This is a genomic window from Klebsiella sp. 28, assembly GCF_018223905.1.
GTDB classification, from domain to species: Bacteria; Pseudomonadota; Gammaproteobacteria; order Enterobacterales; family Enterobacteriaceae; genus Klebsiella; species Klebsiella pneumoniae.
In genome coordinates this window covers 1-48,150 of record NZ_JAGRQY010000039.1, presented here as the reverse complement: position 1 = coordinate 48,150, position 48,150 = coordinate 1, and the positions used below count along the sequence as shown (strand labels likewise).

At 59.7% G+C, this 48,150-nt stretch carries 49 protein-coding genes and 1 pseudogene; 31 read left to right on the top strand and 19 right to left on the bottom strand.

Annotation, left to right across the window (positions count from 1 at the left end; all coding sequences use genetic code 11):
* Positions 1-137, bottom strand: a 137-nt coding sequence (locus tag KHQ28_RS07890; protein WP_211777581.1) for an AAA family ATPase, incomplete at its 3' end; no start/stop codon positions are given.
* 23 nt (positions 138-160) lie between these two features.
* On the bottom strand, positions 161-859 hold the full coding sequence (minC, locus tag KHQ28_RS07885; protein WP_002910899.1) for a septum site-determining protein MinC: 699 nt from the start codon (positions 857-859) through the stop codon (positions 161-163).
* Between the two features lie 126 nt (positions 860-985).
* Between minC and KHQ28_RS07880 the strand changes: the two genes are divergently transcribed.
* The 3 genes from KHQ28_RS07880 to KHQ28_RS07870 all read left to right on the top strand — a co-directional run bounded on the left by KHQ28_RS07880 (position 986) and on the right by KHQ28_RS07870 (position 2,484).
* Entirely contained in the window at positions 986-1,267 is a 282-nt protein-coding gene (locus tag KHQ28_RS07880; RefSeq protein ID WP_002910898.1) for a YcgL domain-containing protein, read from the top strand.
* A gap of 16 nt (positions 1,268-1,283) precedes the next feature.
* On the top strand, positions 1,284-1,943 hold the full coding sequence (locus KHQ28_RS07875) for a fumarylacetoacetate hydrolase family protein (RefSeq protein ID WP_032418805.1): 660 nt from the start codon (positions 1,284-1,286) through the stop codon (positions 1,941-1,943).
* 94 nt (positions 1,944-2,037) lie between these two features.
* Positions 2,038-2,484, top strand: a complete 447-nt coding sequence (locus KHQ28_RS07870; protein WP_002910896.1) for a YcgN family cysteine cluster protein — start codon at positions 2,038-2,040, stop codon at positions 2,482-2,484.
* Positions 2,485-2,490: 6 nt separating this feature from the next.
* On the opposite strand, the gene KHQ28_RS07865 is transcribed toward KHQ28_RS07870, so the two are convergent.
* The 3 genes from KHQ28_RS07865 to nhaB form a co-directional block, all read right to left on the bottom strand.
* Complete coding sequence (locus tag KHQ28_RS07865) at positions 2,491-2,835, bottom strand: DUF1971 domain-containing protein (RefSeq protein WP_032418806.1); 345 nt, start codon at positions 2,833-2,835, stop codon at positions 2,491-2,493.
* Between the two features lie 151 nt (positions 2,836-2,986).
* On the bottom strand, positions 2,987-3,517 hold the full coding sequence (gene dsbB / locus KHQ28_RS07860; protein ID WP_002910894.1) for a disulfide bond formation protein DsbB: 531 nt from the start codon (positions 3,515-3,517) through the stop codon (positions 2,987-2,989).
* 128 nt (positions 3,518-3,645) lie between these two features.
* On the bottom strand, positions 3,646-5,196 hold the full coding sequence (gene nhaB, locus KHQ28_RS07855) for a sodium/proton antiporter NhaB (protein ID WP_004184648.1): 1,551 nt from the start codon (positions 5,194-5,196) through the stop codon (positions 3,646-3,648).
* 36 nt (positions 5,197-5,232) lie between these two features.
* Between nhaB and KHQ28_RS29470 the strand changes: the two genes are divergently transcribed.
* Positions 5,233-5,364, top strand: a complete 132-nt coding sequence (locus KHQ28_RS29470) for a hypothetical protein (protein ID WP_004163532.1) — start codon at positions 5,233-5,235, stop codon at positions 5,362-5,364.
* 80 nt (positions 5,365-5,444) lie between these two features.
* Entirely contained in the window at positions 5,445-6,164 is a 720-nt protein-coding gene (fadR, locus tag KHQ28_RS07850) for a fatty acid metabolism transcriptional regulator FadR (RefSeq protein WP_002910890.1), read from the top strand.
* Between the two features lie 74 nt (positions 6,165-6,238).
* On the opposite strand, the gene KHQ28_RS07845 is transcribed toward fadR, so the two are convergent.
* Entirely contained in the window at positions 6,239-7,771 is a 1,533-nt protein-coding gene (locus tag KHQ28_RS07845) for a SpoVR family protein (protein WP_002910889.1), read from the bottom strand.
* A gap of 76 nt (positions 7,772-7,847) precedes the next feature.
* Between KHQ28_RS07845 and KHQ28_RS07840 the strand changes: the two genes are divergently transcribed.
* From KHQ28_RS07840 to dadX, 3 genes are all read left to right on the top strand, one after another.
* A complete protein-coding gene (locus tag KHQ28_RS07840; protein ID WP_020324949.1) occupies positions 7,848-7,994 on the top strand; it encodes a hypothetical protein in 147 nt (48 codons plus the stop codon).
* A gap of 98 nt (positions 7,995-8,092) precedes the next feature.
* Positions 8,093-9,391, top strand: coding sequence for a D-amino acid dehydrogenase (locus KHQ28_RS07835; protein WP_004175465.1), 1,299 nt, complete (start codon positions 8,093-8,095; stop codon positions 9,389-9,391).
* 9 nt (positions 9,392-9,400) lie between these two features.
* Positions 9,401-10,471 (top strand): catabolic alanine racemase DadX, encoded by a 1,071-nt coding sequence (gene dadX, locus KHQ28_RS07830; RefSeq protein ID WP_211777580.1) that lies wholly within the window; start codon positions 9,401-9,403, stop codon positions 10,469-10,471.
* Between the two features lie 16 nt (positions 10,472-10,487).
* On the opposite strand, the gene KHQ28_RS07825 is transcribed toward dadX, so the two are convergent.
* Complete coding sequence (locus KHQ28_RS07825; protein WP_002910885.1) at positions 10,488-12,221, bottom strand: potassium/proton antiporter; 1,734 nt, start codon at positions 12,219-12,221, stop codon at positions 10,488-10,490.
* A gap of 92 nt (positions 12,222-12,313) precedes the next feature.
* The gene (gene ldcA / locus KHQ28_RS07820; protein WP_211777579.1) at positions 12,314-13,165 is read right to left on the bottom strand and encodes a muramoyltetrapeptide carboxypeptidase; all 852 of its coding nucleotides are present in this window, start codon (positions 13,163-13,165) and stop codon (positions 12,314-12,316) included.
* Positions 13,166-13,340: 175 nt separating this feature from the next.
* Here ldcA and emtA point away from each other — a divergent pair, with 175 nt between their 5' ends.
* Entirely contained in the window at positions 13,341-13,952 is a 612-nt protein-coding gene (gene emtA, locus KHQ28_RS07815) for a membrane-bound lytic murein transglycosylase EmtA (RefSeq protein WP_002910846.1), read from the top strand.
* Positions 13,953-13,993: 41 nt separating this feature from the next.
* Here emtA and KHQ28_RS07810 read toward each other — a convergent pair whose 3' ends face one another.
* On the bottom strand, positions 13,994-16,114 hold the full coding sequence (locus tag KHQ28_RS07810; protein WP_004175467.1) for a TonB-dependent siderophore receptor: 2,121 nt from the start codon (positions 16,112-16,114) through the stop codon (positions 13,994-13,996).
* 254 nt (positions 16,115-16,368) lie between these two features.
* Positions 16,369-18,114, bottom strand: a complete 1,746-nt coding sequence (locus KHQ28_RS07805) for an alpha,alpha-trehalase (RefSeq protein ID WP_032418808.1) — start codon at positions 18,112-18,114, stop codon at positions 16,369-16,371.
* A gap of 184 nt (positions 18,115-18,298) precedes the next feature.
* Between KHQ28_RS07805 and KHQ28_RS07800 the strand changes: the two are divergent.
* From KHQ28_RS07800 to KHQ28_RS07770, 7 genes and pseudogenes are all read left to right on the top strand, one after another.
* Positions 18,299-18,427 (top strand): annotated as a pseudogene (locus KHQ28_RS07800) (biopolymer transporter TonB); the annotation flags it as partial.
* Between the two features lie 71 nt (positions 18,428-18,498).
* A complete protein-coding gene (locus tag KHQ28_RS07795) occupies positions 18,499-19,938 on the top strand; it encodes a circularly permuted type 2 ATP-grasp protein (RefSeq protein ID WP_004180417.1) in 1,440 nt (479 codons plus the stop codon).
* The gene (locus tag KHQ28_RS07790) at positions 19,932-20,861 is read left to right on the top strand and encodes an alpha-E domain-containing protein (protein WP_032418809.1); all 930 of its coding nucleotides are present in this window, start codon (positions 19,932-19,934) and stop codon (positions 20,859-20,861) included. The genes KHQ28_RS07795 and KHQ28_RS07790 overlap by 7 nt, the downstream gene beginning before the upstream one ends.
* A complete protein-coding gene (locus KHQ28_RS07785; protein ID WP_002910832.1) occupies positions 20,858-21,673 on the top strand; it encodes a transglutaminase family protein in 816 nt (271 codons plus the stop codon). The genes KHQ28_RS07790 and KHQ28_RS07785 overlap by 4 nt, the downstream gene beginning before the upstream one ends.
* A gap of 16 nt (positions 21,674-21,689) precedes the next feature.
* Positions 21,690-22,436, top strand: coding sequence for a proteasome-type protease (locus KHQ28_RS07780; protein WP_032418810.1), 747 nt, complete (start codon positions 21,690-21,692; stop codon positions 22,434-22,436).
* Positions 22,437-22,874: 438 nt separating this feature from the next.
* Positions 22,875-23,861, top strand: coding sequence for a fatty acid desaturase (locus KHQ28_RS07775; protein WP_004211065.1), 987 nt, complete (start codon positions 22,875-22,877; stop codon positions 23,859-23,861).
* Positions 23,854-24,654, top strand: a complete 801-nt coding sequence (locus tag KHQ28_RS07770) for a phosphate/phosphite/phosphonate ABC transporter substrate-binding protein (protein WP_032418811.1) — start codon at positions 23,854-23,856, stop codon at positions 24,652-24,654. Before KHQ28_RS07775 ends, KHQ28_RS07770 begins: the two co-directional genes overlap by 8 nt.
* A 37-nt stretch (positions 24,655-24,691) precedes the next feature.
* Here the strand turns inward: KHQ28_RS07770 and KHQ28_RS07765 are convergent, their stop codons facing one another.
* Complete coding sequence (locus KHQ28_RS07765) at positions 24,692-24,814, bottom strand: nitrilotriacetate monooxygenase (protein WP_004145488.1); 123 nt, start codon at positions 24,812-24,814, stop codon at positions 24,692-24,694.
* Between the two features lie 297 nt (positions 24,815-25,111).
* Positions 25,112-25,255, bottom strand: coding sequence for a hypothetical protein (locus tag KHQ28_RS07760; protein ID WP_004219597.1), 144 nt, complete (start codon positions 25,253-25,255; stop codon positions 25,112-25,114).
* A 176-nt stretch (positions 25,256-25,431) separates the two neighbouring features.
* On the opposite strand from KHQ28_RS07760, the gene tdcA reads away from it, so the two are divergent.
* The 5 genes from tdcA (at position 25,432) to pflB (ending at position 32,372) form a co-directional block, all read left to right on the top strand.
* A complete protein-coding gene (tdcA, locus tag KHQ28_RS07755) occupies positions 25,432-26,373 on the top strand; it encodes a transcriptional regulator TdcA (protein ID WP_002910764.1) in 942 nt (313 codons plus the stop codon).
* Positions 26,374-26,466: 93 nt separating this feature from the next.
* Positions 26,467-27,456, top strand: a complete 990-nt coding sequence (gene tdcB, locus KHQ28_RS07750) for a bifunctional threonine ammonia-lyase/L-serine ammonia-lyase TdcB (RefSeq protein WP_002910762.1) — start codon at positions 26,467-26,469, stop codon at positions 27,454-27,456.
* Between the two features lie 25 nt (positions 27,457-27,481).
* The gene (tdcC, locus tag KHQ28_RS07745; RefSeq protein WP_004145486.1) at positions 27,482-28,813 is read left to right on the top strand and encodes a threonine/serine transporter TdcC; all 1,332 of its coding nucleotides are present in this window, start codon (positions 27,482-27,484) and stop codon (positions 28,811-28,813) included.
* A 27-nt stretch (positions 28,814-28,840) separates the two neighbouring features.
* The gene (gene tdcD / locus KHQ28_RS07740; RefSeq protein WP_020804920.1) at positions 28,841-30,049 is read left to right on the top strand and encodes a propionate kinase; all 1,209 of its coding nucleotides are present in this window, start codon (positions 28,841-28,843) and stop codon (positions 30,047-30,049) included.
* 28 nt (positions 30,050-30,077) lie between these two features.
* Positions 30,078-32,372: a formate C-acetyltransferase gene (pflB, locus tag KHQ28_RS07735; protein WP_020804899.1), complete on the top strand. Its 2,295-nt coding sequence runs from the start codon at positions 30,078-30,080 to the stop codon at positions 32,370-32,372.
* Between the two features lie 51 nt (positions 32,373-32,423).
* Here pflB and KHQ28_RS07730 read toward each other — a convergent pair whose 3' ends face one another.
* Positions 32,424-32,570 (bottom strand): hypothetical protein, encoded by a 147-nt coding sequence (locus KHQ28_RS07730; RefSeq protein WP_004225356.1) that lies wholly within the window; start codon positions 32,568-32,570, stop codon positions 32,424-32,426.
* Positions 32,571-32,858: 288 nt separating this feature from the next.
* On the opposite strand from KHQ28_RS07730, the gene KHQ28_RS07725 reads away from it, so the two are divergent.
* The 5 genes from KHQ28_RS07725 (at position 32,859) to KHQ28_RS07705 (ending at position 37,825) form a co-directional block, all read left to right on the top strand.
* Positions 32,859-33,917 (top strand): branched-chain amino acid ABC transporter substrate-binding protein, encoded by a 1,059-nt coding sequence (locus KHQ28_RS07725; protein WP_029496916.1) that lies wholly within the window; start codon positions 32,859-32,861, stop codon positions 33,915-33,917.
* A 109-nt stretch (positions 33,918-34,026) separates the two neighbouring features.
* Entirely contained in the window at positions 34,027-34,941 is a 915-nt protein-coding gene (locus KHQ28_RS07720) for a branched-chain amino acid ABC transporter permease (protein WP_004175489.1), read from the top strand.
* A 9-nt stretch (positions 34,942-34,950) separates the two neighbouring features.
* A complete protein-coding gene (gene livM / locus KHQ28_RS07715) occupies positions 34,951-36,237 on the top strand; it encodes a high-affinity branched-chain amino acid ABC transporter permease LivM (RefSeq protein WP_032418812.1) in 1,287 nt (428 codons plus the stop codon).
* Positions 36,234-37,109 carry an ABC transporter ATP-binding protein gene (locus KHQ28_RS07710; protein WP_004148803.1) on the top strand — a complete coding sequence of 292 codons (876 nt, stop codon included), beginning with the start codon at positions 36,234-36,236 and terminating at the stop codon, positions 37,107-37,109. Before livM ends, KHQ28_RS07710 begins: the two co-directional genes overlap by 4 nt.
* The gene (locus KHQ28_RS07705) at positions 37,106-37,825 is read left to right on the top strand and encodes an ABC transporter ATP-binding protein (RefSeq protein WP_002910721.1); all 720 of its coding nucleotides are present in this window, start codon (positions 37,106-37,108) and stop codon (positions 37,823-37,825) included. Before KHQ28_RS07710 ends, KHQ28_RS07705 begins: the two co-directional genes overlap by 4 nt.
* Before the next feature lie 5 nt (positions 37,826-37,830).
* Here the strand turns inward: KHQ28_RS07705 and KHQ28_RS07700 are convergent, their stop codons facing one another.
* Positions 37,831-38,724 (bottom strand): LysR substrate-binding domain-containing protein, encoded by an 894-nt coding sequence (locus KHQ28_RS07700; protein ID WP_002910720.1) that lies wholly within the window; start codon positions 38,722-38,724, stop codon positions 37,831-37,833.
* Between the two features lie 283 nt (positions 38,725-39,007).
* Here KHQ28_RS07700 and pckA point away from each other — a divergent pair, with 283 nt between their 5' ends.
* A complete protein-coding gene (gene pckA / locus KHQ28_RS07695; protein ID WP_004180410.1) occupies positions 39,008-40,651 on the top strand; it encodes a phosphoenolpyruvate carboxykinase (ATP) in 1,644 nt (547 codons plus the stop codon).
* Between the two features lie 49 nt (positions 40,652-40,700).
* Here the strand turns inward: pckA and KHQ28_RS07690 are convergent, their stop codons facing one another.
* The gene (locus KHQ28_RS07690; RefSeq protein WP_002910717.1) at positions 40,701-41,177 is read right to left on the bottom strand and encodes a GNAT family N-acetyltransferase; all 477 of its coding nucleotides are present in this window, start codon (positions 41,175-41,177) and stop codon (positions 40,701-40,703) included.
* Between the two features lie 98 nt (positions 41,178-41,275).
* Here KHQ28_RS07690 and KHQ28_RS07685 point away from each other — a divergent pair, with 98 nt between their 5' ends.
* The 3 genes from KHQ28_RS07685 to KHQ28_RS07675 all read left to right on the top strand — a co-directional run bounded on the left by KHQ28_RS07685 (position 41,276) and on the right by KHQ28_RS07675 (position 44,622).
* Positions 41,276-42,202 (top strand): LysR family transcriptional regulator, encoded by a 927-nt coding sequence (locus KHQ28_RS07685; RefSeq protein ID WP_002910715.1) that lies wholly within the window; start codon positions 41,276-41,278, stop codon positions 42,200-42,202.
* Between the two features lie 303 nt (positions 42,203-42,505).
* Positions 42,506-43,801: an MFS transporter gene (locus KHQ28_RS07680; protein WP_004175494.1), complete on the top strand. Its 1,296-nt coding sequence runs from the start codon at positions 42,506-42,508 to the stop codon at positions 43,799-43,801.
* Between the two features lie 11 nt (positions 43,802-43,812).
* Positions 43,813-44,622: a substrate-binding domain-containing protein gene (locus KHQ28_RS07675; protein WP_004145468.1), complete on the top strand. Its 810-nt coding sequence runs from the start codon at positions 43,813-43,815 to the stop codon at positions 44,620-44,622.
* On the opposite strand, the gene KHQ28_RS07670 is transcribed toward KHQ28_RS07675, so the two are convergent.
* Both KHQ28_RS07670 and KHQ28_RS07665 read right to left on the bottom strand, forming a co-directional pair.
* Positions 44,597-45,496 carry a LysR family transcriptional regulator gene (locus KHQ28_RS07670; protein WP_004152315.1) on the bottom strand — a complete coding sequence of 300 codons (900 nt, stop codon included), beginning with the start codon at positions 45,494-45,496 and terminating at the stop codon, positions 44,597-44,599. The two genes, KHQ28_RS07675 and KHQ28_RS07670, sit on opposite strands and share 26 nt — an antisense overlap.
* A gap of 109 nt (positions 45,497-45,605) precedes the next feature.
* Positions 45,606-46,088, bottom strand: coding sequence for a cold-shock protein (locus KHQ28_RS07665; RefSeq protein WP_002910657.1), 483 nt, complete (start codon positions 46,086-46,088; stop codon positions 45,606-45,608).
* Positions 46,089-46,278: 190 nt separating this feature from the next.
* On the opposite strand from KHQ28_RS07665, the gene KHQ28_RS07660 reads away from it, so the two are divergent.
* Positions 46,279-46,977, top strand: coding sequence for an RluA family pseudouridine synthase (locus tag KHQ28_RS07660; protein WP_004197491.1), 699 nt, complete (start codon positions 46,279-46,281; stop codon positions 46,975-46,977).
* A gap of 25 nt (positions 46,978-47,002) precedes the next feature.
* On the opposite strand, the gene KHQ28_RS07655 is transcribed toward KHQ28_RS07660, so the two are convergent.
* Together KHQ28_RS07655 and KHQ28_RS07650 are read right to left on the bottom strand one after the other, a co-directional pair.
* Positions 47,003-47,542 (bottom strand): DUF2058 domain-containing protein, encoded by a 540-nt coding sequence (locus KHQ28_RS07655; RefSeq protein ID WP_002910652.1) that lies wholly within the window; start codon positions 47,540-47,542, stop codon positions 47,003-47,005.
* Positions 47,543-47,656: 114 nt separating this feature from the next.
* Positions 47,657-47,986 carry a gamma-glutamylcyclotransferase family protein gene (locus KHQ28_RS07650; protein ID WP_002910650.1) on the bottom strand — a complete coding sequence of 110 codons (330 nt, stop codon included), beginning with the start codon at positions 47,984-47,986 and terminating at the stop codon, positions 47,657-47,659.
* Positions 47,987-48,150: the final 164 nt, after the last annotated feature.

Genomic DNA, 48,150 nt, shown 5'->3' with positions numbered 1-48,150 from the left:
AGGTTACGCAGGCCGATGTCGAAGTCGATAACGACGGTTTTCTTTCCCTTCTGGGCCAAACCTGTAGCGATGGCCGCGCTGGAGGTGGTCTTGCCAACGCCCCCTTTACCCGAAGTCACAACAATAATGCGTGCCATAGAAATTCCTTGTTAAAAAGGGATTAATTTAACGGTTGAATTGCCAAAGCGCTTTCACCTAAACGCAGGCGCGCCGCTTTGCCATAAAATTCGGCCGGGATGTTATCGCTCAGCCAATATTCCCCGGCGATGGAGACCAGCTCCGCCGCAAGGTGGGTACAAAATATCTGGGCGTCTCTGTCGCCACCGGCGCCTGCCAGCGCGCGTCCTCGCATCATGCCATATACATGGATATTTCCGTCAGCGATAAGTTCCGCACCGGCACTCACATGATTTGTAACAATAAGATCACAGTGTGGCGCATAAATGCGCTGACCGGAACGTACCGGCTGATCAATCAAACGCGTTTTTGTGATCTGACTAGCAACTGGCGGCGGCGGGGTGGGTTCGGACGGTGCCGGACGAGAGGCTTTTTCTTTCCCTTCGGTTAATAACGGGATGCCGGCGCGGTCGATTTCGGTTTTCAGGCGCGGAATTTTGCATCCGCTAACGCCCATAATACGTAAACCGGTCGCGGCGATAGCCTCGTTGATGGCGCGCCATTCCACCTCCTCCTCGATGCTGGCGATATTCACCACCACCGGAGCATGACGTAAAAAAGCGGGAGCCTGGGCGATTTTGTCTTCTAACGCCTGACGAATAACCTCGGGATTTGCATCGTGCAAATGAACGACAGATAACGTGAAGCTACTGCCTTTAAGTTCGATTGGCGTATTTGACATCCTGGCCTTACTCAATTTGCTGTTTATCAACCGCCGAAGTGCGGTGATATTCCGAAGACTAAAAGGCATGTTATAGTCACTCATATATTGAGGCAAGTGACCACGGGTCTAATTCCGAGTAAAACTATGTTTTGTGTGATCTATCGAAGTACTAAACGTGAACAAACCTATTTATACGTCGAAAAAAAGGACGATTTCTCGCGCGTTCCTGACGAGCTAATGCGCAGCTTTGGCACGCCGCAAATGGCGATGCTGCTGCCGCTGGATGGGCGCAAAAAACTGGTTAACGCCGATCTGGAAAAAGTGAAACAGGCGTTAAGCGAACAGGGCTATTACCTGCAACTGCCTCCGCCGTCTGAAAATCTACTAAAGAAACACCTGGCGGAACAGGGGAAACAATCCGATTAACCCACGAGGGAAAATAATGTACCAACATCATAACTGGCAGGGTGCGCTTCTGGATTATCCAGTAAGCAAAGTAGTGTGCGTCGGCAGTAATTATGCGAAACACATCAAGGAAATGGGCAGTGCGACGCCGGAAGAGCCGGTGCTGTTTATTAAACCTGAGACTGCGCTGTGCGATCTTCGTCAGCCGTTGGTGCTCCCTGAGGGGCTGGGCTCGGTGCATCACGAAGTCGAGCTGGCGGTGCTTATCGGCAGCACGCTGCGTCAGGCGACGGAAGAGCATGTGCTGAAAGGGATTACCGGCTATGGCGTCGCGCTGGATCTCACGCTGCGCGACCTGCAGGCGAAAATGAAAAAAGCGGGACAACCCTGGGAGAAGGCCAAAGGCTTCGATAACGCCTGTCCGATCTCCGGCTTTATCCCGGCCGCTGAGTTCCACGGCGACCCGCAGAATACGTCGTTAAGCCTGAAGATTAATGGCGAAGTGCGCCAGCAGGGCACCACTGCCGACATGATCCATAAGATTGTGCCGCTGATCGCCTATATGTCGCGCTTCTTTACCCTCAAAGCCGGGGATGTGATCCTCACCGGCACCCCGGAAGGCGTGGGGCCGCTGCACAGCGGTGACGAGCTGGAGGTCGGCTTTAACGGCCTGGCGCTCACTACCCGCGTGCTGTAAGCGCTATTTGCCGCCTTTTGGGGCGGCAAAACTTGCATCGGCGTGCCAGACTGGTTATAAGGTGCACCCTTAACTGGCAACGACGGACACTCCGATGAGCGAACAACCTTTCTGGCAACAAAAAACACTGGATGACATGAGCGACGCGGAGTGGGAATCGCTGTGTGACGGCTGCGGCCAGTGCTGCCTGCACAAGCTGATGGATGAAGACACTGACGAGATCTACTTCACCAACGTCGCCTGTCGTCAGCTCAATATCAAAACCTGCCAGTGTCGTAACTACGCGCGTCGCTTTGAGTATGAGCCGGACTGCATCAAGCTTACCCGCGAAAATCTGCCGACCTTCGAATGGCTGCCGCCGACCTGTGCCTATCGCCTGCTGGCGGAAGGCAAGCCTCTGCCGGCCTGGCACCCGCTGCTGACTGGCTCAAAAGCGGCGATGCACGGCGAACGCATCTCCGTTCGCCATATTGCAGTGCCTGAGTCCACGGTGGTCGACTGGCAGGACCATATCCTTAATCTGCCTGACAGGGCGCGCTAAGCGCCGTCACGCTTTCTTCGCGTGGAACAGCCCGTTTTCACCGTCGGTTTCTTCTGCCACCCAGAAGTGAATATTGAAGCGGGCGTCGTCACTGAGTTCGACGCGGTGCCAGTACTGCGGCGGACTGGTAGCAAACTGCCCGGCATGAATCACAACTTTTTTCTCCGGCTCCGTCGCCTGTTCATTGGCAAAACCGTAATAGGTCACCGTTCCCTCCATGACGCACAGCTGGCCGAAGACGCCAGCCGCGGTGTTATGGTGGCTCAGCAGGGCGGCAGGGACATTCTCTTTGGTAAAGAATGAGGTGGAGCGTTTAACTTTCCAGTCTGCGGGGATCAGTAAAGATGACATGTGAGCTCCTGTGGGGTTTTAAAAGATGTATTTAATATGCGACTTTTGGTGGCTGTGGTCAATCATAGACATGAAACGATTCAGCTATGCGCAGGAGGCATAAAAAAAACGCCCCGCAGGGCGTTTCATTGTGGGCTGTACTTGCCGCGGCTTAACGACCAAACAGATCGCGTTTTTTCGCTTTGAAAGGCTGAGCAACGATCACCAGAATAGCGACCAGCAGATAGGCGGCGAAAATCCCCACCAGCCATTGCGGCATCTCCAGCGACAGGAACTGCCACTGACGTACTGAACAGTCTCCGGACGCAACGAAAACCTGCGGCAGCCATTTATCCAGCGGCAGCCAGGTTGGGAAGCGGGCGGCGAAATCGCAGGTCTGGAACGGTGAAGGGTGCAGCTGGATCATCGTATGCTCCCACGCCAGCTGTAGTCCGCGTATCGCGCTGTACAACCAGATTGCCATGGCGACATAGCGCAGCGGCGTTTTGGGGGCGATAGCGCCCACCAGTCCCGCGCCCATGATGCCGAACAGCGCGCAGCGTTCGTAAATACACATGACACACGGCTGCAGCAGCATCACGTGCTGGAACCACAGCGCGACAAGTTCGAGAATAAAAGCGGTCAACGCCATCAGGAGCCAGGCACCGCGTCCTCTTGAGCACTGGTTTAAATATTGCAACATAATCATTTCCCTGGAAGATGCTAAATCATGGCAGTGTAAACGAAAACCGAACCGACGCCAGAGGCGCGGCGGAAAATATTCCGTAACGGGTTATTGATGCGCCCGGGCGAACCCGGGCAAAAACTGACTCAGGGCAGGCTGGGCGTCACCAGCCAGCCGTGCGCCAGCAGCCAGTCGGTGACTGGCATCAGGGTGAACTCGACGCATAACAGGCCGACCAGCGTCAGTACGATGGTGTAGGGCAGCGCCATCCACACCATACGGCCATAGGAGAGCCTAATAAGCGGCGCCAGGGCGGAAGTCAGCAGGAAGAGAAACGCCGCCTGGCCGTTCGGAGTGGCCACCGAGGGCAGGTTGGTGCCGGTGTTGATCGCTACCGCCAGCATCTCAAACTGGGGCAGGCTGATGGCGCCATGTTCGAGCGCCGCTTTCGCTTCGTTGATGTAGACCGTGCCGACAAACACGTTATCCGAAATGGACGACAGCAGGCCGTTGAACAGATAAAACAGCGACAGCTGCGCGTGCGGCGAGGCCTGCAGGACAAACTCGATGACCGGCGTGAACAGCTGCTGATCGATGATAACCGCGACGATGGAGAAGAAGACCGTCAGCAGCGCGGTAAAGGGCAGCGCCTCGGTGAACGCCTTGCCAATGGCGTGCTCATCGGTAACGCCGGTAAAGGTGGTGGCGAGGATGATCACCGACAGGCCAATCAGGCCGACCTCAGCCAGGTGAAAAGCCAGGGCCACGATCAGCCAAACGCCAATGAGCGCCTGGGCAATCAGCCGCAGTCGCTCCTGACGACTGCGCTGGGCGCGGCTGCGATCGTCAAACTCCTGCAGCACCTTGCGCACCGTCGGCGGTAGCGGTTCGCCGTAGCCAAACAGGCGATACTTTTCGACCAGCAGACAGGTTAACAGACCGCAGACCATCACCGGCAGGGTCACGGGCGCCATGCGAAGAAAGAACTCGCCAAAATGCCAGCCCGCGGCTTTGGCGATAATCAGGTTTTGCGGCTCGCCGACCATGGTCATGACGCCGCCGAGCGCGGTCCCGACGCCGGCGTGCATCATCAGGCTGCGCAGAAAGCCGCGGAACTGCTCCAGCACCTCGCGGTAGTGCTGCTCGATATGGCTGTCATCGAGCAGGTCGCTATCGTCCGGGCGCGCCGAGGCGACGCGGTGATAGATGCCGTAGAACCCGACGGCGACGCTGATCACTACCGCCACCACCGTCAGCGCATCGAGAAAGGCCGAGAGGAAGGCTGCCGCCAGGCAGAAGGCCAGCGATAGCAGCATTTTGCTGCGGATCCCCAGCAGCAGGCGCGTAAACACGAACAGCAAAAGCTGTTTCATAAAGTAGATACCCGCCACCATGAACATCAGCAGGAGCAGCACCTCCAGATTGCCGGCGATCTCGTCCCGGACGTGCGCCGGGCTGGTCATGCCGATCAGCAGCGCCTCGATAGCCAGCAGACCACCCGGCAGCAGCGGATAGCACTTCAGCGCCATGGCGAGGGTAAAGATAAACTCAACCACCAGCAGCCAGCCGGCGACAAACGGCGCCACGGCGAACACCAGCGGATTTACGATTAAGAAAATGATTAATGCCAGCTTGTACCAGTCCGGCGACTGGCCAAGAAAATTGCGCCACAGCGCGCGGCCATAAGAAATTTCCACGACAGAATCCTTCCCCGTCAATGAGTGCATGGTTTTGTGCATAACGATTGGCAAGAGTACCAGTTGAGCAAAATGAGAAGCAACTTTCTTCGCGCCGCGCTGGCGGTTTGTGAAGATAAGGAAAAGCGCAAAGTAAAAGCGGAAAATGAAACGGCGATCCCTTTTTAATTCACTTGCCATGCTATCTGCGCTATAGCGGCTCTGGTATGATGAGTGCAATTGTAACGCTGTGTAATGGAAATCTTACTATGGTCATTAAGGCGCAGAGCCCTGCGGGTTTCGCGGAAGAGTACATCATTGAGAGTATCTGGAATAACCGCTTCCCTCCCGGATCGATTCTCCCCGCTGAACGCGAGCTTTCTGAGCTGATCGGTGTCACCCGCACAACCCTGCGCGAAGTATTGCAGCGTCTGGCCCGTGACGGCTGGCTGACCATTCAGCATGGTAAGCCCACTAAAGTGAATAACTTTTGGGAAACCTCCGGCCTGAATATCCTCGAAACGCTGGCGCGCCTCGATCACGACAGCGTACCGCAGCTGATTGATAATCTGCTCTCCGTGCGCACCAACATTTCCACGATTTTTATCCGCACCGCGTTTCGCCAGCATCCGGATAAAGCGCTGGCGGTCCTGGACAGCGCCCGGGAGGTGGAGGATCACGCCGACGCCTTCGCCGAGCTTGATTATAATATTTTCCGTGGTCTGGCGTTCGCCTCCGGCAACCCGATCTACGGTCTGATCCTCAACGGCATGAAGGGGTTGTATACCCGCATCGGCCGCCACTATTTCTCCAGCCCGGAAGCGCGCAGCCTGGCGCTCGGTTTCTATCATCAGCTGGCGAAAGTGTGTGAGGCTGGCCTGCATGACCAGGTTTACGAGCTGGTTCGTCGCTACGGCCATGACAGCGGCGAGATCTGGCACCGGATGCAGAAATCGCTGCCCGGTGATTTAGCCATGAATATGCGTTAAGCGGGCTTTTCGCGATCGATATACAGAACAAGGGGGCCAATGGCCCCCTTTGTTATTTTACTCGCCCCGCAATGCTATAGCGCGTTCGGCCGCGCCGGGCAGCGGTCCAACAGCTCAATGCTGCCGTCGGCGTTCTGCTGCTCCAGCAGCACATCGAACCCCCACAGACGATGCACATGCTTCAGCACTTCGCGCCGGCCTTTGTCCAGCGGGACGCGGTTGTGCGGCACATAGCGCAAGGTCAGCGATCGGTCGCCGCGCAGGTCAACGTTCCACACCTGGATGTTCGGCTCAAGATTGCTGAGGTTATACTGCGCGGAGAGCTTATTGCGGATCTCGCGATAACCCTCTTCGTTGTGAATCGCCGAGATCTCCAGATAATTGTTGTGATCGTCGTCGAGCACGGTAAAGAAGCGGAAATCGCGCATGATCTTCGGCGACAGGAACTGACTGATAAAGCTTTCATCCTTAAAGTCGCGCATGGCGAAATGCAGCGTTTCCAGCCAGTCAGAACCGGCGATATCGGGGAACCAGTACTTATCCTCTTCCGTGGGCGACTGACAGATGCGCTTGATGTCCTGGAACATGGCGAAGCCCAGCGCGTAGGGGTTAATCCCGCTGTACCACGGACTGTTGTACGGCGGCTGGAACACCACGTTGGTATGGCTGTGGAGAAACTCCAGCATAAAGCGCTCAGTCACTTTCCCTTCATCGTAGAGATGGTTGAGGATGGTGTAGTGCCAGAAGGTGGCCCACCCCTCGTTCATCACCTGGGTCTGTTTCTGCGGGTAGAAATACTGGCTGACTTTACGCACGATGCGCAGGATCTCGCGCTGCCACGGTTCGAGCAGCGGGGCGTTCTTCTCCATAAAGTACAGCAGGTTCTCCTGCGGTTCGGAGGGGTAGCGACGAGCGGATTCAATCGCTTTTTCTTCCTCGCGCTTCGGCAGGGTGCGCCACAGCATATTCACCTGGCTTTGCAGATACTCTTCCCGGCTTTTCTGCCGCGCTTTCTCCTCCTGCAGAGAGATTTTTTGCGGACGTTTATAGCGGTCGACGCCGTAGTTCATCAGCGCGTGGCAGGAGTCGAGCAGTTTCTCTACTTCGTCGACGCCATAGCGCTCTTCGCACTCGGTAATGTACTTACGGGCAAAGATCAGATAGTCGATGATCGAGCTGGCGTCGGTCCAGCTGCGAAACAGATAGTTATTTTTAAAAAACGAGTTATGCCCGTAGCAGGCATGGGCCATCACCAGCGCCTGCATGGTGATGGTGTTTTCCTCCATCAGGTAGGCGATACAGGGGTTGGAGTTGATGACTATCTCATACGCCAGACCCTGCTGACCGTGCTTATAGGCCTGCTCGGTCTCAATAAATTTTTTGCCAAACGACCAGTGCGGATAGTTGATGGGCATGCCGACGCTGGAGTAGGCGTCCATCATCTGCTCGGAAGTAATGACTTCGATCTGGTGCGGGTAGGTGTCAAGACGATAGAGCTTGGCGACCCGGTCCACTTCGGCCAGGTAGGTTTCCAGTAACTCGAACGTCCAGTCGGGTCCATCGCTTAAACGGGTGGTGTCCCTGTTCATGGAGTCAATCGTAGCCATTAGCGCGCCCTCGTTGTTGTTGGTTTTCTCTGAACGGAAAACCTCTAAACAAGCATAGAACACGGTGCAGCAAACTGTGCTGTACGCCAATCGCTTTTCTTCGCGATTTCCCCATCTCAAAGCCGTTTTTTTGCCTTGTTTGCAGAATTTAATGCTGGGTAAAAATAAAGCGCAGCATGAGATCGTAAATCTCACAGCGCAGGTCTGGTGCGGTTTGCTGTGAGTTAAGTCACCATAAATAAAGCGTATGTTGAATAATATTTTCAACTGAGTTATCAATTTGTAATTAGATGATTGTTCTTTAACTGTTACGGAGTCGCTATGCGTGTCGTCATACTGGGAAGTGGGGTGGTTGGGGTAGCCAGCGCGTGGTATTTGAGTCAGGCGGGTCATGACGTGACGGTCATCGACCGTCAGCCCGGTCCGGCAGAGGAGACCAGCGCGGCCAACGCCGGGCAGATTTCTCCCGGCTATGCGGCGCCCTGGGCGGCGCCGGGGGTGCCGCTGAAGGCGATCAAATGGATGTTTCAGCGCCATGCGCCGCTGGCGATCGGTCTTGACGGCACCTCGTTCCAGTTGAAGTGGATGTGGCAGATGCTGCGCAACTGCGACACCCGCCACTATATGGAGAACAAAGGCCGTATGGTGCGCCTGGCGGAGTACAGCCGCGACTGCCTGAAGGCGCTGCGCGACACCACCGGCATTCAGTATGAAGGGCGCCAGGGCGGGACGCTGCAGCTGTTCCGTACCGCCAAACAGTATGAAAATGCCACCCGCGACATCGCGGTGCTGGAGGACGCCGGCGTGCCGTATCAGCTGCTGGAAGCGAAGCGGTTGGCGGAGGTGGAGCCGGCGCTGGCGGAGGTCAGCCACAAACTGACCGGCGGCCTGCGTCTGCCAAATGATGAAACCGGCGACTGCCAGCTGTTTACCACCCGTTTGGCGGCGATGGCGGAGCAGGCCGGCGTGACCTTCCGCTTCAACACCGCAGTGGATGCGCTGCTGCACGAGGGCGATCGCATTGCCGGGGTGAAATGCGGCGATGAGATTATCAAGGGCGACGCCTATGTGATGGCCTTCGGCTCCTACTCGACGGCGATGCTTAAAGGGCTGGTGGATATACCGGTCTACCCGCTGAAAGGCTACTCATTGACTATTCCGATCGCTCAGGAGGACGGCGCGCCGGTTTCAACTATCCTTGATGAGACTTACAAAATCGCCATCACCCGCTTCGATCAGCGCATTCGGGTCGGCGGCATGGCGGAGATCGTCGGTTTTAACAAAGCGCTGCTGCAGCCGCGTCGCGAAACCCTGGAGATGGTGGTGCGCGATCTGTTCCCGCGCGGCGGCCACGTGGAGCAGGCGACGTTCTGGACGGGCCTGCGGCCGATGACGCCGGACGGCACGCCGGTGGTCGGCCGCACAGCGTATAAAAATCTGTGGCTCAACACCGGCCACGGCACGCTTGGCTGGACCATGGCCTGCGGCTCCGGGCAGCTTATCAGCGATCTGATCTCCGGCCGCACGCCGGCGATCCCTTACGACGATCTGGCGGTTGCCCGCTACAGCCCCGGTTTTACCCCGGCGCGCCCGCAGCACCTGCACGGCGCACACAACTAAGGAGCTTGCATGACCCGTCCGGTAGTGGCCAGCATCGACCTGCTGGCCTTGCGGCAGAATTTACAGATAGTGCGTCGCGCGGCCCCCGGGTCGCGCCTGTGGGCGGTGGTCAAGGCCAACGCCTACGGCCACGGCGTGGCGCGCGTATGGAGTGCGTTAAGCGCGGCGGATGGTTTCGCCTTGCTCAACCTGGAAGAGGCGATCCTGCTGCGCGAGCAGGGCTGGAAAGGCCCGATCCTGCTGCTGGAGGGCTTCTTCCATGCCGATGAGCTGGCGGTGCTGGATCAATATCGTTTAACCACCAGCGTCCACAGCAACTGGCAGATTAAGGCCCTGCAACAGGCGAAGCTGCGCGCGCCGCTGGATATCTATCTCAAGGTGAACAGCGGCATGAACCGGCTGGGCTTTATGCCTGAGCGGGTCCACACCGTCTGGCAGCAGCTGCGGGCGATAAGCAACGTCGGCGAGATGACGCTGATGTCGCACTTCGCGGAGGCGGAGAACCCGCAGGGAATTGTCGAGCCGATGCGCCGTATCGAACAGGCGGCGGAGGGGCTGGATTGCCCGCGCTCGCTGGCCAACTCGGCGGCGACCCTCTGGCATCCGGAAGCGCATTTTGACTGGGTTCGTCCAGGCATCGTGCTGTATGGCGCGTCGCCTTCCGGGCAGTGGCAGGACATCGCCAACACCGGGCTGAAGCCGGTCATGACGCTGCGCAGCGAAATCATCGGCGTGCAGAACCTGCGCCCCGGCGAGGCGATTGGCTATGGCGGCCTGTACCGCACCACCCAGGAGCAGCGGATCGGCATCGTCGCCTGCGGCTATGCCGATGGCTATCCGCGGGTGGCGCCGAGCGGCACGCCGGTGCTGGTGGATGGCGTACGCACCACTACCGTTGGACGCGTATCGATGGATATGCTGGCGGTCGATTTAACGCCTTGTCCGCTGGCCGGGATCGGCGCGCCGGTCGAGCTGTGGGGCAAAGAGATTAAAATCGACGACGTGGCGGCCAGCAGCGGCACCGTCGGCTATGAGCTGATGTGCGCCCTGGCGCCGCGGGTGCCAGTTGTGACCCTGTAACCTATTCCGGGGCGGATCACTCCGCCTCGTCTTCCGCGACCCGCACCCCAACCTTCAGCACGTGATCGTTCTCTTTTTCAGCTACCGTCCACACCATCCCGGCGAACTCCACCTGGTCGCCCACCACCGGCGCGGCGCCCAGCAGCTGCTGCACCACTTCCCCGAGCGACTGCTGATGCTCGCGGAACTCCTCACCGCCGTCGAGACCGTAGATTTGCGCCACATCGGCGAAGCGGGCCTCAGCATCAAGAATGAAGTCGCCGAAAAAGCGCTGATCGAGCGCCACCGGCGGCGACTGGCTGAACATTTTGCCGAGCGCCGGCAGGTCGTGCTCCCGACCAATAACGCACAGGATATCGCCTTCCCGCAGGCGGGTGCTGCCGGTGGGGTGCAGCAGGACATTGTTGCGAAACAGCGCGGCAATCCGCGTCTCCGGTGGCATGTGCAAGTCGCGCAGCGCCGCGCCGATGCACCACTTATCGGCCCCCAGCTGGTAGACAAACTGCTCCCACGGGTTTTCCGGGTGAATATCCAGCCCGACGCGGGAGATGGGCCAGCTGATGGGCGGCACCACCACTTTGGCTTTTTTCGCCGCCCACGACAGCGAAGTGCCCTGCAGCAGCAACGACACCAGCACCACGAAGAAGGCGACATTGAAGAACAGGCGGGCGTTGTCCAGGCCGGCCATCATCGGGAACACCGCGAGAATAATGGGTACCGCGCCGCGCAGGCCAACCCAGCTGATAAACACCCGTTCGCGCAGGTTAAAGCCGCGAAACGGCAGCAGGCCGGCAAAAACCGACAGGGGCCGGGCAATGAATATCATCCACATCGACAGCAGCAGCGCCGGGATGGCGATCGGCAGCAGGTCGGAGGGCGTCACCAGCAGGCCCAGCACCAGGAACATGGCGATCTGCGCCAGCCACGCCAGGCCGTCGAAGTTCTGCAGGATGCCGTGCCGGTTGCGGATCGGCCGGTTGCCCAGCAGAAAGCCGCAGAGATAGACGGCGAGGATACCGCTGCCGTCGAGGGAGGTGGTGACGGCAAAAATCATGATCCCGCCGCTCAGCGCCAGCAGCGGATAGAGGCCGGCGGGCAGCACGATGCGGTTAATCATCTGCAGCAGCAGGTAGCCGCCGCCGAGGCCGATGGCGATCCCGAGGCCGAACTGCTGAATGATATGCACGGCGAACATCCAGCTGAGGCCGGTTTGGTGCTGCTGGATCATTTCGATCAGGGTGATGGTCAGGAAGACCGCCATCGGGTCGTTACTGCCTGACTCTATCTCCAGCGTCGAGCCGACGCGCTCGTTGAGCCCCTTGCCGCCGAGCAGCGAGAAGACCGCCGCGGCGTCGGTGGAGCCGACAATGGCGCCGATCAGCAGGCCTTCGATCAGATCCAGCTTGAACAACCAGGCCGCCATCATCCCGGTCAGCGCCGAGGTGATCAGCACCCCAACCGTCGCCAGCGACAGCGCGGGCCACAGCGCGACGCGAAAGGAGCTGGCCTGGGTGCGCATCCCGCCGTCCAGCAGGATCACCGCCAGCGCCAGGTTACTCACCATATAGGCGAAGGGGTAATTGTCGAAGGGGATGCCGCCGATGCCGTCAATGCCTGCCAGCATCCCGATGGCCAGAAAGATGACCAGAATCGGGATGCCAAGGCGCGAAGAAAAGGAGCTCAATAAGATACTGCAGGTTACTAAAACAGAACCCAGAATAAACAGACTAATGACCGCAGCGGCGTCCAATGTTCACGTACTCCCTGACTGGCGTGAAAAAATGGCTAAAAGTGACACTATTTTAACAATTCGCAGGGGATCCGCCTATGCGTTCGGGAAATTTATTCTGCCAGCACCGGATGGCCGCCGATCGTCAGGGTGGTGGCCGCCGCCTGATTCACCAGGCGCGCGCGGGCGCCCAGCGGCAGGGTCACCGTGCGCTGCTCGTGGCCAAAATCCAGTCCGCTAATCAGCGGCAGGGGGAGCTGCTGGCGCAGATAATCAAAGACCTGCGGCAAATCGTATCCCGCGTCATAGTCGTTCGGCGCGCTGCCGGTGAAGCTGCCGAAGATCACCGCTTTCTGCGCCGCCAGCACGCCGCTGTGCAACAGCTGAAGCAGCATGCGCTCGACGCGGAACGGGTGCTCGTTGATATCCTCCACCACCAGGATGCCGTCGCGGACCGCCGGTAGCCACGGCGTGCCGATAAGCGAGGTCAGCATCGCCAGATTTCCCCCCCACAGGGTGCCTTCCACCCGGCAGTTCGGCCCTTCGCCCGGCCATTCGAGGGTGAATTCCGGCTGGCGTAGCGCCTGCCAGAAATGGTGCTCGGTAAACGGGTCGAGGGTCTCCGCGCCGAAGTTGCCGGCGAGCATTGGCCCGCTGAAGGTGATGACGTTGCCCATGGCCAGCAGGCCCGACTGGATAGCGGTGAAATCGCTGTGGCCGCAAATCAGCAGCGGGTCGCGCTGCTGGCGGGCAACCAGTCCCTGCCAGTCGATATGCGGCAGCAGGCGACTGGCGCCGTAGCCGCCGCGCACGGCGAGGACGATCCGGTTGCGGCCGGGCAACTGGGCCAGCTGGTTAATATCGGCCAGCCGTTCATGTTCAGTCCCAGCGAAACGCTGCTGCCGGCGGGGAATGACCTGCTGGTGGGNNTACCCGGATGGCGCGACCAGATAAAACTGAGACATGATAATTCCTTGCTATGAATGAAAGGGTTATGATGCCGCCTGGAATGGCGATTGTCATCTCCAGGTGGCTAACTTCAGTCCGCACCCGTCATCCTTCAGGTTGTCGGCAGGCGGGAGACGTACCGCGGCCGTCGTTCTGTAGCATGATGGCGTTTGGGTAGATAAGGATAGATGTGTGAAATTGAGATGGTTGCTTATTTTAGTCGTTTTTCTGGCCGGTTGTAGTTCGAAACATGATTACACCAATCCGCCGTGGAACCCTGAGGTCCCGGTGAAGCGGGCGATGCAGTGGATGCCGATCAGTGAAAAAGCCGGCGCCGCCTGGGGCGTGGATCCGCAGCTGATCACGGCGATCATCGCCATCGAGTCGGGCGGTAATCCTGCGGTGGTGAGTAAATCCGGCGCCGTCGGGCTGATGCAGCTCAAGCCGTCGACCTCCGGACGCGATGTCTATCGGCGGATGGGGTGGCGCGGCGAGCCGTCGGTCAGTGAGCTGAAAAACCCGGAACGTAATATCTCGATGGGGGCCGCCTATCTGAGCATTCTGGAGAACGGTCCGCTGGCGGGGATCAAAGACCCGCAGGTGATGCGCTATGCGGTGGTGGTCTCCTATGCCAACGGCGCTGGCGCGCTGCTGCGTACCTTCTCCTCGAACCGCCAGGACGCCATCGAGGAGATTAACGATCTCGACGCCGATGAGTTCTTCGAGCATGTGGTGAAAAAACACCCGGCACCGCAGGCGCCGCGCTATATCTGGAAACTACAGAAAGCGCTGGACGCCATGTAATCCCTCGTTTGGCCTCCGGTAGTCTCCCGGAGGCCACGTCCTCAGAAATCGTAGCCCACGGTGGCTATAACGCTGCGCTCTGCTCCCCAGTAACAATTGCCGGTGCCATAGCAGCCGGAAATATACTCGCGGTCGCCGATATTGTTGGCGTTAACCTGCACATATGCGCCTTTCAGCGTTGGCGACCAGACGCCGAGGTCGGCCCGCATCATGGCGTCCATCAGCGTGACCGACGGCAGCCGCGCGGTGTTGGCATCATCCGCCCACTGTTTACCGATGTAGCGGACGCCGGCGCCAACGGAGATCCCCGCCGGGAACTGATAGCGCGCCCAGAAGGAGGCCATCTGATCCGGGGTCAGCTGCGGCGTGTTATTGTCGGTCCCGTCTTTAGTGTCTTGGAAACGCAGACGATTCCAGGTATACGAGGCGATAGTACTCAGCTGCGGGGTGATCTGGTGGTGCGCTTCCAGCTCAACGCCCTGGGAATGGACCTTACCCGCCGGAATATAGGTGGCGGTGGCGATGTTCGGGTCGCGAGTGGCGACATCCTTTTGCGTCAGGTCGTAAATCGCGATGCTATAGAGATCGCTGCTGCCCGGCGGCTGGAACTTCAGGCCGGCTTCAACCTGTTCGGCGGTGGTCGGTTTCAACGGTTTGCCGTCCGCGCCCGGCAGCATCGCCGGAGTGATCGCCTGGCTGTAGCTCAGGTAGGGCGACAGACCGTTGTCCAGGGCGTACAACAGCGAGGCGCGGCCGCTGATATGGTCGTCTGAACGGCGGTTTGAGGTCCCCTGGGTATCGCTGACCTGCTGGGAAACGATGCGGTCGTAGCGGGCGGAAACATCCACATGCCAGCGGTTCCAGACCATCTCATCCTGCAGATACAGCCCGGTCTGGTAATAGCGGCGATTATTGTCGTCGCTGTAGGTAACGGTATGTCCGGTCTGCGCGGTATAGCCGCTAAACGGGTTAAGGGGCGCCGCGCCGCCGGCGCCGGTCCACAGGTCGTTACGGAAGCGATGATATTCGGCGCCGAGGATCAGGGTGTGCGCCAGGTCGCCTGTATTGAAATCGGCGCGCAGGCGGTTATCGGTTGACCAGCCGTCCAGCGAACCGCGCGAACCGCTGTAGCCGCGGGCCAGCATGTCGCTGTCATCTATCCAGCCGACCTGGTAGACCTGATCGAGGGAGACGTTGGTATGGGTGTAGCTCCCGGCGGAATAGACCGACCAGACGTCGGTGAACTGGTGGTCAAACTCATAGCTGTAGATCTGCTGGCGGCGTTGATAGCCATCTCCCGGATCGCCTTCGTTGGTGCTGGGGGAGAGCTTACGGCCATTGTGCGCGTAGCGGGTGCCGTCCAGCGGCAAAGAGCCGTGGTAGCCGCCGGAAGGATCTTTTTGCAGATAGGCGCGCAGCAGCAGCGAGGTGTCGCTGTCCGGCTGCCACAGCAGGGAAGGCGAAATCGCGTAGCGCTCTTCGCGGGTATGGTCATACTGCGTGTCGCTGCTGCGGGTCATCCCGATCAGCCGCCATGCCCACTGGTCATTGATGGCGTCGGTGTAATCGAAGGCCGCGCCTTTGGTATTTTGCGTGCCGCCGGTCAGGCGGATGTGGCCCTGCTGACTGAACTGCGGACGTTTGGAAGTCAGGTTGACCACGCCGCCCGGCACGCTCTGCCCGTAGAGCGCGGAGGAGGGGCCGCGGATCACATCCACGCGTTCGATAAACCACGGGTCGATTTGCAGTACGTTATGGCTGCCGCCGTCGCTCATCAGGCGCATGCCGTCGAGGAACAGGTTATCGACGTCGCCGCCGTGGTAGCCGCGCAGGGAGATGGCGTCGAACCGGGTGGCGCCGCCGCCGAAGCTGGAGTAGACCCCCGGGGTATATTCCAGCGCCTGGCTGATGGTATTCGCCCCCTGATCCGCCATCTGCTGGCGGGTGACCACCGACACCGACTGGGCGGTAGTGATTAACGGCTGGTCGGTTTTCGTCGCCCCGAGCGAGGTGCTGGCGCTGTAGCCCTCCGTCGGCGCGCTGGCGGACGCCGGCGGGGTGGCAGTGACCACCACCGTCTCTTCGGCTTGCGCGGTGAAGGGGAGTGTGACCGCAAGGGCATACAGCAGCCCCGGGCGTTTTCGAGAAATAGCCACGTTCATAAGATCATCCTGAACCAACGCGGTCTGGTACTCCTGTACGCCGCCGCGTGAAAAACGAATCTGTCATTATTCGTTAAAAAGTAATGCGAATTATTATTGTTTGTATTTGTGCGATCAAGCGAAAAGGTGACCTGTTCAACGCGAGGGGGTGGGGATGTGTTTCCCGCGAGCCGCAGAATGGGTCTACGCGGGACGGTAGTGACCAGGGAGACCGCTCCCCCCCCCTACCGATTTTGGTAGGGGGCGGCGAAGCGTCAGGAGCCGGTCTTTTGCGGTTCCGCAGGGGCGGGGTCGTTAGCCGCGGGCGCCGCAACAGGTTTGTCCTGCGGTGAAGGGGTTGTCGCCGGACGGGTAGCGGGCAGCGCATCGCAGGATTTCTCCTGCGGGCAGATCAGATCCAGCATCTTCAGGGTGACGCCGTTGGTCCAGCCAAAGCCGTCCTGCAGCGGATATTCCCCGCCGCCGCCGCCGGTGCCGGTCGAGCTCACGTCATACTTCTCCACCAGCTTTTGCTTACTGTCATAGGTATGCTGCACGTTGGTCAGGAAGCGCCAGGTGACCTCCATGGCGATCTTCTGCTGACCATAGTTTTGCAGCCCCTCGACCGCCACCCACTGCAGCGGCGCCCAGCCGTTGGGGGCGTCCCACTGCTGGCCGCTGTTGACGGTGGTGGTGGTCAGCCCGCCGGGTTTAAGCAGGCGCGACTCGGCGGCGGCGGCCACTTTCGTCGCCCGCTCGCGTGACGCGGCATTGACGTACAGCGGGAACAGCGCCGCCGCGGTCAGCTGATTGCGCACCTTGTGGGTTTTCAGATCGTAGTCGGCGTACCATCCCTCTTTATCATTCCACAGGTATTTCTCGATGGCCTGCTGGCGGGCGTTAGCCAGCGCATCGTACTGCGTAGCGCCAGCGCTGTCCCCGGATGCCTTGCTGGCGCGGGCGAGGGTTTTCTCCAGATGGAACATCAGGGCATTGAGATCGACCGGGACAATCGAGGTGGTGCGAATGGTGGCGAGCTGCTGCGGATTGTCCATCCAGCGGGAGCTGAAATCCCAGCCGGAGGCGGCGGCGGAGCGCAGGTCGCGATAGATCTCGGTTGCCGGACGATTCGGGTTGCTTTTGGCGGTTTTGACGTCGTCAAGCCAGGACTCGGGACGCGGGGTGTCGCTATCGTCCCAGTAGCGGTTGAGCAGCGCGCCGTCCGCCATCCGCACCGCCCGTTTGTCGGCGCTGCCGGGAGCCAGCGCGTCCGCTCCGGCCATCCAGTAGCGATACTCTTTCTCCAGCTGCGGCTGGTAGGTTTTCAGCACCTGGTCGCCATCATGCGTCGCCAGCAGGCTCACCATAAAGGAGAAGAAGGGGGGCTGCGAACGGCTGAGATAATAGGTGCGGTTGCCGTTGGGGATATGGCCCCAGGCGTCAATTTCCGCGGCGAAGTTGGCGACCATATCCTCGACTTTATCCCAGTGACCGCTTTCGGCAAGACCCAGCATCGTGAAATAGCTGTCCCAGTAATAGACTTCGCGGAAACGTCCTCCGGGCACCACGTAGGGCTTAGGCAGCGGCAGCAGCGAGTCCCATTTTTCCACCTCGACGGTGCTGCGGGTCAGGACCGGCCACAGGCCATCGATATGTTGACGCAGAGTTTGCCCTTTGGGCGGCACATAGGTGTCGTTCTCTTTCGGCAGCGTGAAGTTCAGTTCGACGAAGTGGCGCAGGTCGAAGCTGGCCTGGTTTTTTTGCATCCGGTAATCGGCAAGGATCATCAGCGGATCGCTGTTAGGGATAGCGTCGGCGAAGGTTTTCTGATCGGCAAACAGCTTCGCGCTCTGGACATCATTGAACAGCGGGCCCAGCAGAATATCCGGCGAGGGGGGCGGCGCGGTTTTGCCGTCTTCCGCCTGAGCGTTCAGGCTCATCAGGGCGATCAGAGCGCCGCCGATCGCCAGGCGCAGGGAACAGGGCAAAGCAGCGGGACGACGTGCATCAGTACTCGTCATGGGGAGTTCTCCTTATCATTATCGACTGCGGGCCACGACGTTTGGCCATCCAAAAACCTTAGACGAATATCTGCCGCTGCGCGTGTCAGGGGTAACATTTTGCGCGAAAACAGAGGATTTACCTGCCAGGTCTCCTGAGACCGCCGCGGGCTGGGCCGCCTGGCTGAGGGCGCTGGCGTCCACGATGGCGCAAAAAACGTCGCCCTGCCTCACGACGGTGCAGCCGCCGCCGGGCGCGGGCGGCTGTTTTGGCGATTTTTTGCACAACCAGACGGCGGGGCTGAACCGATTTGCACAACGCCGCGGCGGCAGAGGACCTGGCATAATTAATGCTTATCTCTTAGCGGGATTACCACAAAGTGAGTACAACCGGAGGGGATAGCCATGATTAAAATTACGCTACCTGACGGGCATTATTATGACGAGATGCTGACCGCGCAGGGTGAACAGCGGCCGCACTATAATGCCTGGTGGCAATGGTTTCGCAACACCGATCAATTCTCTATCCGGCAGAAAAAAGCGCAAGCGGAACTGCTTTTTCACCGTATCGGCATCACCTTTAACGTGTACGGCGAGGATGAGGGGACCGAGCGGCTGATCCCGTTTGATAGCGTGCCGCGGATCATACCTGCCGGGGAGTGGCAGCGCATTGACCGCGGCATACGCCAGCGGGTGAAAGCGCTGAACGCCTTCCTCTATGACATCTATCATGAGCAGAATATCCTGCGCGCGGGGCTGATCCCGGCCGAGCAGGTGCTGGCCAACGAGCAGTATCAGCCGTGCATGCAGGGCATCAACCTGCCAAACAACACCTATGCCCATATCACCGGCGTCGATATGGTGCGCAATAACGACGGTCAGTACTACGTGCTGGAGGATAATCTGCGCACGCCGTCCGGCGTCTCCTACATGCTCGAAAACCGTAAGATGATGATGCGCCTCTATCCGGAGATGTTCGAGCAGCATCACATTGCGCCGGTGGAGCGCTACCCGAGCTACCTCCTGCAGACCCTGCGCGAAAGCTCGCTGGTGGATGATCCCTGCGTCGTGGTGATGACCCCGGGTCGCTTCAACAGCGCCTACTTCGAGCACAGCTTCCTGGCGCAGCAGATGGGGGTCGAGCTGGTGGAGAGCGCCGATCTGTTTATTAAAAACGGCGCGGTGTATATGCGCACCACCGAGGGGCCGCGGCGGGTGGATGTGATTTATCGCCGCATCGACGACGCCTGGCTCGACCCGCTGGCCTTCCGCGCCGATTCGATGCTCGGCGTCCCGGGGCTGCTGTCCGTCTATCGCGCCGGCGGCGTAGTGCTGGCCAACGCCATCGGCACCGGGGTGGCTGACGACAAATCGATCTATCCGTACGTCCCGGAGATGATCCGCTTTTACCTCGGCGAACAGCCGATCCTCAGCAATATCCCCACCTGGCAGTGTCGGAAAGCGGAGGACCTGCGCTACGTGCTGAGCAATCTCGAGCTGATGGTGGTCAAGGAGGTCCATGGCGCCGGGGGCTACGGCATGCTGGTCGGCCCGCGTTCGACTAAAGAGGAGCGGGAGGCCTTCCGCCAGCGCCTGCTGGCCAATCCGGCCAACTATATCGCCCAGGACACCCTCGCGCTGTCGACCTGCCCCACCTTCGTTGATGAAGGGCTGTCGCCGCGACATATCGATTTACGCCCCTACGTGCTGTCCGGGCAGGAGATGCGGCTGGTGCCCGGCGGCCTGACCCGCGTGGCCCTCACCGAAGGGTCGCTGGTGGTCAACTCGTCGCAGGGCGGCGGAACCAAGGATACCTGGGTGATGGAGGATGACGCATCATGCTAAGTCGTACGGCGAGTGAACTGTTCTGGATGGCCCGCTATCTCGAGCGGGCGGAGAGCTACGCCCGGGTGCTGGACGTGACCTGGAAATTATCAATGATCCCCCGCCACAGCCAGCAGTCGCGGGATCTGGCTCTGCCGCTGAATTTGTCGATGACCCACGAGTTGTTTCAGGCGCGCCATGCCCGCTTTACCATGAGCAATCTGCTCAACTTTTTTGCCCTTGATGGCAACAACCCCTGCAGTATTTACAGCTGCGTGGAGATGGCGTGGAACAACGCGCACGCGGTGCGCGGCAGTCTGTCGGCCGAAGTGTGGGAGAGCATCAATGCCACCCGCATTGAACTGCGGACCCTCCGCCAGCAGGGGCTGGGCGAGCTGGGGAGCGACGGCTTTTTTGAGTGGGTGAAAGAGCGGGTGCATCTGTTTCGCGGGGCAGTGATCGGCACGCTGCTGCGCAACGACGCCCTGAGTTTTATCGGTATCGGCACCCTGATTGAGCGCGCCTTCGCCACCACCCAGCTGCTGCTGATTAAGGATCAACAGCTGACCAACGACCCGGATCCGGTGCGGGAATACTACCGGCTGGATACCCTGCTCAATGCGGTCAGCGCCCGCGAAGCCTACAACAGCCTCTACCGCCAGCCGGTCAGTCGCGAAACGGTGATGGAGCTGCTGATCCTGCGGAACGATATTCCGCGTTCGCTGCGCGCCAGCATTGCCGACCTGGTGGGCGAGCTGGAGAAGATCGCTAACGACCGCTCCTATCAACCGCTGCGCCTCGCCCATCAGCTTAACGTTGATCTGCGCTTCAGCACCCGTGACGACCTGGCGCAGGCGGACCTGCAGACCACCATTAACGGGCTGCTGGCGAGAATTAACGCGCTGTCCGACAGCATCAGACAAACCTACCTGGAGGCCTTATGAAACTGGTCATCGATCATCTCACCCGCTATGGCTACGATGAAGAAGTGAAGTTTTCCACCCAGTATCTGCGCCTGACGCCGCGCAGTACCGCCCGGCAGACGATCACCGCCTGGACGCTGACCCTGCCGGACGGCGCGGCGGTGACCACTACCGACGGCTGGGGCAATGTGCTACATGTGCTGACGCTGGATAACCCGCACAAGGAGATCACCATCCGCGCCAGCGGGATTGTCGATATCGCCGACGAAGGGGAGGAGACGCGTGATGAAGAGGCCGAGCTGCTGTCGCCGCTGGTTTTTCTGCGCTGTACGCCGCTAACCCGCGCCGATACGGCGATCCGTGAGTTTGCCCAGCGCCTCTATCGTCCCGATGCGGCGGAAGAGAGTCTGAATCAACTGATGGCGGATCTGCTGTTAAGAATGCCATACTCCCCCGGCGCGACCCAGGTGCAGGACTCCGCCGCCGACGCCTTCGCCCGCGCGAAGGGGGTGTGCCAGGATCATACCCATGTTTTTCTCGCCTGCTGCCGCGCGCTGGAGATCCCGGCGCGCTACGTCAGCGGCTATGTCTACAGCGATAACGCCCAGCATGTGGCGATGCATGCCTGGGCGGAAGTCTGGCTCGACGGCCGCTGGCTGTCGTTTGATATCACCAATAATACCCGTCGCCTGAATCAGCATTTACGGCTGGCGACCGGGCTGGATTATCTCGATGCCTGCCCGGTACGGGGCACCCGGCTGGGCGGCGGCGGGGAGATTATGTTAACTAACGCTGAAGTGCGCGAACACAGCCAGCAGGCGCAGCAGCAATAATACGGGAATAACCGCAATGACCTACTGTGTGGCCATGTGCCTGGCGGATGGACTGGTGTTTGCTTCCGACTCCCGCACCAATGCGGGCGTCGACCATATTGCCACTTTTAAAAAGCTGCACGTTTTCCATCAGGAGGGGGAACGGGTGCTGGTGCTGCAATCCGCCGGCAATCTGGCCACCACCCAGAGCGTGATAAGCCTGCTCAGCGCGCGCATCCGTACCCAGCAGGAGCCGAATCTGATGCAGGTCACTTCCCTCTACGACGCCGCGATGCTGATCGGTAAAACGCTGCTGGAGGTGATCCAGCGCGACAGCAGCAACCAGCAGACCTGCAGTAACACCAACTTCAACTGCAACCTGCTGCTTGGCGGCCAGATCGCCGGCGAAACCCATCGTCTGTTCCATATTTATCCGGAGGGCAACTTTATTGAAGCCACCCGCGACACGCCTTATTTCCAGATTGGCGAAAGCAAATACGGCAAACCGATCATCGATCGGGTGCTGACCATCGACACGCCGCTGGAGCAGGCGAAGTGCTGCGCGTTGATCTCCATTGACTCGACGCTGCGCAGTAACCTGTCCGTCGGCCTGCCGCTGGATACGCTGCTCTACCGCAGCGGCAGCTTCAGCAGTGCCGGGCAGCATCGCATCACCGACAGCGATCCCTACTTCAACCGCATTCGCAAGGCGTGGTCCGAAGGGCTGTTGCACACCTTCCAGACTCTGCCGACCTGGACGCCAGCGGAGCGGGAAGAGGAGTAGCCTCTGTGACGCTCCGCCGATATCGTCGGCAAGAAGGCGGGTAAGGCGCTGGAGTCCTTAAGTATCCTCGACCTGGCGGTAAAATTTCAGCAACAGCGGTAAATAAATTAACGACAGGCCGCACGGATCGTAGGCCGGGCAAGGCGTCGCCGCCGCCCGGCACAAAAGCGGCGCCGCTGTTCTTGTCCGGCGGCGCTGCGCCTGCACCGGCCTGGATGGCCCGGGGAGGGGTTATCCCGTAGGCCCGGCAAGCGCAGCGCCGCCGGGCGATGGACCGGTTTAAACACCGCCAACCTGTTGCGCCATGGACGGTATTCTCTTTGTCCTGCTGAACACAAACGCGCTTTTTGGCAAAGCTAAGTCAATTAAATACTTTGTTATTTAACGTGTTATCTCACATCTTCGGTGGGAATGAGGCAACACGGCAAGGTATCGGAAGTGACGGAAAAGAAGACGGCTGTCTATGTGGATGACCAACAGCGCATCCTGATCCGCCAGCTGGCGCGCGGCTGGCTGTGGCGCAGCGAGCTGCCGACCTGGCTGCTGATTGTGACGGTTTACGGCGGCTGGTTTGCCTGCGTGGCGGGCTGGCGGACGCTGGGACTGTTTCCGGCCACGCTGCTGTTGATCTGGTTTACCGCCTGGTATATGTCCTTACAGCATGAGCTGATCCATGGGCATCCCACCCGGCTGGCATGGTTTAACCAGCTGTTGGGGACGCTGCCGCTGGCGGTCTGGTATCCCTATGGCGTCTACCGCGACAGCCACCTGGCGCACCATCGCAACCATCTGCTGACGCACCCTGAGGATGACCCCGAATCGTACTACGTAACGGCGGAAAGCTGGCAGCGCTTCTCAGCCTGGCAGCGCCGCCTTATCCACCTGCGCAACACCTTCTGGGGGCGTCTGCTGCTGGCGCCGATGATGGATATTATTCACACCCTGAACAGCGCGCTGCGGGCTTTCCGCGAGGGCGACCGCCGCGCTATCGCCATGTGGAGTCTGCATCTGTTGCTGCTGACGGGCCTGCTGACCTGGATGGCGGCGCAGGGTTTTTCTCCGCTGTGGTTTGTGCTGGCGGTGAGCTACCCGGCGCTGGCCCTGACCAAAGTACGCTCTTTTCTCGAACACCGCGCCGCGGATGACCCGCTGGCCCGCTCGGTGATCAACGAGGCCGGGCTCCCCTGGCGGGCGCTGTTCCTCAATCTCAACTACCATGCGGTGCATCATGATCTGCCAGGGGTCCCCTGGTACGCTTTACGTCAACTGTATCTGCATCGCCAGGCGGCGTATCTGCAGCGTAATCAGGGGTTCCTGGTGCGCGGGTACGGCGAGTGGCGACGCCATTTTAGCCGCCGGGCGGTGGCGGTGAACGCCCATCCGGGCTTTGGCGAGCAGGCGCAGGCGGGAGGAGAACATGGCTGAACGCATGACCTTTCCGATGTATGCCATCCACCGTCAACAGACCCAGGCCCTGTGGCAGGCGGTGCAGTCGCTGTTGGCCGAACGCGGCGTGATGGTGGCGGGGGACCCTCCGGCGGCTGACCCCGGGGATCTGCTGGCTCACTGGCGCCAGCCGACGCTGTTGCTGAGCCAGACCTGTGGCTACCCGCTGGTGACCCAATTGCCGGAGGTGCAGACGGTGGGCTGCTTCCACTACGCTGCGCCCGGTTGCGAAGGGCGCCGCTATCGCAGCCTGCTGGTGGTCCGCGAAGCGGATAGCCACCGGATGCTGGGGGACTTTTTGGGCCGTCGGGCGGTGTGCAATGCCGAGCACTCGCAGTCCGGCTACAACGTACTGCGTAAAATGGTCGCGCCGCTCTCCCGGGAGGGGCGTTTTTTTTCAGCGGTGATGTTCAGCGGCAGCCATCGGCAGTCGCTGCGCGAACTGCAGCAGGAAAACGCCGATATCGCCGCCATCGACTGCGTGACCTACGCGCTGCTGCAGCGCTATCAGCCGCAGGCTCTGGCTGGCCTGATGGCGATCGGCTGGAGCCCGGCCGCGCCAGGGCTGCCGCTGATCACCGCCGGCGTCACCCCAGCGGCAACGCTGAATAGCCTGCGCGAGGCGCTCCAGCAGCTGGTAAGCGATGATCGCTATCGTTCCCTGTGCGACGCCTTGCTGATCTGCGGCTATAGCGATATGTCGCGGGAGGCCTATGCGCCGCTGCTGGCGTGGCGGGATGAGGCCGCGGCGCTGGGGGTCAGCCAGCTATAGGCGAAATACCCGGGCCAGCGATCTGCGCCGGGGCGGGCTATAGCGGCTGGTCCCACGGCTGGGCGCTGAGATCCATTCGCAGATAGGAAGAGAGCAGGTCGACAGCCAGCTGGTCGCTCATCAGCTGCTCGTTAAGCTGCTGGCGCAGCCGCGGGATCATCTCTTCACGATAGGCCGGGTCGTTGTTTTATGGATTTGTGATCGGCAACACAAATGACTCTCCAATGGCCGTCGTAAAAGATAAATTACCAGGGTTGATTTTAATCAAAGTATGACCAACTGCGCTATGGCGGAAAAAAGATCGCTGCCTATCGCGACCCAAAAGAAAAATTGTGAATTTAATGTTTCTTTGGTGTAAATAATGACCGTGCATTTTCCCCAACCGCCGGGGATAAAATGTGATGCCCGACCGGCTTGTCGTTAAATAATGGCGTTTATTACGTCTGCTTTTTATTCTTTACAGCATTAATTTAATTTTCGGCTTTCTTCTCACCCTGATAGCGCGGGTCGAATAACGTACAAAAGGCGTATTTTTTATCGCCATTTCGCCGTCGATGTTATCGCCATCAATTATTTTTATCCCCGCATTCGGCCACGGCAAAAGGCGCGCAAATAGCGGTCATGATGCTTTTAATATATTGATTTTACTTTACTTATTCTGGCTCGTGGATCCTGCTTATCCGCCGCGGCGGAGCCTTTGTGAGAGCTCTCACATAACCCGGCAATTGCGATTTGTTACACTTTCCGCCGTCAACAAAGGAATGAAAGTGAGACGCGATGAATACTTTTTCTCTGCCTAAAACACAGCATCTGGTAGTTTTCCAGGAAGTGATCCGCAGCGGGTCAATCGGGGCCGGAGCAAAAGCGTTAGGACTCACTCAGCCGGCGGTCAGTAAAATTATTGGCGACATGGAGAGTTATTTTGGCAGCGAATTAATCGTCCGGCGAAATACCGGCGTCTCGCTCACCGAGGCCGGGCAGGTATTTCTCAACTGGTCAGAAGCGATCACCCGTGAAATGAAAAATATGGTCAATGAAATGAATGCTCTGACCAACAGCGCGGTGGTGGATGTCTCCTTTGGTTTCCCTTCGCTGGTCGGGTTTACCTTTATGTCGGAGATGGTGCATCAGTTTAAAATGACTTTCCCCAAGGCGCGGGTCTCGATGTATGAGGCGCAGCTCTCCGCCTTTTTGCCGGCAATCCGCGACGGGCGCCTCGACTTCGCCATCGGGACGCTGAGCGATGAGATGAAACTGCAGGACCTGCACGTCGAGCCGCTGTTTGAGTCTGAGTTTGTGCTGGTGGCGAACCGGGCGCGGATCGGCAACGGCACCGTCCGCCTGGCCTCGCTCCAGCACGAGCAGTGGGTGCTGCCGGAGACCAATATGGGCTACTACAGCGAACTACTGACCACCCTGCAGCGCAGCGGTATCCGCCGTGAAAATATCGTTAATACCGATTCGGTGGTGACGATCTATAACCTGGTGCTCAATGCCGATTTTCTGACGGTGATCCCCTGCGACATGACCACGCCGTTTGGCTCGAGCCAGTTTGTCACCATCCCCATTAAAGAGGCCTTGCCGGTGGCGCGCTATGCGGCGGTATGGTCGAAAAATTACCGGTTAAAAACCGCCGCGGCGTCGCTGGTGGAGATGGCGAAACACTATTCCTCGGGGCAGGGCAACCGCCACTGGCAGCCATTACAAATTATTGCGTAACTGAAAGTCGTTAAATAATCCAACACATGTCCTCGCTGTTATCAGCAGGATGACGCCCGGTCATTGACTTTATATTAAGATACAGAGGCCATAATGCATATTACCTACGATCTTCCGGTATCTATTGACGATATTCTCGAAGCGAAACAACGCCTCGCGGGAAAAATATATAAAACAGGCATGCCCCGTTCGAATTATTTTAGCGAGCGCTGCCAGGGCGAAATATTTCTTAAATTCGAAAATATGCAGCGCACGGGTTCATTTAAAATTCGCGGCGCCTTTAATAAACTGTGCGGTTTAACCGCGGCGGAAAAACGCAAAGGGGTGGTGGCCTGCTCAGCGGGCAACCACGCCCAGGGCGTCTCGCTCTCCTGCGCCATGCTAGGCATTGACGGGAAAGTAGTGATGCCGAAAGGGGCGCCGAAATCGAAAGTTGCCGCCACCTGTGATTATTCGGCGGAAGTGGTGCTACATGGCGATAACTTTAACGATACCCTCGCCAAAGCCAGCGATATTGTTGAACTTGAGGGCCGCATTTTTATTCCCCCCTATGACGACCCGCAGGTTATCGCCGGGCAGGGGACGATTGGACTCGAAATATTAGAAGATCTGTATGACGTGGATAATGTCATCGTGCCCATTGGCGGCGGCGGCTTAATTGCCGGTATCGCGATTGCGATTAAATCCATTAACCCGACAATCCGCATTATCGGCGTGCAGTCGGAGAATGTTCACGGCATGGCCGCCTCCTGGTATGCCGGGGAAATCACCAGCCATCGCCACGCCGGCACCTTAGCCGATGGTTGCGACGTCGCCCGCCCGGGGAAACTGACCTATGAAATCGCCCGCCAGCTGGTGGATGACATCGTCCTGGTGAGTGAGGACGACATTCGCCAGAGCATGGTCGCCTTAATTCAGCGCAATAAAGTGATCACCGAAGGGGCCGGGGCGTTAGCCTGCGCCGCGTTATTAAGCGGCAAACTCGACAGCTATATCCAGAACCGCAAAACGGTCAGCCTGATTTCCGGGGGCAATATCGATCTCTCCCGGGTATCGCAAATTACCGGTTTTGTGGACGCTTAATTCAATACATAAGTGAGGACAGGATATGAGTACGACTGAGAGCATTGCATCCAGCCAGACAAGCCTTTCGTCCTGGCGTAAATCTGACACCACCTGGACCCTGGGCCTGTTTGGCACAGCTATCGGCGCCGGGGTGCTGTTTTTCCCGATCCGCGCCGGCTTCGGCGGGCTGATCCCGATCCTGGTGATGCTGGTGCTGGCCTATCCCATCGCCTTTTATTGCCATCGGGCCCTGGCCCGGCTATGCCTGTCGGGGGCTAATCCCTCCGGCAATATCACCGAAACGGTGGAAGAGCATTTTGGCAAAACCGGCGGGGTGGTGATCACCTTTCTGTACTTCTTCGCCATCTGCCCGCTGCTGTGGATTTATGGCGTCACGATCACCAATACCTTTATGACTTTCTGGGAGAACCAGCTGCAGATGCCGGCTCTCAACCGCGGGGTGGTGGCGCTGCTCCTGCTGCTGCTGATGGCGTTTGTCATCTGGTTTGGTAAAGACCTGATGGTCAAGGTGATGAGCTATCTGGTGTGGCCGTTTATCGCCAGCCTGGTGGTGATCTCCCTGTCCCTGATCCCCTACTGGAATAGCGCAGTGATTGACCAGGTCAACCTCAGCGATATCGCCTTAACCGGTCACGACGGCATTCTGGTGACGGTATGGCTGGGCATCTCCATCATGGTGTTCTCCTTCAACTTCTCGCCGATCGTCTCCTCGTTTGTGGTCTCCAAACGCGAAGAGTATGAAGCGCAGTTTGGCCGCGAGTATACCGAACGCAAATGCTCACAGATCATCTCCCGGGCCAGCATGCTGATGGTGGCGGTGGTGATGTTCTTCGCCTTCAGCTGCCTGTTTACCCTCTCACCGCAGAACATGGCGGACGCCAAGGCGCAGAATATCCCGGTGCTCTCCTATCTGGCGAACCACTTTGCCTCGATGTCGGGCACCAAATCCACCTTTGCCACCCTGCTGGAGTATGGCGCGTCGATCATCGCCCTGGTGGCCATCTTCAAATCGTTTTTCGGCCACTATCTCGGCACGCTCGAGGGGCTGAACGGTCTGATCCTGCGCTTCGGCTATAAAGGGGATAAAACCCGGGTCTCCAGCGGCAAGCTCAATACCCTGAGCATGGTGTTCATCATGGGATCGACCTGGGTGGTGGCGTATGCCAACCCCAATATCCTCGACCTGATTGAGGCCATGGGCGCGCCGATTATCGCCTCGCTGCTGTGCCTGCTGCCGATGTACGCCATTCGTAAAGCGCCTTCGCTGGCCAAATACCGTGGCCGTCTCGACAACCTCTTTGTGACCGCTATCGGTCTGCTGACCATCCTCAACATTGCTTACAAACTGTTCTAATCCGGCTCAGGCCACGCGGAGTACAACATGACTGAATTTCCGGTAGTACTGGTGATTAACTGCGGCTCGTCGTCGATCAAATTTTCCGTCCTGGACGCCGCAAGCTGCGACTGCCTGCTCAACGGCGTGGCCGAGGGCATCAACGCGGAACGGGCGTCTCTCTCGCTCAACGGCGGCGAGTCGGTGGCGCTGGCGCAGCGCGGCTACGAAGGCGCCCTGCAGGCGATTGCCGGAGCATTAGCCCAACGCGACCTCATCGACAGCGTGGCCCTGATTGGCCACCGCGTCGCCCACGGCGGCGACCTGTTCACCGAGTCGGTCATTATTAGCGAGGAGGTTATCAATAACATTCGCCAGGTATCGTCCCTGGCCCCGCTGCATAACTACGCCAGTCTCAGCGGCATCGCCTCGGCGCAGCGGCTGTTCCCGGAGGTGATGCAGGTGGCGGTCTTTGATACCAGCTTTCACCAGACCCTGGCCCCGGAAGCTTTTCTCTATGGTCTGCCGTGGGAGTATTACCAGAATCTCGGGGTACGCCGCTACGGTTTCCACGGCACCTCGCACCGCTATGTGTCCCAGCGCGCCCTGGCGCTGCTCGGGTTGCCGGAGCAGGAGAGCGGCCTGGTGATCGCCCACCTGGGCAATGGCGCCTCGATCTGCGCGGTGCGTAACGGCCGCAGCGTGGACACCTCGATGGGGATGACGCCGCTGGAGGGGCTGATGATGGGCACCCGCAGCGGTGATGTCGACTTCGGCGCCATGGCGTGGATTGCCGCGGAAACCCGGCAGACCCTCAGCGACCTGGAGCGGGTGGCCAACACCGCCTCCGGCCTGCTGGGGATCTCCGGTCTTTCCTCCGACCTGCGGGTGCTGGAGCAGGCGTGGCATGAGGGCCATGCCCGCGCCCGCCTGGCGATTAAAACCTTTGTCCATCGTATCGCCCGCCATATTGCCGGCCACGCCGCGGCGCTGCAGCGTCTCGACGGCATTATTTTCACCGGCGGGATTGGCGAGAACTCGGTGCTGATCCGTCGACTGGTGAGCGAGCGGCTGGCGGTCTTTGGCCTTGCGATGGACGCCGCCCGCAATCAGCAGCCCAATTCGGCCGGCGAGCGCCTGATCTCCGCCGACGGCAGCCGGGTGCGCTGCGCGGTTATTCCTACCAATGAAGAGCGCATGATTGCCCTCGATGCGATCCGCTTAGGCCGGATCCACACCGCGGCGGCGCTGGCCTGACTTTTTATTCTGTAGAGAGACGATGTTCATGAAAGTAGATATCGATACCCAGGATGTACGATACGCCGACGCCTGGCTGGGCTTTCGCGGTACGGCGTGGCAAACGCAGATCGACGTTCGCGACTTTATTCAGCATAACTACACCCCTTACGAGGGCGATGAGTCTTTCCTCGCCGACGCGACGCCAGCGACCACCGCCCTCTGGGAGCAGGTGATGGCCGGGATCCGCGTCGAGAACGCCACCCATGCGCCGGTGGATTTCGACACCAATGTCGCCACCTCCATCACCGCCCACGCGGCGGGCTATATCAACCAGCCGCTGGAAAAGATCGTCGGCCTGCAAACGGACCAGCCGCTGAAGCGCGCCCTGCATCCTTTTGGCGGCATCAAGATGATCAAAAGCGCCTTCGAGGCCTATGGTCGCGAAATGGATCCTGACTTTGAGTATCAGTTTACGGCGCTGCGTAAGACCCACAATCAGGGCGTTTTTGACGTCTATTCCCCGGATATGCTGCGCTGCCGCAAATCCGGGGTGCTGACCGGGCTACCGGACGGCTATGGCCGCGGACGGATCATCGGCGATTACCGCCGCGTGGCGCTGTACGGCATTCGCTACCTGGTCCGCGAACGTGAGCTGCAGTTTGCCGACCTGCAGCCGGCCCTTGAGCGCGGCGAGGCGCTGGAGGCCACCCTGCGCCTGCGCGAAGAGCTGGCCGAACAGCGGCGCGCGCTGCTGCAGATGCAGGAGATGGCGGCCCGCTACGGCTGCGATATCGCCCACCCGGCGCGCACTGCCCGGGAGGCGGTGCAGTGGCTCTACTTCGCCTACCTGGCGGCGGTGAAGTCGCAGAACGGCGGCGCCATGTCGCTGGGGCGCACGGCCACCTTCCTCGACATCTATATCGAACGCGATCTGCGCGCCGGTTTATTAAATGAGGTGCAGGCCCAGGAGCTCATTGACCACTTCATCATGAAGATCCGCATGGTGCGTTTCCTGCGCACCCCGGAATTTGATTCGCTGTTCTCCGGGGATCCCATCTGGGCGACGGAGGTGCTGGGCGGCATGGGGCTGGATGGTCGCACCCTGGTCAGCAAAACCACCTTCCGCTATCTGCATACTCTGCATACCATGGGCCCGGCGCCGGAGCCGAACCTGACCGTGCTCTGGTCGCAAGCGCTGCCGGCGGCGTTTAAAAAATATGCCGCCCGGGTCTCTATCGCCACCTCGTCGCTGCAGTATGAGAACGACGATCTGATGCGCAGCGATTTTCACAGCGACGACTACGCCATCGCCTGCTGCGTCAGCCCGATGGTGATCGGCAAGCAGATGCAGTTCTTCGGCGCCCGCGCCAATCTCGCCAAAACGCTGCTCTACGCGATTAACGGCGGGGTGGATGAGAAACTGAAGATTCAGGTGGGGCCGAAAACCGCACCGTTGCGCGATGAGGTGCTGGACTACGACACCGTGATGGCCAGCCTCGACCACTTTATGGACTGGCTGGCGGTGCAGTACATCAGCGCGCTGAACATCATCCATTGCATGCATGATAAGTACAGCTACGAGGCGGCGCTGATGGCCCTGCACGACCGCGACGTCTACCGCACGATGGCCTGCGGCATCGCCGGCCTGTCGGTAGCGGCGGATTCGTTGTCGGCGATAAAGTACGCCCGGGTGAAGCCGGTGCGCGATCACCACGGGCTGGCGGTGGACTTTGTCATTGAAGGCGACTATCCGCAGTACGGCAACAACGACGATCGGGTCGATGCCATCGCCTGCGACCTGGTGGAGCGCTTTATGCGCAAAATTCAGGCGCTCCCCACCTGGCGTCAGGCGGTGCCGACCCAGTCGATCCTGACCATCACCTCCAACGTGGTATACGGCCAGAAAACCGGCAACACCCCGGACGGACGTCGGGCGGGGACGCCGTTCGCTCCGGGGGCCAATCCGATGCATGGCCGCGACCGGAAAGGGGCGGTGGCGTCGCTGACCTCGGTGGCGAAACTGCCGTTTACCTACGCCAAAGATGGCATCTCGTATACCTTCTCCATCGTGCCGGCGGCGCTCGGCAAAGCCCCGTCAGCGCAGGAAAACAACCTGGTGGGCCTGCTGGACGGCTACTTCCACCACGAGGAGACGGTGGAGGGGGGACAGCATCTCAACGTCAATGTGCTGAACCGGGAAAAGCTGCTCGATGCGATAGAACACCCGGAGCAGTATCCGAATCTGACGATCCGCGTCTCCGGCTATGCGGTCCGCTTTAACGCGCTGACCCGCGAACAGCAGCAGGATGTGATCTCCCGAACGTTCACCAGTCAACTCTGAGCGGCCACCGGGTCACAGGAGAGCCTTTAACGGGCTCTCCTGTTATCATCTTCACATTACCGCAACAAAATAATCACCACTGTTGATCATATTCGCATTTTTGCACCACGCTGGCGCGCAGCGACCGCTAACTGCATCTATGTTTAGCTCACGGGCCGGTACGGATACCGCGTTGTCCGGCTCGCCACGTGATGGCAACCGATCTCCTGACCTGAAAGGGAATGCGCCCTTGCCGATGCGGCACGGGTTGCCGTCGCGTGCGTACCGACCGGGGCGACTGTTCTCCGGTGTTCCACTCCTTCCTGGCGGGATTTTTGCTTCTTCCACCCTGGCCGTCCTGGCGCTGCGCCAACGTCGGCACCACACGGTAAGTGATATTTTCTGCGTCATTTCATGACGCCAGGCTTTACATCGCTGAGGAATATCCGAATGTCTTTGAAACTGAAAACAATGACGCTTCATGTTGTGATAGCAGGTTGTATGAGCATGGCCTTTTACGCCCAGGCAGACTTGAAGATCGGCGTCGCCGGCCCCTTTACCGGACCCAACGCCACCTACGGCGCCCAGTACTGGAAAGGGGCCTCGCAGGCGGTGGCTGATATCAATGCCGCCGGCGGCATCAAAGGCGAAAAGATTGTGCTGGTGCAGGGGGATGACGCGTGCGAACCGAAGCAGGCGGTGGCGGTGGCCAACCGGCTGGTGGATGAAGCGAAAGTCTCCGCCGTGGTGGGGCACTTTTGCTCTTCCTCAACGATGCCGGCCTCCGAGGTATATGACGAAGCCGGGATCCTGACCATTACCCCCGGCTCGACCAACCCGCAGATCACCGAGCGCGGCATGAAAGATCTCTTCCGCATGTGTGGTCGTGACGATCAGCAGGGGGCGATCGCCGCCAACTATATGCTGGACGTGCTGAAGGCGAAGAAAATCGCCGTCATCCACGATAAAGACACCTATGGTCAGGGGCTGGCCGATGCCACCCGCGCGGCGCTGGCGAAGCGGGGTACCAAAGAAGTGTTGTACGAAGGCCTTTCCCGCGGTGAAAAAGACTTTAACGCCCTGGTGACCAAGATCGGCGCCCTCAAGCCGGACGTGGTCTACTTTGGCGGCTGCCATCCGGAAGCGGGCCCGCTGGTGCGCCAGATGCGCGAGCAGGGGGTGCAGGCCAAATTCTTCTCCGGCGACTGTATCGTCACCGAGGAGCTGGTCACGGCCGCCGGCGGGCCGCAGTTCACCAACGGCGTGCTGATGACCTTTGGTCAGGATCCGCGCACCCTCCCGGACGGCAAAGCGGTGATCGAGAAGTTCCGCGCCAGCGGCTTTGAGCCGGAAGGTTATACCCTCTACGCCTACGCCTCTATTCAGGCTATCGCCGCGGCCTGGAACGCCGTCGGTACCGATAACGCCAAAGCCAGCGACTGGCTGAAGAGCCACGACGTCGAGACGGTGATGGGCAAGAAAGCCTGGGATGGCAAAGGCGACCTCAAGGTGTCCGACTACGTGGTCTATCAGTGGGACGACAAGGGCAAATATCACCAGCTCTGATCGGCCACGACCTGAGGACGCTCTGTCCTTTTGACTTGCGAATTGTCACATGACGGCGGTTGACCGGGAACGGAACCCGGCGGCCGTCTGCCTGGCGGCTGGAGGGGCTATGACGGCGTTTTTTCTGCAACAACTGATCAATGGGCTGACGCTGGGCGCAGTGTACGGCTTAATCGCCATCGGCTACACCATGGTGTATGGGATCATCGGCATGATCAACTTCGCCCACGGCGAGGTGTATATGGTCTCCGCCTACCTGTGCGCCATCGGCCTGGCGCTGCTCTCTTTCTTCGGGATCCACTCCTTCCCGCTGCTGATTTTCGCCACCCTGGTGTTCACCATCGTGGTCACCGGCGTATACGGCTGGGCGATCGAGCGCATCGCCTACCGGCCGCTGCGCAACTCGACGCGGCTGGCACCGCTGATCTCGGCTATCGGGATGTCGCTGATCCTGCAGAACTATGTCCAGCTGAGCCAGGGGCCGAACCAGCAGGGGATCCCGACGCTGCTTAGCGGCGCGTTGCGCATGACGGTGGGCGATGGGGTGGTGCAGATCACCTGGACCAAGGTGTTTATTCTCGTCGCGGCGCTGGTGGGGATGCTTATCCTGACCTGGATTATTCAGTATACCCGGCTGGGGCGCATCTGCCGCGCCACCCAGCAGGACCGGCGCATGGCGGCGATCCTTGGCATCAATACCGACCGGGTGATCTCCCTGGTGTTTGTCATCGGCGCGGCGATGGCCGGTCTGGCCGGCGTGCTGGTGACCATGAACTACGGCACCTTCGACTTCTATATCGGATTTATTATCGGCATCAAAGCCTTCACCGCCGCGGTGCTGGGCGGGATCGGCTCGCTGCCTGGCGCGATGCTGGGTGGTCTGCTGCTTGGGGTGGCCGAAGCCCAGTTCGCCGGGCTGGTGAATTCGGATTACAAAGATGTCTTTTCCTTTGCGCTGCTGGTGGCGATCCTGATTTTTCGCCCGCAGGGGCTGCTGGGACGTCCGCTGGTGGCCAAGGTCTAAGGAGGCTTTATGGGTGAAATTACGCGCCAGCCTGCGCGGGCTATCCAAAACGCGCTGATCGACAGCGTACTGGCCGGCCTTTGCGCGTTAATTGTCTTTGGCCCGATCGTCGGCGTGGTGCTCAAAGGGTATGGTTTTACCCTCGCGCCTGCGCGGGTGGCGATTCTGGTGGCGGTGGTGATGGCCGGCAGGCTGGCGCTCAGTCTGCTGCTGCAGAGCCACAGGGGAAAAGCCTTTATTGCCCGCTTTGAGGGGGCGGATGACGGGGTGTACGTCCGGCCGCCGGGCTACCGCTCGCGGCTGCGCTGGATAATACCGCTGCTGGTGGGGCTGGCCATTGTCGTTCCGTTTCTCGCCACAAAATATCTGCTGACCGTGGCCATTCTTGGGCTGATCTACGTTCTGCTTGGCCTGGGGTTGAATATTGTGGTGGGCCTCGCGGGCCTGCTCGATCTGGGCTATGTGGCGTTTTACGCCATCGGCGCCTACGGCCTGGCGCTGGGCTACCAGTACCTGGGACTTGGCTTCTGGGCGATGCTGCCGCTGGGGGCGGTGATGGCGGCCCTCGCCGGGGCGTTGCTGGGTTTTCCGGTGCTGCGTATGCATGGCGACTATCTGGCCATCGTCACCCTCGGCTTTGGCGAAATTATCCGCCTGGTGCTTAACAACTGGGTGAGCTTCACCGGGGGCCCTAACGGCGTACCGGTGCCATCCCCCACGCTGTTTGGCCTCGAGTTTACCCGCCGGGCCAAGGATGGCGGCATCCCCATCCATGAGTTTTTCCACGTCAGCTACAACCCCAACCTGAAATTCATCTTTCTCTACGCCGTGCTGTGCCTGGTGGTGATGCTGGTGCTGCTGGTGAAGCATCGCCTGACGCGGATGCCCATCGGCCGCGCCTGGGAGGCGCTGCGCGAGGATGAGATCGCCTGTCGGGCGATGGGGCTCAACCACGTGCTGGTGAAACTCTCGGCGTTTATGCTCGGCGCGTCGACGGCCGGCATCGCCGGGGTGTTCTTCGCCAGCTATCAGGGGTTTGTTAACCCGACGTCGTTCACCTTTTTTGAGTCGGCGCTGATCCTGGCGATTGTGGTGCTCGGGGGAATGGGCTCCACCCTGGGAGTGGTACTGGCAGCGTTTGTTCTGACGGTCACCCCGGAGCTGCTGCGCGGTTTTGACGAATATCGGGTGCTGCTGTTCGGCGTGCTGATGGTGATGATGATGATCTGGCGGCCGCGCGGCCTGGTGCGCACCAGCCGCAGCGGGGTTGCGTTACGAAAAGGAGTCGCGCCATGACCGACAGCATCTTACGCGTTGAGCATCTGATGATGCATTTCGGCGGCATCAAAGCGCTGAATGATGTCAATCTGGAGGTGGAGCGGGGGTCGATCACCGCCCTGATCGGCCCCAACGGCGCGGGCAAGACCACGGTGTTTAACTGCCTGACCGGTTTTTATCGGGCGACGGGGGGCAGTATCGTGCTGCGGGCGCGGGAAAAGGTCACCGATGTTATTCAGGTGCTGGGGCAGAAGCTTCACCCGGACGATTTTCTCCACCCGGCGCAGCTGGGGAGGCGGATCTATTACAAGATGTTCGGTGGCACCCATCTGGTGAACCGCGCTGGCCTGGCGCGCACCTTCCAGAATATACGTTTATTCCGCGAGATGTCGGTGATCGAGAACCTGCTGGTGGCCCAGCATACCCAGGTCAACCGCCATCTGCTGGCCGGGATCCTCAATACCCGTGGGTATCGGCAGGCGGAGAGTCAGGCGCTGGATCGCGCTTTTTACTGGCTGGAGGTGGTGGAGATGGTGGACTGCGCCAACCGTCTGGCGGGGACCCTCTCCTACGGACAGCAGCGGCGGCTGGAGATTGCCCGCGCCATGTGCACCCGTCCGGAGATGATCTGTCTGGACGAGCCGGCCGCCGGCCTCAACCCGGTGGAAACCCAGGCGCTGAGCCGGATTATTCGCTTTCTGCGCCAGCAGCACGGCATTACGGTGCTACTGATCGAGCATGATATGGGGATGGTGATGGAGATTTCGGATCATATCATCGTCCTCGATCACGGGGACGTCATCGCCCGCGGCGCGCCGCAGGCGATCCAGGCCAACGCCAGCGTGATTGCCGCCTATCTTGGCGCTGAGGAAGAGGAGACGCGCCGATGAGCCAGCCTTTGCTTGCCTTTAATGAGGTGGATGTCTTCTACGGGCCGATCCAGGCCCTGAAGCAGGTCTCTCTCACCGTCAACGAGGGGGAGACGGTGGCGCTGATCGGCGCCAACGGCGCCGGTAAATCAACGCTGCTGATGTCGGTCTTCGGCCAGCCGCGCATTGCCGGCGGGGAGATTTTCTATCGCGGGGAGGCGATCAGCCGGAAATCGTCCCACTTTATCGCCAGCAACGGCATCGCCCAGGCCCCGGAAGGGCGGCGCATCTTTCCCGATATGACCGTCGAGGAGAATCTGCTAATGGGGACCATTGCCATTGGCAACCGCTATCAGGCCGAGGACAAGGCGCGAATGTACCAGCTGTTCCCCCGGCTGGAAGAGCGGCGGGGACAGCGGGCGATGACCCTCTCCGGCGGCGAGCAGCAGATGCTGGCCATCGCCCGGGCGCTGATGAGCCGACCGCGCCTGCTGCTGCTGGATGAGCCGAGCCTGGGGCTGGCGCCGCTGGTGGTGAAGCAGATTTTTCAGATCCTGCGCGAGCTGACGGCCCAGGGGATGACGCTGTTTCTGGTGGAGCAGAATGCCCGCCATGCCCTCAACCTGTCGGACCGCGCCTACGTGATGGTGAACGGCCAGATCCGCCTGAGCGGTAGCGGCCAGACGCTGCTCAACGACCCGGAGGTGCGTAAGGCATATCTGGGGATCAGCGGCTGAGGGGGTTATTCCCGCGGTTCGTTACGGGTTTTAATGTGCTGCCAGAAACGTTCGGCGGCCTGGTTAAGCCGCGAGCCGGAGCGGTAGAGCCAGGCGCCGATCGGCAGCGACAGGCTCTCATCGAGGATCGTCAGCCGGCCTTCGTCCAGCTCGCGCTGAATAGAGTACTGCGGCAGCCAGCCCACGCCGTCGCCATTGAGGATCATGCGCTTGAGCAGCTCGCTCATGGAAGAAACAAAGGTGAGAGAGAAGGTGATCTCCGGCGTGCGGTCGATCACCTGGTTCACCTGGCGCCCCATATAGCTGTCGTTGGCGTATTTCATCAGCGGCAGCACGCCGCGATGTAAATGAAACAGCGGGCGGCCATGTTCGTCGCAGGGGGAGACCAGGTGCAGGTAAGAATCAAAAATTTTATGATTAATAAACGGATAGTTCATTAATTCTTCATTATAGAAGGAGAGGATAAAATCGCTTTTTCCCTCTTTCAGGTTAAATACGGCGTCGTTGACGTTAATCGATTCAACATGAAAAGTCTTATTTTTACGGTCGGTGTAACCGGCAATGATCTCCGGCAGTAATAACACCGACAGCGAAGGGGCTGCGTCGATTCTTATTTTCTGGGTAGTGTTATTTAAGCCTTTAATACGGCTGATCTGAAAATCCATGTCATCGAGCATATTTCGCGCATAGCCGACAAAAATTTTCCCGCGGTTGGTCAGCTGCAGAGGGTTGGCGCTACGATCGAAGATGCTGAATCCGAGGGAAGCCTCCAGCGACTGGATGCGTCGACTGAACGAGGACTGAGAGATGTTGCGGGCTTTGGCCGCCAGGGTAAAGCTGCGCGACTCCTCAAGGGCAATCACATCATACAGCCATTTTACTTCCAGATTTGCCAACACCGATCCAGTCCTCAAAAACGCAATAAAGGCTATGCAATTTTAGCATAGCGCATAGAAACTATGCAATTAACATAATTATCGACAGGTGTTAACATTTTTTGGAAAGTTGAGATTTATGAATGCATATCGGCGACCCTACATGAGCACGATATGAAATCGCGACTCACGGTTATTTATTGCTTTATTTCATTGTCCAGGACTTATCTTATTAAATAGCCGGCGACGATGACGAAAGCAATGAATAACCCAGGCCTCTTACCTTAAATAGTTTGTCAGGAGTTCCATGTCACAACAAATTGAATCAGTAAAAATGGCTCTGCAGGAGCTGGGGATTAATGCAAGCGGCGAATTCTATTACAACCCTGATTACGATTTGCTTATTGCACATGAAACCTCTCCTGAGCTGACCGGCGCGGCCCGCGGCGTGATGACCGACTCTGGCGCTGTGGCTGTTGATACCGGGATCTTCACCGGCCGTTCGCCGCGCGATAAATACATCGTCCGCGACGAACAGACTCGCGACACCGTCTGGTGGGCAGACTCCGGCCTCGGTCGCAATGACAACAAACCGTTATCGCCAGACGTGTGGCGCAGCCTGAAAAGCCTGGTCGCGGGCCAGCTGAGCGGCAAAAAACTGTACGTCATCGACGCCTGGTGCGGCGCCAGCCCGGACACCCGTCTTGGCGTACGCTTCGTCACCGAGGTGGCGTGGCAGGCCCACTTTGTCAAAAACATGTTCATCGTGCCAAGCGCCGACGAGCTGGCCAGCTTTACGCCAGACTTCGTGGTGCTCAACGGCGCGGGCTGCACCAATGCCAACTGGCAGGCGCAGGGGATGAACTCCGAGAACTTTGTCGCCTTTAATCTCAGCGAGCGTATTCAGCTCATCGGCGGTACCTGGTACGGCGGCGAAATGAAGAAGGGGCTGTTCTCGGTCATGAACTACTTGCTGCCGCAGAAAGGCATCGCGTCGATGCACTGCTCGGCCAACCGTGGCGAAGCAGGGGACGTGGCGCTGTTCTTCGGCCTCTCCGGGACCGGGAAAACCACCCTGTCGACCGATCCGCATCGTCAGCTGATCGGCGATGATGAGCACGGCTGGGACGATGACGGCGTGTTTAACTTCGAAGGCGGCTGCTACGCTAAGACCATCAATCTCGATCCGCAGGCGGAGCCGGAGATTTATGGCGCCATCCGCCGCAATGCGCTGCTGGAAAACGTGGTAGTGCGCGCTGACGGCAGCGTGGATTATGCCGACGGCAGCAAAACCGAAAACACCCGCGTCTCCTATCCGCTGTCGCATATCGACAATATCGTCAAGCCGGTGTCCCGCGCGGGCCATCCGTCGAAGGTGATTTTCCTTGCCGCCGATGCGTTTGGCGTCCTGCCGCCGGTCTCCCGTCTGACCACCGAGCAGATGCAGTACCATTTCCTGTCGGGTTTCACCTCGAAGCTGGCGGGCACCGAGCGCGGCATTACCCAGCCGACGCCGACCTTCTCCGCCTGCTATGGCGCGGCGTTCCTGCTGCTTCACCCGACCCAGTACGCCAGCGTACTGGCGGCGAAGATGGCGGAATCCGGTGCCGAAGCCTGGCTGGTCAACACCGGCTGGAACGGCGAGGGCAAACGCCTGTCGCTTCGCGATACCCGCAGCATCATTAGCGCGATCCTCAACGGCACTACCGGCCCGCTGCGCGAGGAGACCATCCCGGTGTTCGGTCTTGCGATCCCGCAGAGCATTCCAGGGGTAGACAGCGCGGTGCTGGATCCGCGTAATGGCTGGAGTTCAGCGGATAAATGGCAGGAGAAGGCCGAGAGCCTGGCTCAGCTGTTTATGGATAACTTCAAGCAGTACAGCGATACCGAAGCGGGTGCGCGTCTGGCGCTGGCCGGTCCGCAGCTGCAGAAGAGCGCGGTCGAAGCCTGATCCGCGGCCAGCAGGTCGACGCCTGGCGCCGACCTGCTGGCGAGCCGCTTTACTCCGCAAAGGCCCGCAGCGCATCGCCAGTGAGGCGATAACGCACCCACTCATCCTGCGGCTGCGCGCCAATGCTCAGATAGAAATCAATCGCCGGCTGGTTCCAGTCGAGCACGCTCCACTCCAGACGCCCGCACTGACGTTGTACAGCATATTGCGCGATGGTTTTCAGCAGCGCTTTTCCGGCGCCGATCCCGCGATAGTCGGGGGTGACGTACAGATCCTCCATATAGATACCATTGCGTCCAAGCCAGGTGGAGTAGCTGGTGAAGAACACCGCGTAGCCCACCGCTTTGCCCGCCACCTCGCAGATCAGCGCTTCGGTTTTGCTGCCGCTGGCAAACAGTGTCTCTCTGATCTCCTCTGGCGTCGTCACTACCTCTTCGGGGGCTTTCTCGTAGACCGCGAGTTCATAAATCATGTCGTAGATAGCGGTGGCGTCGTCCGGGGTGGCCTGGCGGATTGTGATGCTCATGGGGTGTCCTGTATCCATAGTCAAAAGAGAGCAAAATTGCTGACCCTGAGGATAAGCGGTATTGTGAAAAGAATTAAGTGCAATGAAATCAGCAAACGATGAATATTATGCATCCTGTCCTGCGCCGGATTGACCTCAACCTGTTGCCGGTCTTTGACGCGGTCTATCGCTCCCGCTCGGTACGCCTGGCGGCGGAAGAGCTGGCGATGAGCACCTCGGCGCTGAGCCATGCGCTTTCCCGGCTGCGCAGCGCCCTCAACGATCCGCTGTTCTACCGCGAAGGCCACCGGATGTGCCCCAGCGTCTATGCCAGCCAGCTGGCGCCCTCTATCGCTTCGGCGCTGAAGTTTCTCAACCAGGAGCTGACGCCGCCGGCGGCGTTTGTGCCGGCCGCCAGCACCGACTGCATGCAGATTGCGATCACCGATTTCACCGCGTTCTGCGTCTTTCCGACGCTGATGCATCACCTGCAGCGTGAGGCGCCCGGGCTGCGGTTTGAGCTCCGTTATCTGCCCCACAGCCCGGCGCTGACCGAGCTGCTGGCGGGCGAGGTCGACCTGGCCCTCGGGTTCAATACCCCTGACGAGCCAGCCCATCCCGATCTTGAGGAGATTAACTGGCTGCGGGACGAATATGTGGTCATCAGCCAGGCCAACCGGACGGCGCTGACCCTGGACGCCTACCTTGCGGCCCGTCATCTGGTGGTGACCCCGTGGAATGAGCGGCAGGGGGTGCTGGACTGTGAGCTGGAGCGACAGGGCTATTCGCGGCAGGTGGCGATGAAAACCCCCTCGATGCTGAGCGCGCCCTTTATTATTGAGCAGAGCGACCTGTTGATGGCGCTGCCCCGGCGGGCGGCGGAGACGATGGCCCGCGCCGCCCGGCTGACCATTTTCCCGCTGCCGTTTCCGGTTCCGCCGTTTGACGTCAAGATTTACGCCCACCAACGCAGCGGGAAACGCGAGGCTACCCGCTGGCTTATCTCCCTGTTGCAGACGCTGGTGGGGGAGTCCACCGCTTCCTGACGCGCTTTCCAGCCGGCAGGGTATTTCGTTACCCCAGGCCAGGTTTTATGCCTTCAACCCACGGCGACATATCCTGGCCCCGGTCACAAAACGGAAAACTGACTTTTTCGCCGTCACCCGCGGCGTGGTTAGGACGGTGTGTGTTAAATGATTGTATGTAAAAGTAATGTTAATTAGTTAAATGTTATTCATGCGTAAAATGCATTAGTGGATGCGTTTATTACGCTTATTTCGTTCCCGGTTCTGTTTCAGTCTTCAGCGACAGGCGCGCGACAACGCGTGGATAACAAACTGGAGACCTGCATGCATTCAACAACCTCACAGATGAGTACCCGTGACCGGATCGGCGCCATTCTGCGCGTCACGTCCGGTAACTTTCTCGAACAGTTCGACTTTTTCCTGTTCGGGTTTTATGCCACCTACATCGCCCATACCTTTTTTCCGGCGAGCAGTGAATTCGCCTCGCTGATGATGACCTTCGCGGTCTTTGGCGCCGGCTTTTTGATGCGCCCCATCGGCGCTATCGTACTTGGCGCCTATATCGACAAGGTGGGGCGGCGCAAGGGGCTGATCGTCACCCTGTCGATCATGGCCACCGGCACTTTCCTGATCGTGCTGATCCCCTCTTATCAGACCATTGGCCTGTGGGCGCCGCTGCTGGTGCTGATCGGCCGTCTGCTGCAGGGCTTTTCCGCCGGCGCCGAGCTGGGCGGGGTGTCGGTCTATCTGGCCGAGATCGCCACCCCGGGCCGCAAAGGCTTTTACACCAGCTGGCAGTCGGGCAGTCAGCAGGTTGCCATCATGGTGGCAGCCGCGATGGGCTTTGCCCTCAACGCGGTACTGGAGCCGAGCGCTATCAGCGACTGGGGCTGGCGTATTCCGTTCCTTTTCGGCTGCCTGATTGTTCCGTTCATTTTTATCCTGCGCCGTAAGCTGGAGGAGACCCAGGAGTTTACTGCCCGCCGCCATCATCTGGCGATGCGCCAGGTATTCGCCACCCTGCTGGCGAACTGGCAGGTGGTTATCGCCGGGATGATGATGGTGGCGATGACCACCACCGCGTTCTACCTGATCACCGTCTATGCCCCGACCTTTGGTAAAAAGGTGCTGATGCTCAGCGCCTCTGACAGCCTGCTGGTCACGCTGCTGGTGGCGATTTCCAACTTCTTCTGGCTGCCGGTGGGCGGGGCGCTGTCCGACCGCTTTGGCCGCCGGTCGGTGCTGATCGCCATGACCCTGCTGGCGCTGGCTACCGCCTGGCCTGCGCTGACCATGCTGGCGAACGCCCCGAGCTTTTTGATGATGCTGAGCGTGCTGCTGTGGCTGTCGTTTATCTACGGCATGTACAACGGGGCGATGATCCCGGCGCTGACCGAAATTATGCCCGCCGAAGTGCGCGTGGCAGGTTTCTCGCTGGCCTACAGCCTGGCGACCGCGGTGTTTGGCGGCTTCACGCCGGTGATTTCCACGGCGCTGATTGAGTATACCGGTGATAAAGCGTCTCCCGGCTACTGGATGAGCTTTGCCGCCATCTGCGGTCTGCTGGCCACTTGCTACCTCTATCGCCGTAGCGCCGTTGCGCTGCAGACGGCACGTTAATCAGGGAGAAGATGATGCGTAAAACGACAGGAACCCTGCTAGCCACGCTGCTGCTGGCCGCCACCGGCGGCAGCGCGTTGTCCGCTGAGGTCACCGTGATGATCTCCGGCGGCTTCAAAGCGGCGCTGGAAAAGCTGGCCCCGGCGTGGGAAAAACAAACCGGCAACCACCTCGTGGTGATCCCTGGCCCGTCGATGGGAAAAACGCCGCAGGCGATCCCTAACCGTCTGGCGCGCGGCGAACACGCGGACGTGGTGATCATGGTCGGGGACGCGCTGACCAGCCTCGAGAAAGCGGGCCGTACGCAACCGGATTCGCGCCGGGAGCTGGCCGACTCGCCGATCGGCGTGGTGGTGAAGGCGGGGGCGCCGCTGCCGGCTATCCACAACGCAGACCAGCTGCGGGCGACGCTGCTGGCGGCGCCATCGGTCGCGTATTCCGACAGCGCCAGCGGACGCTATGTCAGCTCGACGCTGTTCCACACCCTGGGCATTGATGACGCGATGCAGAGTAAAGCGCAGATGGTGGAGCGCATTCCGGTGGCCTCGGAAGTGGCCAAGGGACGGTATGCGATCGGTTTTCAGCAGGTGAGCGAACTGCTGCCGGTGCCCGGCGTAACCTTCGTCGGCGAACTGCCGGATAACCTGCAGTACATCACCCGCTTTGCCGGGGCGGTGACCATCAGCGCCGACCACCCGCAGGAAGGCAAGGCGCTGCTGACGTATCTGGCGTCACCGGCGGCGCAGGAGACCATCCACGCCACCGGTATGCGAAGCGTAGCCGCCGCCGCGCCGGTCAGCCAGAAGGATACTGTTCAATAATCAGCTTCTCCAGCTCTGCCGCCACGTAGGACTGAATACGGCCGCTGAGGCGGATCAGGCCTACCGTACGCGTGACCACCGGGTCGGTGAGCGGCACAGCGCGGAGAACGGAATGCTCCCCGGCGGGCATCGACATCGCGGGCACGGCGGCAATGCCGATGCCCGCTTCCACCATCCCCAGCATCGTGGTGACGTGGCGGGTTTCGCAGATACTTGGCCGCGCCGGCGTCAGATGCGCCAGCTCCCGGTCAAGCAGCGTCCGGTTGCCGGAGACCCGATCCAGGCCAATATAATCCTGTTCAAAATACGCCTGCCAGCTTAGGTGCGTCTTGCGCGCCAGCGGATGATCGTGCCGACAGGCGGCCACATAGCGGTCGTCGGCAAGAGGGGTGAATTCGATACTGGCTGGCAGGTTTTTGGCAAAGCAGAGGCCAAAGTCAGCCTGTCCGCTGCTGACCGCCTCGATCACATTCCCGACGCTGCTGTCAATCAACCGGATGCGCACCTGGGGATAACGCGCCTGAAAGCTGCGGATGATTTCCGGCATAAAGTAGTAGGCGGCGGAAGGCACTGTCGCCACCGTCACCAGCCCGGTGCGCGCCTTGCTGACCTGGCTGATATCCGCCAGCACCGTCTCGACATGGGCCAGCAGCTGCTCCGAACGTTCGGCAAAATTTTGCCCATACAGCGTGAGGGTCACCCGCCGGGTGGTGCGATCGAACAGCCGGTTGCCCAGCGCCGTCTCCAGCTTTTCGATGCGTCGGCTAAGGGCCGACTGCGACAGGCAGATGGATTCGGCCGCCAGCCGAAAACTGCCATATTCCATCAGGGCGCGAAAGGCGTAGAGATCGTTGAAGTCAAAATTTACGGGCATGGCGGCATCCTTATCGGCTCTCTGGCGCCATCGCCCCGTCCGGCGAGGGGCGATGGCGGGTAGCATATCGGGCAGGACTTCGGGCGCGCGGGAAACCGCGCGCCAGGGCTTACACCTTAAGCAGTTTTACCGTGGCATCGATATCGATTTCGTCTTCCGAAAAGATCAGGGTTGTCCCCTGAAAGGTGGTGATCGCCAGCTTTTTCACCGAGCGCATCTCTCCCGGCTGCACCGTGGCTTTTGGCCGGATGCTGTTCATCAGCAGCCCGACCGACAGCACGGCGTTTTCTTTATCGACGCGGGTCTCGACCGGCTCTTCTTCCCGGTACACCACATAGGATTTGATGGAGGTCAGCTTCAACCGCTCGCCGGCAATATAGATATATTTGCTTTCCGGAATGACCTTCACCGCGTAGGCCGACAGCCCTTTATTGTTGGTGGTAGGTTCGAAAGTCACCGCCGCGTCTTTCTTGATAAGATCAGGATTGGCGACCTTAATCACGTGAAAATAACGATTTTCGCCGTTTTCATCTTTGATAAATCCAAAACCTTTATCTTTAAACCACGTTGTGATTGTTCCGTTCATCGCCATTACCGTATTACTCGTTGGTTAACACAAATTTTGCAGCGCGCAGTGTAAAGCACATTGCCTGTACAGGCCATGCCTTTGCGATAAGTGTGGGTGATAAATGACGCCGCCGCGAGGACGGATTGTGCGCCAGCATCGTGCCGGTGGGCAAAATGAGGTACTATCGCCAGCCACTCCTTCTTCGGGCCGCCTGATGTCCACCATTATCGATACCTTTGTCGCGCCGCCGTGCCGCGAACAGATCACCCTCTTGTATCAGGACGAACACCTGGTGCTGATCAATAAGCCCGCCGGGCTGCTGAGCCTGTCGGGCAAAGATCCGCGCAACCTCGACTCCGTGCATCACCGGCTGGTTCAGCGCTTTCCGGGCTGCACCCTGGTGCACCGCCTGGACTTCGGCACCTCCGGCCTGATGGTGATCGCCCGCAACAAGGGCATTAACGCCTTGCTGTGCCAACAGTTCAGCCAGCGCACGGTGGACAAGGTCTATACGGCGCTGCTGTGCGGCCACCTGGCGGAAGACGAGGGGATAGTGGAGGCGGCAATCGCCAAAGATCCGGCCCGTTTCCCGCGCATGGCGCTCTGCGCCCGCCACGGCAAACCGGCGCGTTCGCGCTATCGGGTCATAGACCGCCTGTATCAGGCGCGAGAAGGCGAGAGGGCGCTGGCGTTAACCCGGGTGACGCTCACCCCGGAGACCGGACGGACCCATCAGCTGCGTATTCACTGCCAGCTGCTGGGCTATCCGATCCTTGGCTGCGATCTGTACGGTGGCCGGGAGCTGCCCGGCACGGAATGCGCTCCGCGGCTGATGCTGCACGCCAGCGAACTGCGTTTTGTCCACCCCGTCAGCCATGAGCCGATGCATATCCAGCAGGCGAGCCCGTTTTGATCGCCCGCGGCGGGAAAGCCCGGGGTTACCACATCAGATCGTCGGGCACCTTAAAGTCGGCGTACGGATCGTCTTCATCCTGCTCATCCTGACTCAGGGCGCTGTGCAACACGATGCTGCTGGCGTCGCGCTGGGCAATTTTCTCAGCCACTACCGCCGGAATAATCGCATATTCACCTTCGGGCTTGTTATCCACCGCCAGGCGGGCAATCGCCAGACGGCCGTTAATCAGCTGGGTCTGGGTGGGCTTGTCGACCATGATTTTTTTGATCAGATTATTATCGGTAAAGTTAAAGCCGATATCGCCCCGGGCGACCGTAATGCGGTTCATCTCGATCAGCTGCTTCACCTGGGCTTTATACTCTTTCGCCAGCACCGCCTGCTTTTGCTGCTCGCTAAGCTGTTTATCACGCTCCAGCTGGGCTTTTTTATTTTCTTCCACCGCTTCCCGGGCCTCACGGGCCTGAACGCGGGATTTTTTCGCCGTCCTCTGGACTTTAGCCATTTTTTTGCTGCTGACCAGGCCGGCTTTGAGCATCTGCTCTTGTAAGGTGAGTTTTGTCATCTGCGTGTCTGAAACTGAGGAAACATCTGGCAAGTATACCTGCATTGGCAGAAACGACGCCAGACTCGCGATCGCGCTGGGCTGCTGTACCATGCCGCGCAGCGCGGCGGGGGATTACCCCCGGGGCTGAAGCTGATAAATCCAGGCGCTGATCTGCTGTCCATCGTCGGTGGTCACTTCCACCGGCACCCGATCGTACCCTTCCTCAAAGTCGTCCAGCATGGGCCAGTGCGCCGCCAGCCGATCGGACAGGAACAGATAGCCGTTGACCCGTGGGCCGTGAGCGTCGAGGACGATCCCCGGGAAATCGGCGGCTGCGCCCCAGCCGCGCGCGTAAAAGGTGCCGGTGACGTAGCCGGGACGCCACTCGCCCCCGATCGCCTCCAGAATATGCGCATTGCTGCGACCGGGACAGAGCGTCCCATAGACAAATAGTGGTTTCATTTTCTCTCTCTCGTTCGCCCTGACACCCGCCCACAGCGGAGCGGGAAACCAAAATACGGGGTAATGCAGCGCCTGGCAATGGCCGGGTGGGGGCGGGGCGCTCCTCCGGGTATCTGGCAGTTGCCGGGGGAGATTCTGGACTCAGCGCTACTGAGGGTATATCG

Bases quoted from the DNA above. Each gene is read 5' to 3' on its own strand.
- minC (WP_002910899.1), bottom strand. From the start codon at position 859: ATGTCAAATACGCCAATCGAACTTAAAGGCAGTAGCTTCACGTTATCT.
- KHQ28_RS07880 (WP_002910898.1), top strand. From the start codon at position 986: ATGTTTTGTGTGATCTATCGAAGTACTAAACGTGAACAAACCTATTTA.
- KHQ28_RS07875 (WP_032418805.1), top strand. From the start codon at position 1,284: ATGTACCAACATCATAACTGGCAGGGTGCGCTTCTGGATTATCCAGTA.
- KHQ28_RS07870 (WP_002910896.1), top strand. From the start codon at position 2,038: ATGAGCGAACAACCTTTCTGGCAACAAAAAACACTGGATGACATGAGC.
- KHQ28_RS07865 (WP_032418806.1), bottom strand. From the start codon at position 2,835: ATGTCATCTTTACTGATCCCCGCAGACTGGAAAGTTAAACGCTCCACC.
- dsbB (WP_002910894.1), bottom strand. From the start codon at position 3,517: ATGTTGCAATATTTAAACCAGTGCTCAAGAGGACGCGGTGCCTGGCTC.
- fadR (WP_002910890.1), top strand. From the start codon at position 5,445: ATGGTCATTAAGGCGCAGAGCCCTGCGGGTTTCGCGGAAGAGTACATC.
- KHQ28_RS07845 (WP_002910889.1), bottom strand. From the start codon at position 7,771: ATGGCTACGATTGACTCCATGAACAGGGACACCACCCGTTTAAGCGAT.
- KHQ28_RS07835 (WP_004175465.1), top strand. From the start codon at position 8,093: ATGCGTGTCGTCATACTGGGAAGTGGGGTGGTTGGGGTAGCCAGCGCG.
- dadX (WP_211777580.1), top strand. From the start codon at position 9,401: ATGACCCGTCCGGTAGTGGCCAGCATCGACCTGCTGGCCTTGCGGCAG.
- KHQ28_RS07810 (WP_004175467.1), bottom strand. From the start codon at position 16,114: ATGAACGTGGCTATTTCTCGAAAACGCCCGGGGCTGCTGTATGCCCTT.
- KHQ28_RS07805 (WP_032418808.1), bottom strand. From the start codon at position 18,114: ATGACGAGTACTGATGCACGTCGTCCCGCTGCTTTGCCCTGTTCCCTG.
- KHQ28_RS07795 (WP_004180417.1), top strand. From the start codon at position 18,499: ATGATTAAAATTACGCTACCTGACGGGCATTATTATGACGAGATGCTG.
- KHQ28_RS07790 (WP_032418809.1), top strand. From the start codon at position 19,932: ATGCTAAGTCGTACGGCGAGTGAACTGTTCTGGATGGCCCGCTATCTC.
- KHQ28_RS07785 (WP_002910832.1), top strand. From the start codon at position 20,858: ATGAAACTGGTCATCGATCATCTCACCCGCTATGGCTACGATGAAGAA.
- KHQ28_RS07780 (WP_032418810.1), top strand. From the start codon at position 21,690: ATGACCTACTGTGTGGCCATGTGCCTGGCGGATGGACTGGTGTTTGCT.
- KHQ28_RS07770 (WP_032418811.1), top strand. From the start codon at position 23,854: ATGGCTGAACGCATGACCTTTCCGATGTATGCCATCCACCGTCAACAG.
- KHQ28_RS07765 (WP_004145488.1), bottom strand. From the start codon at position 24,814: ATGATCCCGCGGCTGCGCCAGCAGCTTAACGAGCAGCTGATGAGCGAC.
- tdcA (WP_002910764.1), top strand. From the start codon at position 25,432: ATGAATACTTTTTCTCTGCCTAAAACACAGCATCTGGTAGTTTTCCAG.
- tdcB (WP_002910762.1), top strand. From the start codon at position 26,467: ATGCATATTACCTACGATCTTCCGGTATCTATTGACGATATTCTCGAA.
- tdcC (WP_004145486.1), top strand. From the start codon at position 27,482: ATGAGTACGACTGAGAGCATTGCATCCAGCCAGACAAGCCTTTCGTCC.
- tdcD (WP_020804920.1), top strand. From the start codon at position 28,841: ATGACTGAATTTCCGGTAGTACTGGTGATTAACTGCGGCTCGTCGTCG.
- pflB (WP_020804899.1), top strand. From the start codon at position 30,078: ATGAAAGTAGATATCGATACCCAGGATGTACGATACGCCGACGCCTGG.
- KHQ28_RS07725 (WP_029496916.1), top strand. From the start codon at position 32,859: ATGGCCTTTTACGCCCAGGCAGACTTGAAGATCGGCGTCGCCGGCCCC.
- KHQ28_RS07720 (WP_004175489.1), top strand. From the start codon at position 34,027: ATGACGGCGTTTTTTCTGCAACAACTGATCAATGGGCTGACGCTGGGC.
- livM (WP_032418812.1), top strand. From the start codon at position 34,951: ATGGGTGAAATTACGCGCCAGCCTGCGCGGGCTATCCAAAACGCGCTG.
- KHQ28_RS07710 (WP_004148803.1), top strand. From the start codon at position 36,234: ATGACCGACAGCATCTTACGCGTTGAGCATCTGATGATGCATTTCGGC.
- KHQ28_RS07705 (WP_002910721.1), top strand. From the start codon at position 37,106: ATGAGCCAGCCTTTGCTTGCCTTTAATGAGGTGGATGTCTTCTACGGG.
- pckA (WP_004180410.1), top strand. From the start codon at position 39,008: ATGTCACAACAAATTGAATCAGTAAAAATGGCTCTGCAGGAGCTGGGG.
- KHQ28_RS07690 (WP_002910717.1), bottom strand. From the start codon at position 41,177: ATGAGCATCACAATCCGCCAGGCCACCCCGGACGACGCCACCGCTATC.
- KHQ28_RS07685 (WP_002910715.1), top strand. From the start codon at position 41,276: ATGAATATTATGCATCCTGTCCTGCGCCGGATTGACCTCAACCTGTTG.
- KHQ28_RS07680 (WP_004175494.1), top strand. From the start codon at position 42,506: ATGCATTCAACAACCTCACAGATGAGTACCCGTGACCGGATCGGCGCC.
- KHQ28_RS07675 (WP_004145468.1), top strand. From the start codon at position 43,813: ATGATGCGTAAAACGACAGGAACCCTGCTAGCCACGCTGCTGCTGGCC.
- KHQ28_RS07670 (WP_004152315.1), bottom strand. From the start codon at position 45,496: ATGCCCGTAAATTTTGACTTCAACGATCTCTACGCCTTTCGCGCCCTG.
- KHQ28_RS07665 (WP_002910657.1), bottom strand. From the start codon at position 46,088: ATGGCGATGAACGGAACAATCACAACGTGGTTTAAAGATAAAGGTTTT.
- KHQ28_RS07660 (WP_004197491.1), top strand. From the start codon at position 46,279: ATGTCCACCATTATCGATACCTTTGTCGCGCCGCCGTGCCGCGAACAG.
- KHQ28_RS07655 (WP_002910652.1), bottom strand. From the start codon at position 47,542: ATGACAAAACTCACCTTACAAGAGCAGATGCTCAAAGCCGGCCTGGTC.
- KHQ28_RS07650 (WP_002910650.1), bottom strand. From the start codon at position 47,986: ATGAAACCACTATTTGTCTATGGGACGCTCTGTCCCGGTCGCAGCAAT.